This window comes from Lactococcus sp. LG1267 (genome assembly GCF_017309545.1).
Lineage (GTDB): Bacteria > Bacillota > Bacilli > Lactobacillales > Streptococcaceae > Lactococcus > Lactococcus petauri.
Genome location: NZ_CP071295.1, coordinates 1,441,786 through 1,499,456, shown reverse-complemented (window position 1 = coordinate 1,499,456; position 57,671 = coordinate 1,441,786). Strand labels below are relative to the sequence as shown.

Here is a 57,671-nt window from a genome sequence, read left to right as displayed (position 1 = left end):
AAAATCTGGATAATTCATAGCTTCTTTTTTAAATTTTTCTGTGAAGCCTAATGTATTTAATCTATAGTTTGTGTTCAAGTTTTGTTCCTCCAAAAAGTTTTAGTAACTTATTGGGAGACAACATGGTTCAGACGTGAGCAAGTGCCTCCCCATGTCTTACAATTTCCTTATTTACGTGCATAATTGCTCCTTACTTTTACTTCAAGTATAGCATATCTTAATATAAAAAAATACAGCCTTTAAAGCTGTATTTCTCTTTAGATAGTAACAGTTATTGAGGCTGCAATAATGATTAAGACCAGACCAATAATTGTTAGGAGCATTTCTTTTTTTGTTTTTCTTTGATTTAAGAACCAGATTCCTGTCAAAGTTGCTAAAACAACAGATGTTTGAGAAAGAATAAATCCAGTCGCCAAACCATTCATATCAGGTTGAGCAGAGATGAGATAAGTTAAGGCCGCAAATGCAAAGAAGAAACCGGAGATGATATGTTTGTATGATACACTTTCAAAGATTGCCATTTTTGACTTTTCTTTGAAAGAGATGACAATACTGTAAATAAGAGCAGTCAAGAGCATACCAATGGCTTGTGGGAGAAAGGCTTCTTGACCTGACAAGTTACTAGCTTGAGGTGCAGCAGAGTAGGCCCAATATCCAATCGCACCAAGCGCTAAGAAAATAACTACTTTTCTCAAAAGCCCCGTACTTGCAGGCGTTTTTTCTTCAGACCAAACAGTCAAGCTCGCACCAAAAATAATAAGTATAAGAGAGAAAGCTCCCAAAATTTTAGCACTAACACCAGGCCAGTTTCCCAAAGCAACAACACCCCAAAGTGATGCAGCTAAGAGTTGGAAAGCTGTCGTAATTGGCATTACTTTAGAAGAACCAATCAAACTAAAACAGTAAAAAGTTACGATTTGCCCTGCAGCCCAACCGATTCCAGATAAAATACCGAGAAATAAATCCATCCCTGAAGCTAAATGAATGCCTTGTGACATGGAAAAAACTAGGGCAAAAATTAGAGTACCTAAAGTTGAACCAAGGATTTGGTTGACGGGTTTCCCACCAATTTTTGAAACGATTGTTGGGTAAAGCCCCCAACCAAGAAGCGGGCCAAGGCCAATTAATAGTGCTGTTGTATTCATGTTTTTGTTTTTCTCCTATTTGTCTTTAAAATACGACATTGCTTTCTAGTAAGATGTTTGCGTAAGGTGTCATTTCTCCTGTACGGATAAAGGCATGACAGTTATTTAACTCTGCCTTCATATCGCTATGTGGAATAAATTCGACAGGTGTATTAGGTAAGCGATCAGTAATTTGAGTTAAAATTTTTGGGTTATTTTCTTTTATCTCTTCAGCAAGATAGATTTTTTGAACTTCAAGTTCTTCTAAAACGTTATTTAAGACGTCCATGAAGCTTGGAATACCATTATCTACAGCCAAGTCAATTTTTTCTGTTCCTCTTGGAACTGGCATCCCAGCATCACCAATGCTAAGCTTGTCAAAGTGACCCATTTGAGCAATGACACGTGAAATATCAGAATTTATAACTTTTGTTTTTTTCATTTGAAATACTCCTAATCCAGTTCATTTTTGTAAGGGATAGAGGGTTGTGCGCCGTATCTTTGTACAGTCAGTGATGAAGCTTTACTGCCATAAAGAATAGCATCCTCAATATTACTGAAATCAGCTTTTAAAACAGTGCTTAAAGCACCGATGAAAGTATCACCAGCAGCTGTTGTATCGACAGCCGCTACCTTGAAAGCAGGAATAATACCAGACTTGCCATCTTTGATATCATAATAAGCTCCCTTACTTCCTAAGGTGATAATCACTGCTTCAATACCAAGATTGTGGAAGTAATCAGCAGCAGCTTTTAGACTATGCTCATCTTCTACTTTTATTCCAGTTATGAGTTCAGCTTCAGTTTCATTGGGAATAATGATATCGGTTGTAGCTAAGAGCTCTTGTGGAATATCCGTTCTCGCAGGTGCTGGATTAAGAATAGTTCTAACATCATTTTCTTTAGCAAGCTTAAAGGCAGTAACTGTACTGTCAAGGGCACTTTCAAATTGGGCAATCAAAAAATCGCTGTTGGCAATAATATGCTTTGAGTTTTCAACGTGATCCGATGTAAATGCATTATTCGCCCCTGAGAAAATCATAATGCTGTTTTCACCAGAATCATCCACGGTAATAAAGGCTTGACCTGTAGATTGGCTTTCTAAGAGTTGGACAGCTGAAGTATCTATATCTTCATACTCTAAAAGCTCACGCATCATTTGTCCAGCACCGTCTTTACCAATGGCACCGATAAAGAAAGTATCAGCGCCAGAACGCTTTGCTGCTACCGCTTGGTTGGCACCTTTACCGCCACCGGCAGTAAAATGTTCTTTTGCATGTAAAGTCTCACCTGGTTTCGGCATATTGCTTACTCTCAAAGTTGTATCTAGGTTGATACTGCCAATAATTGTGATCTTATTCATTTTAGTTCTCCTTTATTTTTCTTGTACTGTCACGTTCAACATAAGAAACTTTAAGTTTAATCTGTTTTTGGTCAATTGGCTGATGGTTTGCCATTTTATAAATTAATTGGGCCGCTTCATGCCCCATTTCATAAGCGGGTTGATGAATTGTTGAAAGAGCGGGATAAACGTATTTGCTCATCAAAATATCATCATAACCAATCAGTTGGATATCTTCAGGAATACGTTTATTTATGCGATGAATCTCCTGCATATATGCAACCGCATGAACATCAGAAGGCAGAATAATCGTATCAAGAGTGTTTTGTTCTTTGAGAAGTTTTTCTGCTTCCGCTTGGATTTCCAAAAAATCATAGCTCATACTTTGAAAAACTTGATAGTCCACCGCTGCTTGATTTAAGTAGGTAATACTAGAACTAAAGCGTTCATTCGTATTATCCGTTGTCAATGGTCCTCGAACAACTGCAATCTGCTGTGCTCCTGCTTCTACTACAGCCTTGGCAGCCAGAAATCCGCCGTGGCTGTTGTCAGAGAAGACACCAAATTCACTTTTCTTACCTACACGATCCACAGTTACTGCAGGTAAATCAAACTCAGGAAATTCTTCCTTAAAGTCAACCGTTGTGATGACACCAGCAGCATTGCTTTGAACTAAAAACTGAAGATAGGACTTGATGATTTCACGATCTTCACTAACATTCCCTAAAATTAGTTGGTAGCCTTTTTCTCTAAGAAATTCTTCCACTCCTTTCGCCAACATTGGAAAGAAGGGATTAGAGATATCAGGCAATAAAAGACCGACCAAGTTACTTTTTTTACTTTTTAGAGACTGAGCCGAGATATTTGGTGAGTAATTCAAGTCTTGAATCGCATTTTTAATCTTTACCTCTGCTTCTGCGCTAACATATCCGTTATGTGTGATATATCTTGAAACTGTAGACACGGAAACGCCAGCTTTCGAGGCAACCTGTTTGATTGTAGCCAATAGACCTCCTTGTGACATAATGTGGAAACGTTCTCACATATTACTTAACTATTGTAATAGCTTGCTGTAAATATGTCAAGCATAAACTAAAAATTATTAGATTAATTAAAAAACGTAAAAAAAGAGCCTCAAACTTGGCTCTTTCTGCTTTTTAGTCATAAAGATAGAATAAATCACTAGCAATTGTGGGATAGGCCATGATCATATTTTGAAATTTGTCCAAATTAATAGCTTGATTAATACAGAAATTCAAGATATTTACAAGTTCTTCTGCCACTGTCGAGAGAAGTGTCGCTCCAAGAATTTCATTTTTATCATTTACAATAACATTAATTTTTGAAAGAGGATCAGCTATGCGTTTATAGGTATACCAATCCGTCATATCTATGTTTCGCTCATTTTCTTTATCAAGAATTTTGGTTTGACCAATTTGGGCGAGTTTGCTAGATCCAAAAATAACAGTAGGAATGGCCGGATATTTGATACCTTCAATTTCACCGTCCTGTGCAAAATAACGTGCAAGGTATCTGGCTTCAAAACCTGAAACAGGGGTTAGTTTGGGTTGTTTTTTATCTAAAGCATCTCCGATAGCATATATATTTGGATTATTAGTTTGTAAAAATTCATTAACTTCAATACCTTTAGCCGTTGTTTTTACACCGACAGCGTCGAGATTTAGGTCTTCAATATTTGGAATACGCCCGACTGCTGAGATAACACCATCAGCAGTGACTTTGCGATTGTCTTCACTAGTGATTTTGATTCCTGAGTCAGTTTGTTCAAGCCTTTCAGGCGAAAAATTATCAATAAAGGAAATGCCTTCGTTTTGTAATTGCTTAATATACGAGGCTGCAAATTCATCCGCGAAACCTCGAATTTTTAGTGCACCGTGTGTGAGAACAGAAACCTCAGCTCCCGCTGCATTAGCGATTTGCGCTAATTCAAGTGAGACATAACCCGAACCTAAGAAAACAAGACGTTTGGGAAGTTCCTCTAGCTCTAAGAAGTCATTGGAAGTCAGTAAAAACTCATTACCCGGAATATCCAAAACCCTTGGTCGTGCACCAGTTGCTAGGATATAGTTATCCGCAAAGTATGCCTTATCCCCGACATCTAGATGTCCATCGGTCTGAAAACTTGCCGAGCCATAAACAGTCTTAATGCCTGCGCTTTTCAATCCTTGTTCAGTGCTTGAAGGAATGGCATCACTGTATGCTCTTTTTCGAGCTAGCATTTCTTGCCAATCAATTCTAAGGTTACCGTGTAAACCAGCAGATACGAGATTTTCTGCTTTATACTTTGCTTCGACAAGTGCCATCATAATCTTTGTGGGATCACAACCATAGTTCGGGCACGTTCCGCCCCATTTATCCTTTTCCGCAATTAGGACAGATGCTCCCTGCTCTTTGAGTGCATAAGCTAGTGCATTCCCTCCAGGTCCTGCACCGATAATAATATAGTCATATTTTTCCATATCTGCTCCTCCAACTTTCTCTTAAATCCATCATAATAGGAAAAAAGCCAAAACGCGAATGTTTTGACTTGTTTTTCCTATTTTAAAACGTCTTGTAATTCTTCTTTGTGGGTTCTAAAATACTTTGCCGCATACGGGCAAGTCGCTTGAAGTTTGAGATTTTCTTTACGTGCTTTCTCAATCCCTGCTTTTAAAAGTAGTTGAGCAAGACCCTGGCCTCGATATTCAATAGCAACACCTGTATGAGTGATAACAATATTATTGCCCATTCTCATAAATGTCATCTCGCCGATGCGTTCATTATTGTCATTGTACAAGATAATGTTGTTGTCTTCTTCAACAGTTTTCATAGTCTTCCTCTTTTCTTCTTACTTGATAAATTTTAGTGCACCAGATGGACAACGATTGATAATCTCTTGATTATCAAATTTTTCTCCATTATCTGGGATAATCCATGGTCTGCGCCCCACTTCCCATACAGCTGCATTACCACGTACACATTCTCCTGCATGCTCACAAATTTGAGCATTATAATAGATATCCATTTCCTTACCACGATAACGTCGGTAACCTGCTTGATCCAAGTTTTCATCAGTTGTTGCTTGATTATTAATTTTTGAATTGTCCATTTTCCCCCCTTAATGTGATTAGAAGCCTCCCAAGTCTGTCGCCTTTCCTGCCTCAACTAAACCTTCTTCCTCCATATAAACAGCAAAAGGTTGTAATTTTTCAGCATGGAAACGTTCTTTGAAAGCATCAATAGTTTCTTGTGGATATTGTTTAGGATCAAGCTGCAGACGTTCCACTGGAATAGGACTTTCACCCGTAATTTTAGCATCAATAAGTACAGGTAAGCCTGATTCAACCAACTTCATTGCTTGGGCAAAAACATAGTCCAACTCTTCGACTTTGTTAACTGTAAAGCCATGAACGCCCATTGCCTCAGCAACTTTTGCAAAATCAATCCCAGTAAATTCCACCCCAAGATAACCTTTATTAGTCGTTTCTTGCTCATCTTTGATAAAACCAAACTGTTGATTAGAGAAAACGACATTAATAATTGGTAACTTTTCTTGAGCTTGAGTTGCTAAATCTTGCATAACCATTGAAAAAGCACCATCACCTGAAAGTGACCACACTTGACGATTAGGGAAATCTAACTTGGCCGCAATCGCACCGGGAAGCCCAACACCCATTGTCGCAAATAAACCAGAAGTGCGCCAAAGTTGACCTTTACCCATATGCAAATGACGAACAGATGTCATCGTAACATCTCCAACATCAGTGGAAAAAAGTGCATCCTTTTTCGCGACTTTATTAATAGCATGATAGACCTGATAAAGATTCAACGGATTTTCTTTATCTTCTTCAAGGGTCTGCGTATAATTTTTCCAGTTGGCGATATTTTTTACATTAGCACGCCACCAAGGTGTCTCTTCTTTTTCCTTCATTTGCTGAGAGAGGGCTTTCACAACTTTTTTAGCATCTGCTAAAATGCTGAGTTCTGTCCGTTGTCGTTTGCCTAGTTTTGCAGGATCGATATCTACTTGAATCACGTGTTTCACATGTTCAAACATATTCGTAACATCGATAAAAGGTTGGTTCGTGCCCAGCATTAAAACCGTATCTGCGTTTGCAATAGCATCATTAGCTGGTTTTCTTGAAACTCGAGTAGGCGATCCAAGAAAAGCCTCAAAGTCATCATCCATAATATCAATAGCCAGTGCGGAAACCATTACTGGGGCTTTAATTTTTCTTGAAAGCTCCATAAGTTCAGTCCCTGCGCCACGCATCCCGATACCAGAGAAAATGACAGTACGTTCAGCATTTTGTAAAATTTGCATCGCTTGCTCAATAGTCTTTTGCTTGGGTTCAGCAAGTTCCGGTTGGATATAAGCTTGACTTGCATCAAACCATGAATCTTTTTCAATTTCTTGCCAACCCAGATCAACAGGAAGTTGAACTACAGCCACACCTCTTTTGCTGTAGGCTTGACGAATCGCTTCGTCAATAATATGAGGAAGCGATTGTGCGGTCATGACCACACGATGGTAGACTGAAACATCAGCATAAATTGGATCTTCATTCATTTCTTGGAAAGTATCCATATTCATTCCAGTAGTGCCAAATTGACCAATAATTGCCAACAGAGGAACATGATCTTCTTTTGCATCATATAAACCGTTCATTAAGTGTGTTCCCCCAGGTCCTGCAGAACCGAAGGCTACACCGATATGTCCTGTAAATTTAGCGTGCATACTTGCAGCCATCGCACCCACTTCTTCATGACGGACCTGAACAAAATGAATACGCTCTTTTTCTTCTAAGAGGGCATCCATCAAAGAATTAATGGAGCCACCTGGCAGACCATAAATATCTTTTACTCCCCAATTTTCAAGAACTTTAACTGCTGCAACACCAGCTTTTATTGTTTCTACCATTACTATTTCCTCTCATTTCTAAAAACTTAAAATATGAGTGACCGAAAATTAGATGACGAATTGCTGCTCTCTAGCGAAAGCCTTTTCATTTCAATATATCTTAATTATACTACGAAATAGTCTGAAAAGGTAAAGATACCCGAAAAATAACTTTTTAAGAGAGGATTTTCGGTACACTTTTTGATTTAACTTACTCAAATTTAAAGTAAGTCGGTGTTTTTGATAGCTTCAATATCTTTAGCACCAGCTAACTGCATGGTAATCGATAATTCTTTATTAAGATGTTCAAACACTGATTTAACACCCTCTTTCCCGCCTAAGTTTAAGCCGTAAAGTACGGGACGACCAATAGCAACAAGGTCTGCACCACTAGCTAAAGCTTTGAAGACATGCTCCCCACGACGTACACCACTATCAAAAATAATTGGGACACGTTTATTGACCACTTGTGCAATTCTTGGAAGGACGGTAAAGGAAGCTGGTCCTCCATCAAGCTGGCGACCTCCGTGATTAGATACCCAAATACCATCAGCACCAGCTGCAATAGCCTCCATCGCATCAACTGGATCTTGAATACCTTTCACGATAACAGGAAGATTTGTCCAGTTTTTAATTTTTTGAATGTCAGAGAGAACGAGACCTTGTTTTGCTTCCGCATAAATTTCAAAAATACCTTTTCCTACGCCATCCGACTCAGAAAATGCTGCCAAATTTGGCATTGGAAGTGGAAATTGGAAATGATTAATCACATCTTCTTCGCGATATCCACCTAGTGTAGAGTCAGCAGTTAAGATAATCGCTTTAACTCCAGATTTTACAGCTTTTTCAAGCAAGAACTGATTAAATTGGTCATCTTTACTCATATAAAGTTGAAAAAATTGCGGTGCTCCATTAACTGCTGCTGCTGCATCTTCCACAGATGTTGAACCATAAGTTGAAATAGAGAAAAGTGATCCCATTTCTTCCATGGCTTTAGCTGTATCAACCTCTCCTTCCATATGAGCTAAACCTTGTGCAGCCACCGGAGCTTGTATAATCGGTGTTTTAAGATCAATTCCAAAAATGCTGGTTCTCAAGTCTGCAGAATCAATTCCCCGTAACACACGAGGAGAGATTGTTTTAGTATTAAAGGAAGCTGTGTTTTCTCGCATTGTCCACTCATCCTCTGCGCCACCACGAATATAACCAAAGGCACCTTTATTCCCTTGAGCTTCCATACGATCTTTTACACGTCTCTCAAGCGAAGCAATATTTACGATTTCTACTTTTTGTTCATCATTACTAGTAACATATGCCATGGTTATTTCCTCTTTCTTTTCTATTATTTTTTCAAGTTTGTACTTTAAGCTACTGCGCTCTTTGTTTCTTGTAATTCAATTTGACGATATTCTCTCGAAAAGAAACTGCGCAATTGATCTTCATTAAATCCAGCTTGGAGCTGTGGACCTTTCACTAAAAGTGGTCGGCGAAGAAGCTCCGGATGTTGTGAGATGAATTTTGTCCACTCTTTAACAGTCATATCTTCTACATTGACGTTTAAATTTTTAAATGCTTGTGAACGTGTTGAAATGAGATCTTCAGTGCCGTTTTCTGTTTTAGCTAACAATTCACCAATCTCCTCTTCTGTCAAAGGATCAGCAAATAAGTTATGCTCTGTGTATTCCAGATTGTGGTTTTCTAACCAAACTTTTGCTTTCCGACAGCTGGTACATGAGGGAGTGTAGTAAAATTTAATCATCTTGTCTTCTCCATTTTATTTCTATTGTAGGAAGTGAAACTCACTTGCTCGAATTGTTTACGTTTGTAAACACAACTATATAATAACTCCTTTTCCTCAAAATATCAATAATTAAGTAATAAATACAGGTTAAATTTTTGATAGTTAAATAACAAGAACATTTCAATTAGATTTCTTAGGCTTTCCTTTCATATTTACAGTTGCATTTTTTTATCATAGAAGTTATAATAGAAAAGTTATAACTTTCGTACAGATAACATAGATTTATGTTGATATTATACAGAGGCGAAATTATTATTTTAGGATAATAATTTCGCCTCTTTTTGTTTAAATTAGGAGGACATTTAACTGCATGAATAAAAACAAACAATTTCATCTCTTAGGTGCTGTCATTGCTACCGGGCTCTTGTCTTTTTCAGGTGTATTAATCGAAACAGCGATGAACGTGACCTTCCCTCAATTAATTACTGAGTTTGGGCTAAGTACTTCCAAGATACAGTGGGTGACCACTATTTACCTATTAGCAATTGCGATTATTATTCCTTTGTCTTCGTACTTTAATCAGCACTTCTCGTCTCGTAAGCTCTTTATATCTGGGAATCTTCTTTTCTTCCTTGGTGTCCTGATTAATTGCTTTTCACCTAACTTTACCCTCTTGCTGGCCGGACGCCTTTTACAAGGTGTTGGAACCGGTATTGCTTTGCCTTTAATGTTCCACCTTATCTTAACCAAGGCGCCGCTTGAAAAACGTGGTTTGATGATGGGATTAGGAACAGTGACAACATCAATTGCACCGGCCATTGGGCCAACTTATGGTGGTATCATCTCAAACGCATTGGATTGGCGCTATATTTACATCTTTTTACTTCCATTAATCGTTGTATCCCTAATTATTGGTCTTTCTTCACTTCCAGAAGAGAAAAAACAAACGACAAAAAAACTGGCACTTCGACCAGTTTTGGCACTTTCTGTCATGTTTTTCGTCTTCATTTCTGCCTTGAGCGCCGAGCAAATTCTGACCTTTGTAATTCTCTTTATTGTTGGTATTTTAAGTGCCCTACTCTTTGTTTATTATAATCGTAAAGAAACACTGATCGAATTAGCTATATTACGTCATCATAAATTTGTTGCACTTCTCTTTACGCTTCTGGTTTATCAAGGTCTTCTTTTAGGTCTATCCTTTATTTTACCTAACTTTATCCAAGTTTCTGCGGGATATAGCTCTGCTGTGGCTGGACTCTTTATGTTTCCAGGAGCTCTTGTCGGAGCAATCCTCGCTCCAATTTCTGGGAAAATCTTGGATCAGGTTGGTGCGAAGAAGCCAATCACCTTTGGTTTATTAACTGCAAGCTTTGGTATCATTTTACTTTTTGTTTTCCTACCAACGCAATCACTTATTTTATTATTGATTGCACATATCGTTATGATGCTTGGACTGGGTGTTTCCTACAGCAACTTAATGACCAGCAGTTTAAGCACACTTTCATCAGAAGAGCTCTCAGACGGAAATGCATTGGTTAATACATCACAACAATTTATCGGAGCCATTGCAACTGCTTTGGTAGCCAACATTCTCTCTGTCTTTCAACACGCTCAAGGATTTAAAGAAGGCACTCAATTTGGGACATCAGTCATTCTACTCATGTTCTTCGTATTAGTAATTCTGGGACTCTTTGCAAGTTATTCTGCATTGAAAAATAAGAAAAAATAAAAAAAGAGCATTCCTGTGCTCTTTTTTTATTTATGTAAAACAATCTAAAGACCATCTAACTCATTATTAAAACTTAAGCCCAGACACTTTTTAATTTCGGTTTACATATTTTTATTTATGTAAATAATTATTATACTGTAGCATCCGATAATTTAAAGGTGACTAAAGTTTCTGCAGGATAGGCTGCCAACTGACTGGCGAAGCTATCGTCATCATCTTTTTTGACTTTAGCTTTAAGATTGATGCTTACCTTATAGTGTTCTTCGGATAAGATATCATAAAGTGAGCGGAGATCTGAAATGTCTTGGCTACTTGCCTTAGGCAATACCGTATATTTTGCATATTCGGAATCAAACCATGAACTTTCTTTCTCAAAATCGACGGGCGAATTTTCATTAATCTGAAGTTTGACAGTGATGCTGTAATCATAGCCTTGTTGCTCAATCATTTTAGCAATTTTTACCATATCTTCATAAGTTCCTGAAGCTTTGAGTTTCAACGTTGCTTTGTAAGTTATACCAGCAAGTTCAAAACTCTCCGCAATTTTAAATGGATCTTGTTCACTACCTTCTTTGTCTACTTGTGGCGGGAAAAAGTTAACTGAAATAGAATAACCTTCAGTTAGAAGTTGCTCATACTGTTTAATGACTTCTTCTGCTTCCAAGTCATCCATGTATTCATTAAATGTACGTTCTGTTAATTTATTGCTCTCAAGAGCTTCTTCTTTAGGGTATATTATTTTTACTTGATAAGTCATAAATGTATTATATCAAAAAAAGAGAGAGACTTGTTAATCACTCTGAACTTTTCTGCTTTTAGCTTTTTAATCTTTTCGTGTCACTTTACCATGCCATGACAGCATTCCCCCGGTCACGTTTGTTACGTTGTAGTTCATTTTTGAAAGTATTTTAGAGGCTTTTTTCGATCTCATCCCTGATTGACAAATCACAAAATACTTTTTGCCGGGTACTAGTGATGCACCAGAAACTTGCCCTAAAGGGATGTTTATAGCTCCTCTAATATGCCCTTTTTTATATTCATAAGGTTCTCGTACATCAATAACTTCTTCTTTTGTCTGATTATTTCTCAGATGTGTAGCAAGCTCTGTTGTTGTTATACTTTTAATTTTAGTAAATAATCCAAACATCAGTTCTCCTTACTGGCCAAACAACCGTCCCAAGCATTTGTACCGCCCAAGACATTAATAGCGTCGATATTATTTGCAGCGAGCCATTGTGTCACCTGTGCTGAGCGAGCACCCGATTGACAGATAATATAGCTTCCAACATTAACTTCGGCAATACGGTTTTCGAACTCACTCATGGGGAGATTACGTGCTGTTGGTACATGTCCAGCTTCATATTCATAAGCTTCTCGCACATCAATAATATCAGCTTTGTCCTTCATTACTTCTATTAATTCTTGCATTGTAATTGTTCGCATTTACTATTTCCTTTATTTTGTTTATAACACCATTATATACCCTATAGGGTATATAATCAAATTTAATGCTTCTATTAAAAAAGACATAGTTTTCTATGTCTTTTATTTTATCTCTTATTTTGTTGAAAATTTACGGCTGCACCTATGAGATTGGCTGAATTACGATAGTGGCAAACCTTAATCTCAGGCAAAAAAGGCGGTATTTCTAAAGTCTTAATTATTTTGTTCAGCTGTTTATTAAGTTCTGGAACCAGCCACTCCGCTTGTGAAACTGCCCCACCTATGACAATGAGTTCAGGATCAAAAGCATACTGGAGATTATAAATACCTTTAGCAACATTAAATGTAAAGCGTTCCATCTCCTCTTGTGCAAGAATATCCTTTTCTTGCATAGCTCTCCTAAAGACTTCTTGACCTGTCACATTTGTATTACGCCGTTGATTGTAACGCTTTGCCATGTTTACTGCTGTTCCCAGTTCCGAAAAAGTATGTTTTTCATCCATCAACATAAAACCAAATTCACCACCAAAAAGATGTTTCCCGTGTTGAATTTTTCCATTGAGAACAACAGCTCCACCTACTCCTGTGCCAAGTACTAGAAAAAGTACATTTTTTAGATGCTTTGCTGCTCCAAAAGCAACTTCGGCAAGAGCAGCACAATTGGCATCATTTTCAATAGTCAAAGTTAAGCCTAACTTTTCTTCTAACGCGTGTTGGATATTAAAGCCGTGAATATAAGGCAATGCGCTGAATCCTTCAATATAGCCTGTTGATTGATTCACCGCTCCAGGAGAGCTCATCGCAACACCAGTAATATTTGTCCTCTCTTGTCTCATTTCACTCACAATATCCTTCAGACAGCTGTAATAATCTTCGAGATTATCGGGGGTTTGTTTCGACTTGACTTCTCCTAATTTCCCTTCAGAGAAAAGACTATATTTAATGTTGCTTCCACCAACATCAATTGTTATCAGTGCCATTATTTATCCTCTTTCAGTTTTTGTAACAGTGCTTCTTCAATGTCAACACTTGAGCTTTCTGAAACTTTACGATACCAATGTGCTGATTTTTTTAGTTTCTTGATTTGTCTGTGAATATCTAGAGAAATTAATCCATAGCGGTTTTTATAGGAATTACGCCAACTCCAGCAATCTATTGGTGTCCATGTATGATAACCTAAACAAGCTGAACCTTCGACCATTGCTTGGTGTAAATAGTAAAGATGTTCCGTCATAAATTGAATACGATAATCATCTTGGATAACACCACTTGTATCCTCAAAACGCGCTTCATTTTCAACACCCATTCCATTTTCGGAGATGAACCAAGGAATGTTATTATAGTACTTTTGTATCGTTTTTGCTATTTTATAAATCGTCTGTGGGTGAATCTCCCAGCCTCTGTCTGCATTCATACGCACGCCTCTTTTGTTAAAGGATGCATAATATTTTTCAGGTAACCAATCCTGAGCCAAACTGTCACTTGAAAACTCTGGCTCTTGGACTCGACTTGGGTGATAATAATTGACGCCTAAAAAATCCACGGTATTGTGCTTTATCACCTCAAGCTCTTCAGTAGTGCTTTCCCACAATACACCATCACGCTCTAAAATGTTAACGAGTTCTTGTGGGAAATGTCCTTTTACTGAAGCATCTAAAAACAGTTGGTTTTGCCATAAATCAGCAAAGTGAGCCGCTCTGAGGTTCTGTATTTCCTCGTCCTTAGCATAATTAGGCGTTAAGTTGAGAATGATCCCAATCTGAGCTTGGGCATTCTTATTAATTTTTCTAAATCTTTCAATCGCTAAACTGGAAGCTAACTGCAGATTATAGGCAACTTGAACTGCTTTTTTACCATCTTTAAGGTCGGGATAATGGAAACCTAAAAGATAGCCACATTCAACAACTACTATTGGCTCATTATGTGTAAACCACTCCGTTACTCGGTCGCCAAATAAGCGGAAACATTGCTCCGCAAACTGAGCAAAGAGTAGCGCCACTTTTTTATTTTCCCATCCGCCATATTTATGGAGAAGCTCTACAGGCAGATCAAAGTGATGTAAGTTCATCATGGGCCGAATTCCGGCAGATAAGAAAGTATCGATTACGCGGTTATAAAATGCCACTGCTTGAGGATTAGTCTTCCCAGTCTCAAAATCCTCAATAAGTCTGGACCACTGAATACTTGTTCTAATACTGTTGAGTCCAGCTTTCTGCATCAAACGGATATCTTCTTCGAAATCATTGTAAAAATTACTGGCAGTATCTGGACCAATTGAGCCCCAAAATCGTTCACTAAAATGATCAAAGTCATAATCAAAAACATTGTCGTGTTTTTTCTTGAAACGTCCTTCAGTTTGTGGACCACTTGTCGCTGCGCCCCACCAAAAGTCTTTTGGAAATTCTATTTTCATTGTTCTGCTCCTTCTACTTTCCTTCTTCTCAAATAGAAGGATTTATACTTTTTCAAAAATAGACCCTAGAAAAAGTAAAATTTCCTAGAATCTCATCTATTTTTTATTCAAAAACGGAAGTCTACTTCATGAGTTGTAATTCATACATTGGGTCATATTGAGGACTTACACCGTCATTGGCAAAGTTATCGCTTGATCCAAGCAAGACTTTATTAACTTCATAAATTGACCGAGCTTGATTAATTCTATTTAAAACGGTTTGATAATTCTCTGCTCCTTGTCCAACACGCTCCCAATGATGTAGTGCTGTATTTTTTGTCTCTTGGAGAGTAAAGCCTTTGGCCTGTAAAATGGCTGTTTTCGTCCAAAGGAAGTTAGAAGGCACAATATGATTTAGATCAAAATTGTTATATGTTCTTCCATCACGGTCTAAGGCATAAAGAAACATGCCATACAGTTTATTTTCTGCTGTATATTTTGCTACTTTGTAAATATTACTTTCTTCGTAAGGTTCTTTAGCATCGTACCATCTATTACGGTCTTGCTCTTCCGGAAAGGCTAAACCAGGCATAAATTGTTCTTTTGGAGTTACCCCGGTATAATCTTTTATTGCTCTGGCTGTGCGTGTGTCATCTGACCCATATTGTTGGTAACCAAGATATGTAAAACTGTCAGCAACGTCTTTCAAAGGATTGAGATTGGAGCCATTGGTATCATAAACAAATACAGTTCCGTTCTTTGCGAGAGGCCCAATATATTTTGATAATGCTCGAATAACACCATTTGACAGAGCAATATCTGTAGTACTTGGATACGTTTCCATGTCAATATCTAAGCCATCAAGTCCGTATTGGCGTACATGCTCGTCTAACAATTGATTCGCATAAGCATCAAATTCTTCTGGGGTTGGAAAGTTGCCTGCATATGGAATTTTTAAAAGCTCTGAATAATCTATTGCCTTAGTCAACTTTACACCTCGAGCATGTAAGTTGGGGACATAAGACTTTTTAAGCTTTTCAAAAAAGGGGGCAGCGGCATCTTCTTGACCTTGAGGGACATAGCTAAAAACATTGACAATATCAATTCCATAAGGAATATCATCCATGCTTAACCAATTTTCGTCTGTAAGGCTGGTATTGACACCTTTCATTTCCTTATCACGCCATGCACGGTAGTAGACCATAGTTTTCGCTTGCTGGCTGTCTTCTTGTGCCTGCGCAGAGATTGGACCAAAAATAAGCATACCAAGTCCAACTGTAAGCAAACCCAAAATATAGCGTTTCATTTTTTTCATCTTGCCTCCTCCTTAAGAAAACATTTTTAAAAATTTTATTTGTTTTGACTAAACTTTAAGTACCGAAAAACCAATTGACAATAGGTCATGTTTGACCAAGAGAACCATTCGCGAGTGTAATTATTTGGATTGTCCACATCAATCCCCTCATGGCACTGACCAGTTCCACCATCTGTAGCAACGATTGTCTCTATCTGTTTTTTCATTTTGTCTATATCGTTTGTTGTCAATCCTTCCATAGCTAAAGCTATTGGCCATACATAACGTGGCGGCGTATGTGGGCTACCGATGCCATGCAAATATTGTCCCACATAATAATAAGGATTTTCTTCACTTAAGCATTTTTCTCTCGTTTTTGTATAAAGCGGATCTTCTGTTTCACAATAGCCGAGGAAAGGCAAGGAAAGTAGACTTGGCACATTTGCATCATCCATAAAGAGTTGTTTACCTAAACCATCAACCTCATAGGCATAATAAGGATTTTTTTCAGACGAAACTAGACCATAAGTTTGAATTCCTTCTGTTATTTCTTCTTGCAGTTTCTTTATTTTTCTTTTTAATCTTGGAGAGTGATGCTCCGGAAGCAGCTCTAGAAGTTGACCCAAAACCACTAAGATAAAGCAATTCCCTGGAATAAAATAACCGTACTTACACGCATCATCACTCGGTCTAAAGGCGCTCCAGACCATACCTGTATAACCAATTGGTTCTCCACGTCCTTCATGAGATAGTGTATCGGATGGCGGGCAATTTGTTCTTTTAAAAATATAGTCTGAGCTTTCATGATGTTGCTCCGTAATAAAAGTGTCGAGAACAAGTTCAACTGTTGCCCAATAATCTTCCTTAAGGTGTTCGCTATAGCCTGTATGCTTGTAGAGTTGATAAGCCAGGAATAATGGTGCACACAAGGAGTCAATCTCAAATTTTCTTTCCCAGACTAAAGGCGATATTTGAACATTAGAGACATCTTGACTATAGTGATTGTCTGTTGGTTCTTTATTAAAAGCATTGGCATAAGGGTCATGATTAATATAGCGTAATTGTTGCCTCAACACACCGTGAACCAAAGATGTTATCTCCGGAATAGAATCCGCCATTTCCAAATATGGGAGTATTTGAAAGGTAGAATCTCTTAACCACATTGCCGGAATATCACCTGTGGCCACAAATATTTCCCCATTTTCACGTACTGAAACGGTGTTTGAAATAGTATCCACTATGGCATCTTGAAAAAGTGATGTAGCTCGGTCATCCCATAGACGAATTGTCTCTGCATGTTTTTGAATCTTGGAGATTAACTCTTCTTGTTTTATCAACTCCTTTGTCCTCCTACTATTTTTTGAAAAAGATACCATAAGTTCTAATTTCACCTGGTCTAAATTCTTCCATTATGAGCTCTTCGGCAGAATCTTCAAGATTGCCAATAATTTTACCTTCCAAGTTTAACAGCTTAATTGTTGCTGGATCTTGAAGTTTGATGATTCCCGGCATATCTTGGGCAGTATCACAGGGATTATAGAGCCGTAGTTGTATTCCTCTTTGATCGATACAAGTTTCCATGCTGCTGAAGGCTACTTCACTATTTGCTAAAGCTATTACCTGTTGCTCTTTTAATTCTAGCTTCTTCTTGTTTATAGGGAAATATTCTATTGGTGTGCTAAAACGATTGATTGTCTGTGTTTGGTAATATATATTTTCCTGTGTAGTGAGTAGGTATTGATTTTGGAGAGCTGCAGCATTAAAATCAGTGTCTATCACGATATTTCCTTCAAAGAAAACTTCCCCTAAAAGTTGGCTATCAGGTGTTTCAACCTCTCTGTTTTGCAAACCAGAAGCATCTCCTGGTCGTCTTTGTGTATCTGGTCTTCCTAGGTAACCCACGCCTCTAAATATGGTAATGGCAAGCTCTTGCTGCTCCTTATTAAGAACTTGGAAATCTTTTGTTCCTTTACTTAAGAAACTCCAACTTGTCTTCGTATCATGAAGATTGGCGAAGTGAATCATCGGACGCATGCTTGTGGGTTCTTCTTTATATCCTCTTGCTCGCCAATCTTGCAAGTGCTTTTCTTCAATCGGTCGATTGATAATACCAAAAGGTGTATCACTGGTCGAAAACTCAGACTGAACATCTGTTTTAAGTACTAGGCGTAAACGATGATCAAGCACTTGATTATTCACATTTAGTCTAAGCTGAATCCGATTATCCTGCTTATTAAGCTCTAAAGTTAATATATATGTGACCTGTCCATCAAGTTGTCGTTCTTTCCGTGATGCCAGGTTATAAGGAAGTTTCCATTCGCCTTCTACAATTATTCGGCTTAGTAATTTTCCTTGTTCCACATGAGAAGTTTGACTGTTATTAAAGTTCAGATTTAAGATCCAATCCGCAAAGGCTGGTGAATAATCGTAGGTATCTCCTTCATCTCCTCCATCTTCAAAAGATAGAAAATCTAAATATTTTTTACCATTCTTCTTAAGGCAAAGATTGAACTTTCCCTCAGTAAACTCAATCTGATAAAAATCATTTTCAATCCTTGTTGCCTTTAGCAGTGTTTGAGCCTTTTCTTCCTCGGCACTAACATGATAATGCACATAGCCCATGGCTGGTAAAGTGCATTCTACTGCTATTGTACTAACATAGTAAGATTCATCAAGCATTTCCTCAGGATTTCTGCGAAGCAGTGCTGCATTTTCCATTACTTGCTCAATAATCTCAAAAGCTACCTTCTCTCCCCTGTCGTCAGTGAGTGAAAAATGTTTATTTTGTGTAGAAAGTTTGACTTTCTTTATCACTTTAAGCTCAAAAGGAAGAGGATTCCACATGAAAAGACTGTCTTCTTGATTCCTATTTAGTGAAATACTTAATTTTCTGAGCAAGTAGTCCATACAAGACTGAGCTTCCTGTAGGCCATTTATCCCACGCATATAGATATCGCGGTTAGTTTTATCACTATTACAACCACCAGCACTGTCGTGTGCTTGACCGCGGCTTACTATCTTCCACAAGCTATCTATTAGACCTTGTTTAACAGGAATGCCATAACGTGCAGCTAAAACAGACATTGGTTCTAACTGATAAGTTAGGAGACGCTCAAGTTGATCATAGACTTGTTTTAAGTCATAACGTGATGAATAAATACCACGGTGAATTTTGGAATCTATTGGCTCAATAAACTCGCCCTTGATATCTAGAAATTCTTGGGCATCTTTTTCGAGTGCCTTGAAAAATTGCGGGTAGTTACTTTCAATAAACACTGTTGATTCTTCAATTTCTTGATTTGCCTTATCGATCCTTGTTTTTAAATTAAAATCAACTGCACGCTGATCCCCTCCCACCGGTAAAAGATGCGCGTTGCTATTTGTATGTGTTGATATTCTTTCAACCAGGTCTGAAAAATCATTCTTTTCTACTAAATCAACTCCCGCATAGTAACCATTTTTAATATTGGCTGTCAGTACTTTTGAACCATCATTACTTGACCAATAAAAGTAGCGCGTATTCGCTTCATTCGGCATTCCGCGCCAAAAAAGGGCATGTTGGATATCAAAGCCATGATAGATTTTCGGCATGTCTTGGCTTTGTCCGAAAGAATCTGGCAAGTAGCCAATTCTCATAGCGCTGCCTAGTTCTTCTGCTTCACGAATACCAATACGTAGATTTCTCACTATTGATTCCCCAGAAGTTGTCATTTCATCAATTTGTGTGAACCAAGGTCCGACGAAGAGTCTGCCCGCCTGGACAAATTTTTTCAGCTGTTTTTCTCTTTCAGGAAAGAGACTGAGATAATCTTCGACAATTGACATTTGACCATCTAAAGTATAAAAATCCAACTGATTACTTTCCAAAGCTTCTAAAACTTCATCCATGTGAAAAATAAATTGCACACGTGCTTCTTGTCTTGTAAAATACCATTCAAAATCCCAGTGAGTATGTGCAACAGTATATACTTTTTTCATGGGTACTTTCCTCTATTTCTTATTTAAATTCTATTCTGCACTGAGCATTGCTGCTTGTTCAGCACGTTCTTGTTTTTGGTTAAGAATTACAAACGGTGCATATAAAACAATGTCTAAGACAACCAAAACAAGGGTCAATATAACCGGACTAATATGGAAGGCTCCTAAAACCCAGGTACTGATAAAGATAGGTTCATTTCCTGAATTCAGGACGACCAGAGGAACAACCCAGCCAATAGATGTTACAATATAAGCGATAACAGCGTTAATCATTGGGACAAGCACCCAGGGGATAAACATTAACGGATTAAGAACGATAGGAAGGCCGAAGATAACCGGTTCATTTATCCCAAAACATCCAGGTATTAAAGCAAGTTTTGCCACTTCACGTTCTTTTTCGCCTTTCTTCGTAAAGATAAGCATCGCGATAATTAAACCAAAGGTCGCACCTGAACCACCAATCATGGCATATACGTTGGTCATTGTATTTGGCGCAATAGAAATGCCAGCAAAACTTTGTGTTTCAGCAAATTTTGCTACATTTTCTAAGAAAATAGGGAGCCAGAAAGCTGATACGACACCCCAAACGATATTGAAACCATGAAGGCCGAGGAACCATAAGATTTGTTGGAGTAGAATAACGATGAGAATGGCAGGTAATCCCGTACCTACTGTTAGCAAAGGCTTAATAAGTACTTCAGAAATCATTTGTAGTAATGACACATAACCCAATGATTGTAGGGCAATCCGAATTGCGCCAAAGATTAACAGTACACCACTAATCGGAATTAATGAGAAGAAAGAATCAAATACATTTTGTGGCACATTGCCGGGCATTTTGATTGTAAATTTACTTCGTGTAAATCGTGCAAATAAAGCCACGGCAATTAAACCAACGATGAGGGCTGTAAACATCCCTTCATAGCTGAAAAATGAGGTTGAAAAACCTTCAACAATATCCGCTTTCGGATCCAAATAATTAACGTTATTGGGTACCATCACGAAATATGCTGCAAAGGCTAGCAAAGTTGCAATGATTGGATTAAGTTGGCTGTTTTTTTCATTTCTTTTGAGCTCGAAAGCATAAGAATATGCTGAAGAAAAGACCACAATAAGCGCAACAATACCTAAGGTCGCATTTCCGATATAACCAAACAGATTACTGATATTCGTCAATAAAGCATTATGAATATCTTGGTTTTTAATAAGGGCATCAAGCTGCATTTTGATCAGATTAGAGAAGGAACCTACAACCGTGAACGGTATTGTCCTTACAAAGGCATTTTTAATGGCCTGTAAAATCGTATTCCGCTCCACCCAAGCAGATACTTTTAGTAATGGTTCTTGAAACTTCTGCACATCAATTTTCATAATACGCACTTCCTTTTTCTTTTTTTAGAAGCCACTTCCATCAAAAAGAAACCGCTTCCGTTTTTTATTATATACATTTTTTTAAAATTTGTAAAGATGAATATAAAATTAATGTAGACAAATCATAGAAAATGTTATATAATATATATACAAATCATAAAAAGCGAGGTATACAAATTGTACAAATACCGTGAAATTTACGCTGACATCAAACGAGACATCCTGACCAACCATTATCGAGCGGGAACGCTTCTCCCTACACAAGAATTCTTTGCTGAAAAGTATAATGTGTCACGTATTACTTTAAAAAAATCTCTCACTTTATTAGAAAACGAAGGCTTAATCTTTAGTAAACAAGGCTCCGGAACTTATATTCGTCCGAGAGTGGAAGAAACCACAGAGCTTCTACCTTTAGATTTACCAATTGGTGTAACTTATTCGCATCGTGATCAAGAGATTAAAAGTAAAATACTCTTTTTTGATGCGCGTTTACCTTCAACAGAAGAGCAAAAGCATCTTCTATTGAATAAAACAGATCCGGTTTACGAATTTAAACGTCTTCGTATTTTGAATGGCAAAGCTTATAGTTTTGAACATGTTGTCATGCCAAGTTATATCGCTCCCATCACCGAAGAAATCTTAGAAGGCTCTGTCTATGACTATCTGGGACAGGAAGCAAAACTACAGTTAGTAGATGCTAAACGTGTCATTTACGCCGATCAAGCCGATGAGGAAGTGAGCAAAAATTTGGAGATTGAACGTCATTCGCCCGTCCTCGTTATTGAGCAAACTGCTTACGACCAAAAAGGACATGCTTTTGAATTTTCTAAATCCTACTTTATCAGTAACCAAACCAAATTTGCACTTGATATTCATCTCAAAAAGAACTAAAGCGATTAAAAAGCCACAAATTTAAAAATGTTTGTGGCTTTTTAATCTTCATTTGTAAACAATGCCCTCATTAGGCCGCCCTTATATTATTGAAAAATAAATAAGGACGTGCTATAATGTTCTTGTTATAATATAAGGAGAAACTCAGGTGTTAAAACTAACAAAAAATGAGCAGGATTATCTTAAGGCTATTTATACCTTGGAACGTGCGGGAGATGATTCAGCTGTCAGTATACAACTTATTGCAAAAAAATTATCTGTTGCTGCGCCTAGTGCAACTGAAATGATTAAAAGATTAGCAAAAAAACAACTTGTAGACTATGCACCATATCGTGGTGTAAATTTATCAGAGCAAGGCAAGGTTCAGGCTCGCTTTATTATTAAAAGCCATCGTGTTTGGGAAAGTTTCTTAGTGGACAAACTTGGCTATTCTACAGAGGAAGTTCATGATGAAGCTGAAAATTTAGAACACGCCTCTTCGCCAAAGCTTGTGGAATACCTCTATGCTTTACTAGATTATCCTGCTGTTGATCCACATGGTTCAACCATTCCTTCAGAAGTGTTTTGGAAAAAAAATAAAGTAGAAATTCCGCTAAAGCAAGCTGAGGAAAACAAAAGTTACTATATCACGACTTTAAACGAGGAAGCACAAGCCTTCTTTGAAAAGTTAAACATTAACATCCCGCACTTTATTCAGATTATTGAGCGGCTTCAGGATGGATCAATTATTCTAAAAGAGGACAATGGCCAAGTTTCGGTTATTCCTCAATTTTTACAAGAAAAAATCTTACTAATGCAAAGAACTGGAACCGTTGCTTCTGCTTTAGAAAACGAAAACACCTAGACATTTTCTCTTATATTAACAGTAATATTAAAAAACAATGTTGAATATAGTTCAACTTAGAGAAGGTAAAAATGAATGATTTTAAAAATCAACCACATAAGTTGATTTATCATACAAACGGAAAGTCTCTCCAAGAGATTAACGGCACAGTAAAAGTTCCAAAAGATGGTAAGTTTTTTAGGACACTTCTTGCATATTCAGGACCTGGAGCTTTAGTGGCTGTGGGTTACATGGATCCGGGAAACTGGTCAACCTCAATCACAGGTGGACAAAATTTTCAATATTTATTGATCTCTGTCATTTTGATGTCAAGCCTAATTGCTATGCTCCTTCAGTACATGTCAGCAAAACTTGGGATTGTTAGCCAGATGGACCTCGCCCAAGCTATCCGTGCACGTACCAGCAAAACTTTAGGAATCATCCTATGGATACTTACAGAGCTTGCGATTATGGCAACAGACATTGCAGAAGTTATTGGTGCAGCAATCGCACTGTATTTACTTTTCGATATTCCGCTTATTCTAGCGGTCTTCATTACGGTTTTTGATGTCTTTTTACTCTTGCTCCTCACAAAAGTAGGTTTTAGAAAGATTGAAGCTCTTGTTGTGTGTCTAATATTAGTGATTTTATTTATTTTCACCTATCAAGTTGCTTTGTCTAATCCCGATTGGAAAGGAATTGTTGAAGGTTTTATTCCAAATACACGGACCTTTGCTACTTCCCCTTCTATTGCAGGAATGACACCTTTAACAGGAGCTCTTGGTATCATTGGGGCAACTGTAATGCCACATAATCTCTATCTCCATTCTTCAATTTCACAAAGTCGTAAAATTGACCATGATGACGATAAAGATATCGCTCGAGCTGTTCGTTTTTCAACTTGGGATTCTAATATCCAATTGAGTTTAGCTTTTGTTGTTAATTCGCTATTGCTCATTATGGGTGTTGCTGTATTTAAGACAGGTGTCATTGACGACCCTTCATTTTTTGGCCTTTACGATGCCCTTTCGACACCAGATTTATTAAGTAATGGTGTACTTGCGGATGTTGCTAAGACAGGTGCTTTATCTACCTTATTTGCCGTAGCTTTACTGGCTTCTGGGCAAAATTCGACAATCACGGGGACTTTAACAGGACAAATCATAATGGAAGGATTTATCCATATGCGGATGCCAATGTGGGCGCGTCGTCTAATCACGCGCTTACTATCTGTCGTTCCTGTCTTGATTTGTGTTACGATGACACGTGGCTACAGTCTAAAAGCACAGCATGAAGCCATTAACAATCTCATGAATAATTCGCAAGTCTTTCTTGCATTTGCACTGCCCTTCTCCATTATTCCTCTTCTAATGCTTACAAATAGTAAAAATGAAATGGGTAAATTTAAAAACAATTGGATTGTTCAACTCTTTGGTTGGTTCTCTGTCATTGCGTTGACTTACCTTAATCTTATTGGTCTACCAGACCAAATTGAAAGTCTATTTCCTAAGAATCTTGCCTATCTTGCAGATGGAACCGCAATTCTACTTATTGTTTTAGTAATTGCTTTACTCATTTGGACTATATTTGAACTTTACCGAGGCAATAGAAAACTCTCACTGCTTAATCAAAAACTATCAGATTCATAAATAAAAAAAAGCTATCACCGATAGCTTTTTTTTATTTAACCATTACTTGGTAAGAAAGGGATGATTGACTCAGCAAAAGCCTCCATATTACGGCTTTGAATCATGATTTTACCACGACCTTTAAATTTGTTGACAAGCCCTTCACCAGTTTTAAAACCAAAAGTTCCAGAAGCGACTTCGATTGAATAATCAAGCGTTTTGCTCCATGCAAGGACGTGATGATTGTCCACGATATATTCTTCTGTACCATCTAATTCAATTTCGACAATATCACCATAGCCATTAACTAACATACGGCCATTTCCTTGTGTTTCCATAACATACAGACCACCAGTTCCACCAAGAAGAGCTCCACTTAGTTTTTGTCGTTCCATCGTATAGTGAACATCCCCATCACTTGCAAGGAAGGCCCCTGTATTCAAACGCCATTGTTCTTGACCAATATTAAGTTCTTTCACAGCACCCGGAGTAGCTGGCGCCAAAGTGATTTGACCATTAGCACTGCTTGATTTGACTTTAGTGATAAAGAAACTTTCACCACTTGTTATTGAGCGCCCAAGAGCTTTCAAGGCGCCACCAATACCACCTCTCCCATTGCTATTCATCTTACCTTCAAGCGTAACTGAAGGGTTGTGGTAAACCATTGCTCCTGACTCAATCTGAATTTCTTCCTTATCTTGCAGGGTAACATGTACAAGTGGAAAAGCTGATGTTGAGCTCAATTGATATTCCATAAATTTGGGCCTACTTTCTCATTTTTTCTAATTATAACATAAAATTAAAGAGAGTAAAAAGCCTCTTGCTCAGGTCAAGAAACTTTTTACTCTCTTTATCTATAATCAATAGTTTGAATTGTTTTGCCTTGATCATCGGTAAGATTCACAACAAGTTGAGGATGATTTACCCCAGAAGCTTTCATTGATTCTAAAACTTTATCGGCAACTTTTTCTATCTGATCACCATTTGTTGCTAAGATGCTGTGAGATAGGAAGCCGTTCATTTTAGAGGAACTTACTGTATATTTTACTGTCTGTCCATCTGTTGTGGCTTGGGCTGAATCAATAAAACCTTGCGAACGACTCACAATATTGCTGGCATTTTGATTCAGTGTTGAGACAATCGCTTCTGGACTGGCTGGAGCAATATTTCCTGAAGCATCAGTCAAACTTTCTGAATAGGGAATAACTTTCGACAGAAGATTATCCGTATTATTGGCAATTGCATAACGCCCAAGCAAAACAAGACCTCCCACAAAAAGCGCAAGCACGATAATAAGCCCAACAAGAAAACCAATTAATCTTCTCAAAATTCCTTTTTTATTTCTTTTTGATCTTCTTGAAACCATAATCTCCCCTTATCTGTGAGCAACTTATAAACGGCCGTCTGTCACAAAGACATTTTAAATTTAATTATTATTTTTATTTTACAGTACTTTTCTTAAGCGAAAGTTATTATAAAAAAGCCTTAAGGCTTTTTATTGATTTTGTAGTTGTAAAACTTGCGCGTTATTGATTTCTTTAAAGAGTTTGTTGCTTGTTTCTTTTGAGATAGTTTCCGATTTCACCTGATCCAGTACATACTGATATTCAAGTTGGAAAGCTTCAATAAGTAGTTCGTTAGGCACGATTGTTTCTTCTTGAATTTCATTTCGCATACGGTAATGTCTATTTTCGAAGACTCGCTTCACTTCTTCAATGTCGCTGAAATCAGTAACCTTCTTCTCAAATCGTTCTCTTTCAAGACGATTTAATTTTTCCATTGTGGCCTCATAAAGAACATCCTCTAAATGCCCAAGTTCATTTCTTACGGCTATGAATTCTTGCATCTCACTTTGATCAGCTCCACGTAATCGACTTCTTCTCGAAAACATTCTTCTAATTTTTTTACTCATGGCGCGCTTGCTGCTATTCTCCAAGTAAATTCTGAAGTAGTCAATAGCTTTCGCTGAAAAATTTTCTTGAATATCTGAACTATCCAAAAATGCTTCTTGCCAGGTCACAATGTTTTCTAAGAGTCGACTACTCTTATTATGATCAGGAATTTGCAAACCTTTTTGTGATTGCAATTGCTTTGTTAAGCTACTGCGCACCTTACTGTCCTCTATCACTTGCATCATATGTAAAATAGCATAGTCAACCATATCATTTCGAACACTATCAATGTCGTCTGAACTTGCAGCTTTCATTGGTGACAAGAGTTTAGGCAAGATAAATGTAGGCACGATAAGGCTGAGCAAAATGACAATCGTTGCCATACTAATAATAATCTCTCTATTCTCAGTGCTCAAGATAGCAGTATTCAGAGGTAAAGAGAAGGCCATTGCCAATGTCATTGTTCCGTGTGCTCCTGATAGAGCAAAAATAGTGGAGTCTTTACCGCGCTCTTTCTTATCGTTTGAGAAGAAATGTTCGATAGAACGATTACCTCTTTGATTAGTCCAGAATTTTCGTATAAATAACATCAGCACGTAAACCAAAGCACTGATAAAGAAGAGTATAACAGCTTCTTCTAAGCCTAAGGATTTAAAGATATCCCAAATACCAAAGAGACTTACTCCTAATAAAATAAAGACAAAATTGTTGAGAATCCCACTCAGTATTTCCCAGATGGTATTATTGGTGAGTTGAACATTGGTCGACGTAAGTTTAAGCATATCGCCTTCAAAATTATGAATTAATCCTGCAGCAACAACTGCAAGTACTCCAGAGGTGCCAAAATGCTCAGCAAGCAAATAAAGAGCAAAAGGCGTTAAAATAGAAATCGGAATAATCGTCGCTTCTGGATTTGTTGCCCGAAGATTAATCGCAATGCGAATACGAACTAAGAAAGTCCCGACAATTAATCCAATAAGTATTCCCCCAATGGAAACAAAAGCAAACTGGCCAAGTCCTCTCCAAATACTAAAATGACCACTTTCCAGCACCGAAAGCCCCAAACTTAAGAGGACCAAACCTGATGCATCATTGAAAAGAGATTCAAACTCGACAGCTTCATTTACGCCTTGTGGCATTTTTTTATCCGCAATAATAGATTTAACAGCAACAGAGTCTGTTGGCGTAACAATTGCAGCAAAACAAATTGCCAAGGGGAAAATCCAGCTGCCCATAATATTTGTGGTCAATGCTGCAACAAAGAGTACAGTTACAACAGCTAAAGTAATGGAGAGAAAGAATATTCCTCTGAAATTTTTTCTAACTTCTTTCAAAGATGTTTTACTGCCTTCATTAAACATTAAAGGTGCAATAATTAACATCATGAAAAACTCTGGCTCCAACTCAAAATGCCTAAACTCTGGTAAGAAACTCAGAAGAATTCCTACTCCGATCAAAATAAAGGTTTCAGATATTTTTGGGAAAAATTCTTTGATTACATTTGCCGCAATGACCCCAATCAACATTACAGCTATGAAACTAACGGCTGACATAAAACACCTTTTCTAATTTTTTCTATTTTTTTAGTATATCACATACTCCGTCATACAAACAATCCTCCTGTGTGAAAATTAAAAGCTAGGAATAATTATTCCTAGCTTTTCTTTATTTTTTCCTTGCAGAAACAATCAACATCATCGGGCGTCTCAGCTCATCATGCATTTCTTCAAATACAAGCATTTGTTCAGGTGGCTGAGGTTCAATCACATGTTGAAGTTCAAAGCCAAGTTGTAGCAATGTGTTGAGATATGTGGTTAAAGTTCGATGATATTTAGTTACTTCTTCTCCTAAGAAGGACACCTTACGTTTTCCCTCGTAGAAATAATTGTCTACAGGAAAGTACTCTTTTTTTCCTTTTGCATCATAAATCCAATCTTGCAGGCCAGATGCAGTAAAAAGAGGATGTTCTACCGAAAACACAAACTGACCGCCCGTAGTTAAGCACATGTATATGTTGGAAAAAAGCATGGGCAAATCTTCAATGTAATGTAAGGCTAATGAGCTCAGAACCACATCAAAAGAATCCAGTTCAAGACATAAGTCCTCCATAGCGATACATTGATAAGTTATTTTCTCATCTGAGTTTTTACTTGTCGCTCTTTCCAGCATTTTACTCGAAATATCTGTGCCTAAGACATAAGATGCTCCATTTTCAACAGCATATTTGCAGTGCCAACCATATCCACAGCCAAGGTCCAAAACTTTTTTGTTGTGAAAATCAGGTAAAATATTTCGTAGCTCTGACCATTCTCCGGCAGCTTCTAACCCTGATTTTGAACGCTCCATTTGAGCATATTTTGAAAAAAATTCTTGATTATTATATTTGTTTTCTTTCATTTGTTATTCTCCCATGTAAATTTTATTTATACGTTTACATGGGTAGAAACAATTTTTTGAGCAATAATTCCTTCTGACATTATTTTTACTCCTTTGTTTTTTATTATATCATGGACCTTTTTAAAATTCTATGAGGCTTCATGCATTCGAATAGCCCGCAGTGAGGGAAGGATACTTAAAAGGATAATTATTCCCATAAATATAGCCATGCCAATATTCCCATAGAGTGCTGACAGCGAAACCAAAACACCTGAGAGTACGGAAGCGACTGGCTGAGTCACTGAAAAGGCGCCCGTATAAGTCCCAACATGATCACCTTCCATCAGGTCGGCTCTCAAAGCTTGAGAGAAAGGTACAAGAATCATTTCGCCCAAAGTAGCAACTACTGCTGCTGTAACTTCCCAGCTTAAATTATGACCTAAAAAGGCAATAATAAAACCTAAACCTTGGAGAAAAATTCCTAATGTAATCCCTGTGCTCCGCGACCAATTTTTAGTAAGTTGATTCATTTTACTCATAAAGAGTACGATAATCAAGGTATTGATCAATAGGAAAAGTGTCAACATCCGTTGACCATAAAGTTCCAACCCTAAAATTCGTGTTGTTGAGAAACTGTCACTTAGATGTACTGGCAAATAGTAATCAATTTGATTAAAAATCATCGCAATAAAAACCGAAGCAAATAAATAAGACATAAAGATGCTGTCTTTAGCCACAAAGAAATAAGCTTTTATAATATTTGGTGCTTTCTTTTGATGTTCTTGATGCGGGTCAAAAGACTCATCAATCCAAAACAAGACAACGACAAAACTCAAAATTTCTTCAATAGTGATCACCAGCAAAAGCCAGACCAAATAATCACGGAAAAACCAACCAGAAAGTCCCGAACCAATCATAATAGCAAAATTGATAATCCAGTATTGAATACTGTAGACTGTTCTCCGGTTTTCACTTGTTGTTAAATCAACAATCATCGCTTGGCTGGCTGTATTAAAAAACCCAAAACCAAAATTCACGATTAAAAATCCGAAAAAAGTTGTCCAAGGGTTGAAGTAAAATCCCGAGTTAGAAAAAGTTGCCAGTGCTGCTCCAACTGCAGTTACTGCAGTTGAAAAAAGCATGACAGGCCGACGACCTTTTAAATCTGTCAAATGTCCCGCATAAAGGCCAACCAAAAAAACCATAATAGAGCTCACAATAAGCAAGAGTCCTGTGATACCAGCACCCATATATTTATTATAGTAAATTGTCATGGAGCCACCAACTGTACTAAAGCATAGTGCTCCTAAAAAATTCATCACTAACCTAATTTTAATGGTCGGATGAAGTCCCCAAAATTCTTTCATATTCTTCTCCTTGAATAAAATAGCAAACAAAAAAAGACTTTCCTTTAATGTTTGGAGCTTTGTCGCTCAAACTTCCATGGAAAGCCTTTATCCTTGACTTTATTTCTGTTTATGAAAACCAGAGTGCTATTTCTCGCTCTGCAGATTCCGGTGAGTCTGATCCATGGACAATATTTTTAATGGCTTTACCTTTTTCAGGTGATTGAGCAAAATCTCCACGAATAGTCCCTGGTTGAGCTTGACTAGGATTAGTTGTCCCCATCATTGTGCGCCAGCAAGAAATAGCTTCTACACCAGATATCACACCAACAACTACTGGTCCAGAAGTCATATAACTACGAATATTTGGATAAAAATCTTTATCAACTAATGCTTCGTAATGCTTGTCAATCAAGTCTCCATTTGGAGCAGAACGTCGCTCTAGTTTTTCTAGCTGAAAACCACGCTGCTCGATTCGTTTCAATATTTCACCTACAAGACCACGTTGAACGCCGTCAGGTTTAATAATAAAGAAAGTTTTTTCCATGATTGACTCCTCCTATATATCGTGTTTATATTTTACATCTAAAAGCTATAAGTTGTCAAGAATTATCTGTAAATTTCGACAAAACACTATTTTTATATACAAAAAGCCCGAGATAACCCGGGCTTTTCTCTTTTTCTTCAATTATTCTTCGATGGGTAAGATATCAAAGTCAATTTTATTGTCGACAAGTTTAACAAGAACTTTAGTTTTTGGTGGAATTTTACCTGCAATAATTAATTTAGCAAGTGGATTTTCAATAACTTTTGTCAAGTAACGTTTTAATGGACGTGCACCATAAGCTGGTTCATAAGCATTTTCTGCAATCCATGCTTTGACTTCTTCACTAAGTTCTAGTTCAACAGACATTTCTTCAAGACGTTGTGTCAATTGACCGGTCATCTTCACAATAATATTTTTAATATTATTCAATGACAATGGTTTGAAGAGAATAGTATCATCAATACGGTTAAGGAATTCTGGTTTGAAGTGCATCCGCAATTGTTTCATCACTTCTTCAGTTGTTTCTTCAGATATTTCACCTTGATCATCAACATTGTCTAGCAAATATTGTGATCCGACATTTGATGTCATAATCAAAACAGTATTCTTGAAGTCGACCAAAACGCCTTTTGAATCCGTCAAACGACCATCATCCAAGACTTGCAACAAGATATTGAAGACATCTGGATGTGCTTTTTCAATTTCGTCCAACAAAATAATTGTATATGGGTTACGGCGCACAGCTTCAGTCAGTTGACCACCTTCATCATAACCAACATATCCTGGAGGAGCTCCGACAAGACGGGATACACTGTGTTTTTCCATATATTCACTCATGTCAATACGAACCATGTGTTCTTCGGAGTCAAATAAATTTTCGGCCAAGGCTTTAGCTAACTCTGTCTTACCAACACCTGTAGGTCCTAAGAAAAGGAAGGAACCTAAAGGACGATTAGGGTCTTGAATTCCTGCTCGAGCACGAATAATAGCATCAGACACAGCTTCAACTGCCTCATCTTGCCCTACTACACGTTGATGAAGAGTTTCTGGTAAATGAAGGAGTTTTTCACGTTCACCTTCCACCAGTTTTGTCACAGGAATACCTGTCATACGGCCTACAACTTCCGCAATTTGTTCTTCAGTGACAGATTCTTGAACAAGACTGAGATCATCTGATTTTGCTTTGCTTTCAAGCTCTTTCAGTGATTGTTCAATTTCTGGAATTTTACCGTAACGTAAGGCCGCTGCTTTTTCAAAGTCACCTTCATTTTGTGCTTCTTCTAATTCATGGCGTGCACGTTCCAGTTCATTCCGTTTATCAGAAATATTGCCCACTTCTTTCTTTTCAGCTTCCCATTGGGCTTTAAGTTGATTGTTTTCTTCACGAAGTTCTGCAATTTCTTCACGAATGATATTTAAACGTTTCTTCGAAGCATCATCACGTTCTTTTTTGAGCGCTGCTTCTTCAATTTCCAACTGCATCAAGCGGCGGTTTGCTTGGTCGAGTTCTGTTGGCAGAGAATTCATTTCAACACGAATTGTTGCGCTGGCTTCATCGACTAAGTCAATCGCTTTATCTGGCAAGAAACGGTCTGTAATATAACGATCAGAAAGTGTTGCTGCTGCAACCAATGCGTTATCGTGGATTGTTACACCGTGGTGAATTTCAAAACGTTCTTTCAAACCACGCAGAATGGAAATAGTATCTTCAACTGTTGGTTCAGTAACTAGAACTTTTTGGAAACGACGTTCCAAAGCTTTGTCTGTTTCCATATATTTACGGTACTCGTCCAAAGTTGTTGCACCAATTAAATGCAATTCACCACGTGCAAGCATCGGTTTCAAAAGATTACCAGCATCCATTGAACCTTCAGTCTTACCAGCACCGACGATCGTGTGTAACTCATCAATAAAGAGAATAATTTGTCCGTCAGACTTTTTAACTTCATTCAGTACTGCTTTCAGACGTTCTTCAAACTCACCACGATATTTAGCACCTGCAATAAGTGCCCCCATATCCAAAGAGAATACTGTTTTATCTTTTAGATTTTCAGGTACATCTTTACGGACAATACGTTGCGCAAGTCCTTCAACAATGGCTGTTTTACCTACACCAGGTTCACCAATTAGAACCGGGTTATTTTTTGTTTTACGTGATAAGACACGAATAATATCACGAATTTCTTCATCACGTCCGATTACAGGATCTTGTTTTCCTGATTTCACTTGAGCAACAAGGTCGACGCCGTATTTTTCAAGTGCTTTATATGTATCTTCAGCATTTTGGTTTGTCACTTTATCACCTCCTCGTAGGTTTTCAATTGCTAATTTCGTTTTTTCTTTATTCATTCCATGGCTAACCAGATATTCTGTTAAAGGATTTTTCTTTAACTCAAAAAGGGCCAAGAGTACAATTTCAGTTGAGAGATATTCATCACCCATATCTTTGGCAATCTTATCTGCTGCATTGAACAGATTAAAGAGATCTGCGCTAATATTTTGACCATAGGTAATATTGCTACCTTCAACAGAAGAAATCTTGTCTATTTCTTTTTCAATAATTCTTGTAAATTCTTCAATGTTAATTTCTGAATCTTTGTAAAAATTAAAGGCAAAACTGTTCGGTTGCACAAATATTCGCCATAAATGTGGAATTTCAATCGCTTGATGATGGCGAGTCTGCGCAATTTGTTGCGCTTCATAAAGCGATTTTTGCATACTTGTTGTCATTTTTTCGATGTCCATAATGCACCTCGATTCATTTCATAGTAATGTAGTATTTTTCTCATTTTTCTTACTACCTCTTAATTATACTCTTTTAGTCAGTAAAGGTCAAACTATTTGCTCATAAATTTACATATAAAAATAAGAGAGATTTTCTCAAGAAAATCCCTCTTATTTTTACTATTTTTGAAAAACGCTGATACGTTGTCCGACATAATTTCCTTCCAGTGCAATATTAATCATCGCTTTCGCATAGTCTGCATAACTAATCACACTTTCGCCTTTGTCATTAACCGTAAACTCTTCTCCCGCAACAACATAATCTCCAGTTTTTTCACCATCTGCTTGGAAATCTGCAGCAGGGCTTACATAAGTCCATTTCACATCCTGACGTTTTCTCAACGCAGTTAATGAATCAGACATAGCTGTTGCCAAAGGTTTGAAAGCGTCTGGGAAACCTTCTGATTGATAAAGTGCTAAATCATGTTCTGGATTAAGGTAAAGACTTCCGGCACCACCAACAATCAACAAGCGCTTGTCCGTACCTTCAACAAGATCAGCAAGATGTTGGATTGAAGTAGTATGTTGCTCCAAGCTATCTTCTGCCCATGTTCCAAAAGCATCAATAATAACATCAAAATCCTTGATGTCTTCTTTAGTTAAATCAAACAAATCTTTCTCGATAGAAGACGGAGCTACTGTTTTGTTTTCGCCCCGAACAATTGCTGTTACATCCAAGCCTCTGTCTACCGCTTCTTGTACAATAAGACGACCGGCTTTGCCATTTGCTGCTACTACTGCTAATTTCATATTAGACCTCCATGTCTTTTTTGTTGTAATATTTTTTGTTACAACTAATTCTACATAAGCTTTTATTAAATGTCAACGATTTGGTTTCTTAAGGATTTATCGCCACATAATGATCAATATCAGTAATTACTTCTTGTAAACTCATCGCCTTCATTTGGTCTTCCATCGCTTTTTGAATTAAATCAAGTTTATCATCCAGTACTTGATGGATATTTTTCCCGACAGAACAGTCAGGGCTGGGATGTTCGTGAAAATGGAATAAGCCATTTTTATTAATGACTTCAACCGCACTATAAATATCGAATAAACTAATGTCTTCAATTGGTTTAGCGATTGCAGCTCCACCGCTCCCGCGCACAACATGCACTAATTCGTTAGCTTTCAGTTGCTGTAATACTCTTCGAATAATCACGGGATTTACATTAATACTTGTAGCTAAAAAATCACTAGTAATCTTATGTTCTCCCTCAAAGGTATGGATACAGGCAAAAATATGAAGTGCAATCGTAAAGCGACTTGATATTTGCATTTTTTTCTCCTTCGACTCTCATTTTACCTTAAGTATAAATGTCCTTTTTCAGAATGTCAATTATAATAACTAGGCAAATATATTATGGGCACTTCTCTCCAAAATAAGTTATAATTAAATTATCAGAAAAGAAAGGGGTATAAATATGTTTTCTGAAAACTTTTCGAAAAAATTACGTAACAACGTCGGAATTAATGGTCTTATTTCCACACTTATTGGATTACTCATTTTATTTTGGCCAGGACGTACAGCACAAGTTGGAACTGTTTTGATTGGGATTTCCTTCATTTTAATTGGAGTTTCTTATCTTGTTTCTATCTTTGCCTTGATGAATGAAAATCCGTGGTCACGCTTTGGACATCTTCTTTTAGGTACGGTTTACTTGGTTGCGGGGATTTTCTCTTTAATTAACTTGGCAGCTGCAACAGCTACCTTGTTTATCATCATTGGTATTTTAGTTGGTTTCACATGGATTACTGAAGGCTTTGTTTCCTTTGGGTTTGTTCCATATTCTCCATCTAAACCTTGGACAATTCTTTCAGGACTTCTCAGTGTCGTTGCGGGCTTCATGCTCTTGCTCACACCTTTATGGGGTGCAATGGCACTTTGGACACTTCTTGGTGTTGTTGTTCTTATCTTAGGTATTTTCAAATTGATTCGCTACTTTACTTGGTAATCTTTGCGAATGCCAAATAAAAAAGGGTTCTTCTTAAAGAACTCTTTTTTAATTTTTCATTTTTTCGATTTACGGTTCATAAGCATTGACAATACACCGGTACCAAACAAGATAATCGCCGAGATATAGTAAGGGAAGAAATGATTGATATCAAACATTACTCCTGCAGCCAATGGACCTAAAATATTGCCAAAACTTGTAAAGGTTGAATTCAATCCATTGATTGCTCCTTGTTGGTCTCCTGCGTGTTTTGACAAGTAAGTTGTTACTGCCGGTCTAAATAAATCAAAGGCGAGGAAGACAACAAATGTAGAAATAGCAACAGTGATGCGATTACCTGTGAAAGCAATAATAGCAATAAAGAGCGCACTTGCAAAGAAGGTCAAATGAATCAAATGCATTTCACCAATCTTTCCAACAATCCAGTCGAACAGGAAGAGTTGGAAGAAAAGGGCGATAATACCACTTACTGTAATTACTAAAGCAATTTCACTTGTAGTAAAGCCAAAATTGATTGTCGCCATGATGCTATAAATTGATTCGAAGGCTTGCAGACCAAACGAAGAAATTAAAATAACGACAAAAAGCGATGTGAACATTGGATTTTTGAGGATATCCAAGAAAGATGCTTTTGGTGTGTCAGGATTAATATCCATTGTTTTTTCTGGCTCTTTTAACACAGTCATACTCAAAATAAATCCGATAAAGGCTAATAGTGCAGCCACAAAAAAAGGAACCCTTATACCAAAAGTCGCTAAAAATCCTCCGACACCAGGACCAATGATAAAACCTCCACTGATTGCTGCTGAAACTTTACCCATGGCTTTGGCACGTTCGCCTAATGTTGTCAAATCTGCTACATATGCTGTAACAGAAGGCATCAATAAAGCTGCTGCAATGCCTCCCAAAGCGCGAGACACGTAAAAAAGAGCTTTAACTTGTGCTAAACCAAATAAAAGTTCAGAAAAGGCGAAAATAATCATACCCAAAGCAATGAGCTTTTTTCGTCCAACCTTATCCGATAAATGCCCAGCGATCGGAGAAGCAATCAATTGGGCAATAGCAAAAATCGAAATCATCATTCCCATTGTTGTTCCTGAAAAATGCATTTGCTCTTTCAGTTGTGGCAAAACAGGAATAACGAGACCTACACCTAAGAACACAAGCAATAAGTTTGAAATTGCTAGGTTAATCATCCATTGTTTGTTTTTCATAACTATACCCCAATACCCGATAAAAAGACAGATTCAAAAATTTGAAACCGCCTTTTTATCCTATTCTATTTGTTAAGTCTATTCTATCATATTCTGCACAAAAATAAAAAAGTATAAATTTATTATCAATTTTTTCATATCAAATGTTCATAAATACCGTACAATAAATAAAATCCCTCATAGGTAGAGGAATTTTATTTATTAGGCAAAAATTTCCGGAAAGAGGAATTGCAAAACATCCATAGTTACCCGACGACCTTTCCCTTTCAACGGATAGAGATGGAAAAGCATAGCAGGATTAAAGTTAGCTTCAATAATGCTGTACTTTTCACCCAAGCTATCATTGAGATTTTCAATCAATATATCCACTCCAGTAATCTTGACTTGCAAAGCTTCAGCAGCTTTTTCAGCAATGTTCTTATAGATTTCAGGCATCTCATCCGTGACATCGATAGAGTCTCCACCTGTCGATACATTAGAATTTTCTCGGAGGTTTACCTTTACGTCTTTTTCAGGGATACTCTGTTCCGTATAATCTTGGACGTCCAGCATAAGTTTTTCGGTGGCAGTAATCTGGATTTTTTCCAAGGGAAAACGATGATCGTGGCCACGTAGAGGATTCTCATTTTTCTGTGCGACCAGTTGGCTGATCGTGGATACTCCATCACCAATAACATGTGCGGCATCCCGGCGAAGGACTGCCCTTGTCTTGCCATCCAGCACAAAGAAACGGTATTCGGTACCAGAAACAAATCGTTCAACAAGAACTTCTTTATCTTCTCGGAACGCAATTTCTAGAGCTTTATAAAACTGTTCTTGTGTCGCTGGTTTTTTAAAGATAGAAATTCCTATGCCATAATTCGTTGATTTAGGCTTGACAACAATTGCGGCCGATTCGAAAAGTGGAAAGGCAGCCTGTGCAGTTGCTAAATTGCTAAATTCTTGCCCTTGCGGAGTTTTTAAATGTGCCCGACCGAGCAGCTTTTTCGTGACCACTTTATTTTCCATAATGGCATAAGCGACCATGGAATCTTTCGAAGTCATATTCCCTTTTTCGATAATTTCTGTATGAGATTTATAACTTAAAGCAATCATCTGGTCTTGTGCATCTAAAATTTCAACTTTTAAGCCTTTTTGAATAGCATCAAAAAGCAAATTTTGCGTCGAAAGTTCGAGATGAGTAAAGCCTGCCAATTGAAAAGGACGTTTATAGGATTGCTGATGGTATTTGCGAGACAAGTCCAAAGCAAAAGCTTTGTCTTGACGATAAGCCAGCTCCATCTGTCCAGCAATTGTGGTTTCAGGTTTTTCCAGCATTTGAGCAAACTTATCAATCAGCGCCAAATCTTCTTGGGCAAAGTCTAAGTTCTGGGCAAACCTGCGCATCTGATCGAAAAAGAGCTTGCCTTCATTATAATAAGCTGTTTTTTCTAAAGGATTTTCTAAAGCTACAACATCATTTATTGTATAACCTAATCTTTGAGCAGCATCTGGCGTCTCTTCTTCCTCTTTATATATCAGATAAAGGCTAAAAAGGTGGATAAATCGAGCAGTATCTTCATCCAACCCGACTCGCACAAAAGGATTCAAGTCAAAATTGCGAAACTCGACATACTGAACGCCCACGTCCAGCAACTCTTCCGCCCGCTTTCCACCACGTAAACGAACAGCAGAATAAAACTCCTTCATCTCAGAGAGTGCACCCTTTTTGACGTAAGTTTGCAAGTCATCATAATACTGTTCAAGACTCTGATAGCTTACGAAAATATCAGGCGTGTTCCGATAGCCAAATTTAGAATTTCTAATAGAACGTACAGGTTCCTGTATTTTTTCATTTCTATCAGTAAAAAATCCAGCATTGGCACGTGGCGAAGCTCCTAAACAATATGTAATAATCCACATATAGCGCAAATATTGTCGGGAGAGCTTCATATAAATTTCAGATTTGAAGGCTTTAAAATCTGTCGCTCGTTGTTGCTTCCACATGGCTTCTAGCAAATCCTCACCGAACTCAAAGTTGTAGTGAATACCAGAAACCATTTGCTTTCTTTTGCCATATTTTTCTGCTAATCCTTCACGGTAAAGGACATCTTCTTTTTTTTCTAGATTGGCAAGACGGATATTTGATTCATTTTCCGGCAAAGCGGGTGGCATGGATTGGGCCCAGAGGAGCTCATCTTGTTCAAGAGAGCGAATCATCACGTCATGAAGAGCCTCCATAAATTGTAGAGCTTGCTTTGGCTCTTCAAAAACTGGAGTAATGGCTTCCATTTGTGTTTCTGAAAAGTCAGTTTGAAGATAAGGATGAAAGCTCCGCGAACCAAGTGCTACCGGATGGTTTAAGTCGCTTATGTTTCCTGATGAATCCACACGGTGACCTTCTCTTTCTAAGCCAAACCGCGCTTGAAAAAGATAAGGTTTTACTTGTGAGCTTGAGAGTATTTTAGGATAAGCAATCGTCATTTTTATTTCCAGATTTCTATTTTTTCTCGAATTGAATTTTTTGAAACTTTTACTGCTATTATATCATGTTAGTACTTACCCTCCACCAAAATAAAAATGGAATATCTGCTTAACTTGCTTTTTCCTTTTCTAGATGGATGTTAGCTTCGATTGCAACATTACCTTGCACGGCTCTCGAAATCATGCAAGAAGTTTCGGCATATTGAGCAAGGCGATAAGTCTTGTCGTAATCTGCTTTTTCATCAATTTTCAAATAAAGGTCATGGACAATTTTTTCATAAGCAAAAACTCCTTTTTCAACACTAACTGTTGCTTCAGATTCAACCTTAAAATCAAGTACTGCAATCTCATTGCGTTCAAGTAAAGCTGCTAGTGTAATCGTATAGCAAGTACTTGCAGCGCCCAAGAGCATTTCATCTGGATTCGTCCCCACACCTGGACCATCCATCACAGATGGAATCGAAATTTTCTCTTGCAAAGCGCCTGTTTCTAGCTTTCCAACAGCATTACGTCCGCCGGGCCAATTAATTTGCGATGTAAAGATATGTTTTGCCATTTTTATCTCCTCTATCCTATTCTTTTGTTCTTTTTGATCATACCAAAAATTTCCAAACATAAAAAGCTTCTGAATTTTTAAAATTTGCTAAAATAAAAATATACAGAAAGGAAGGGTTTGCAAAAACCCATTATATATAAATGAATAAAAAATTAGTTTTAGGTCTAGCCTTATTTTCTCTCACTTCTTTTGGGGTTTTGACCGCTTGCAGCAAAAAAGAAAGCGTTAAGCCTGAGCCAAAGGAAATTATCGTGGCCACAAATGCCAACTCAAAACCTAATACTTATATGGAAGACAATAAGTTAACAGGTTATGATGTGGAACTTGCACGCGCTGTTTTCAAAGAACTTCCTGAATACAAATTAAAATTCCAAGTGATTGATTTTAATTCCGTGCTTTCTGGAATTGATAATGGACGTTTTCAAATGGCTGCAAATGCTCTTTCTTGGACACCTGAACGTGCAGAAAAATACAATTACTCACTACCTCTATCTAAGTCAGCAACATCGGTAGCAGTTAAACCTGATTTACAAGTCAAATCTTTGAATGACTTAGCCGGTAAAACCACCGAAGTCTTATCTGGTGTTCAAGTCGCAACAATGCTGGAAAACTGGAACAAGGAAAATCCTGACAAAGCAATGAATTTAAAATATATGGACGCCAGCTATCCATTAGCTTCTTATGTTGCTGATGTTGACTCAGGAAAAAGTGACTTTGTGATTTACGATCAAATTTCCCTCACACAAATCATCCAGCAACATGCTTATAATTTAAAAGTCGAACCAATTGATTTAGGCGAGACAGATAAACATACAGGATTTAGCTATTTCATTTTTGGTAAGGAAAAAGAAGACAAAGACCTACAACAGAAAGTCGATAAAGCCTTGGTAAAACTTCAAGAAAATGGAACGATGAAAAAACTTTCTGAAAAATACCTCGGTGGCGATTTTACTCCTAGAGAGGAAGATATGAAAGATGAGAAAGATTAAAGACGCTACATATTGGGCAGAAAAAATCAGTGCTGGTCAAATCAGTGCTACTGAATTACTCCAAAACACTCAAAAAAAACTGGAAAAAATCAATCCGCAATACAATGCCGTCGTTGCCTATGACTTGCATCAGGCTCAAGCTGATTTATCAAAAACAGAAAACGGTTATTTCGCAGGTCTTCCCTTTCCACTAAAGATGCTGGGGCAAGATCATGCAGGACTTCCGTCAACTTCGAGTTCAAAACTTTTTGAAGACAATATGGCCCATTCAGACGATAACTTTGTCAAAGCTGCTCTTAAAGCTGGCTTAACGCCTTTCGGACAAACAAACTCTCCTGAATTTGGTTTTAAAAATATTACAGACTCAGCTCTTTATGGTGACACACGTAATGTTTGGAATACAGCTTATTACTCTGGTGGCTCTTCAGGTGGAGCTGCTTCCGCTGTAGCTTCTGGGATTTTCCCCATGGCTGGCGCATCTGATGGTGGTGGCTCCATACGTATTCCTGCTTCTTTTTCAGGTCTTATTGGTTTGAAAATGACACGAGGTCTTATGCCACAGGGCCCAGGAAACTACCGAGATTGGCAAGGTGCAGCAACTACTGGAGCTTTAACTATTTCTGTACGTGATACAGCAAGTTTTGTGGCCGAAATGCAACTTAAACAAGAAGCTGATCCTTATCAAACAGAGTTATTAGATAAGAAGGCACTGCATCATCTCACAGAACCAAACAAAGCTTTAAACATTGCTTATTCCTTTGAATCACCGGTATCGGGAATAATGCTTTCGGAGACCTCTAAGGCCGCCCTTCATAAAGCCGTAGACTTTCTAAAAGCTCAAGGTCATCAACTAACTGAGGTTTCTTTTCCTTTCGATGCTCGCCCTTTGATTCAAACATATTATCAAATGAATGCTGCTGAAACATATGCTATGCTTAACCCTTGGGAAATTGCTAATGACCGCAAGATAATTAACAGTGATGTAGAGCCACTAACTTATGCCTTGTTAGAAGCTGGTCGTAATGCGGATGCTGCTTCTTATGTTCAAGCTTTAAATAAGTGGGATAGCGCATGTGCCACATTGGATGAAGAAATTTTTAAAAATTTTGACCTCTTCTTAACGCCGACAACAGCCAAAACAGCCCCCAAAGTGGACGAAGAACTCATCCATCCTAACATTACGGAAAAAATGAAACACATGGAGTTATACGACTTTTCTGAACAAATCTCAACCATAGAACAAGCGTTCGAAAACTCCTTGGCTTTCACGCCTTACAACTTTATCAGTAATCTCACAGGACAACCTGCCTTGTCACTTCCAATTTACTTGGAGGAAGAAACACATTTACCACAAGGTGTTCAACTTTGGGGCCAGAAAAACTCGGAAGTATTGATGCTAAGTCTCGCTTTACAATTTGAAAATAATGACCAGTTCATCTTACCTGAGTTTTATAACAATTGAGTAAAAATCAAAAAAAGAACCAAAATATGGTTCTTTTTAGTTCCAAGTCATCAAAAACTCTTTTTCATTATTATCTTCATCTAAGCCTTCAGCCACTATTTTAAAGCCTTCCCTTTGGTAGAAACGAAGAGCACCTTCATTTTTCTGGTAAACTTTTAAAGAGAGCGTTTGACTTGAAGCTTTAACATGCTGTAAAAGTGATTTGCCAATACCTTTAGACTGCTTGCTATTACTCACAAAAATGCCTGCAATATATTGGTCAATCAAACCGACAAAAGCAATGATTTTTTGGTTTTCTTCGTAAACATATATGTCAGCATCTTTCATAGCTTCTTCAACAGCTGCAGCTTGTTTCAACCAGTACTCACGCTTGATGAACCGATGATTAGCAATATTAACTCTCAGCCAAAGCTCTACAACTTTTTGCAGGTCTTCAGCCTTCATTTTTCTGATCATGCTTCTTCTCCTCTCACTTCATCTTAACACAATTTATGTTTCTTACAACAAAATAAAAGTGACCAAACACTGTGTTGAGCCACTTTTTTACAATAGATTGTTTAATTTTTATTGACATAATTTTCAATCTGCTTATCTGGAATTACCCACGGAATCATACTCAAGATTGTTGCCACTAATGAAATCTGAGCTACAGGCAGTAAAACGGTCAGTAAAATTCCGACCATTAAAATGAGGATAGAGAAACCGCCTTTCCAAACCCAATGCATGTCCTTTAGTTTATAATTTCTCGATTTAAAAATTTCGTAGCTTAAGATATTAAAAATAATATCAATAAATAAGTTATTTACATCATAAACAATCTCAGGCGTTTTTGAACCTGAAAATTCAGACAGCCAGTTTGTGGTAAAGGGAATGAAACTCATAAAAAATAAGAGCACGACATTCCACCACAGAATTCTTCCTGAAACACGTTCAGCCAGATGGAAAAGGTGATGATGGTTATTCCAATAGATGGCCAACAAGTAAAAACTTGCAAGATAGGTTAAGAAAATAAATCCCATATCAAATAAGTCTGTCCAATTTGGACCTTTAGGAATGCGCAGGTTTAAAACCATAACAGTAATTAAGATGGCGACAATTCCATCTGTAAATGCAGATAAACGTCCACTTGTCATTTTGTTTCTCCATGTATTATTATCGCCAAGCAGGCGGGAATTTAATATTTGCTCAATTCAAAATAAAGCGCAGCAATATTTCCTTCAAATTCGCGGTTTTGACCATCAATTTCGAGTTCTAATACTTTCGCTGAATCTTCTAAAGCAGGAATTTCACGATTTTGGAGGAGAACAAATTCTTCTACGTTAGCGAATTCTTTACTTTCTTGACGGCCGTTAAGATGTTGTACTTTAATTTTCATGATTTTCTTCTTTCTTTTTTTTAAAATGAACACCTTGCTTTTGATAATAGCGCAAGAGTTCTTGACGTTTTGCTTCATAACGTGGCGGTAAAGCTAAATCGCTTCCCAAATCTTGAATTGATTCATCCAGAGTAAAGCCTGGAGTTAGGGTCGCAAACTCAATCCTTACACCGCCTGGCTCTTTAAGATATACCGATCGAAAATAACCACGATCCGCATATAATTCTCTCTCATAACCTAAGCTTAGCGCTTTTTCCCATATATTATCGAGCGCTTTACTGTTAGGAACTGCAAAAGCGATATGGTCAATAGACCCTCTCCCCCAGACTCGTTTGCCTTCTTTAGATGTTGCGGGAAGAAGCGTAATACCTCCCTCACTCCCAAGTATCTCTTGGAAAAAGATCCTTGTCTGCTCAAGATTTGAGCTGTAAAGACGACTGCCCCAGAGTCCTGTGATTTGGAAAGCTGCAGGTACATCTGACAGCACATTGATGTGGGCATCTTGATTTTGCTCTTCTACTTCGATAAACTCAAGTAAAATCTTGTCAAAATCAAGAACCTGTAAAGTATTGTCTGTGTGTTGATATTCTAAGCCGAACTTCTTAAAACGTTTCGCCCAGTATTCAGTAGAATCCTTAGGAATTTTGAATTGGATACCGGACAAATAGTCACTCCCATCTTGCCGTTCTACATCAAAGCGTTGATCCGGAAAAAAAGTCACTACAGTTCCAGGAGTCCCCATAAAATCACCGTAATACACATGTCGCATATAGATATTACCTTGATTAATAGAGTTTTTCACCAAACGCAAGCCTAAAATATTAACATAAAAATCAAAATTCTGCTCAAAGTCAGCTGTAAGTAGAGATATATGATGTAGTTCCATATGCCCGCCTCCTATGTTTACAATTGTAAACCCATCTTTTTGATATGTCAAGAATAAATGTTGAGAAGAACGTATAATAAAAACACTTGAGAATATTGCTCAAGTGTTTTTTTAAATCACAAAGAATATTGCGAAATATTCTTTTATAATTCAGCCAAAGCCAAGGAAAAGGCACCTTTGGTTGAGGATACTTCTTCTGTTATGATAGAGGCTGTTGGCACAAATTTCTTTACTTCTTGTATAAATGTTGTCTGCACTTGAGGTATTTTCAAAAGGACAGAACCCTTTAAGGCAATGCCTATGTCTTGGGGCCGATCTAATTTGTTATAGTTATCAATTGTTATCTGTGCCAAAAACTGTCCTGCTTCTCTCAGAATATTTTGAGCTGTAAAGCTGTCCTTATTTGCTTCGGCAACAATAATAGGTGTCAGTGCTGCAAGTTCTTTCTTAGGTGCGCCGTAGACAAATCGTTTTATTGCGAATGAATCAGGAAGGTTAAGATAATGGAGAATCGCATTTGAAAGTTGGGATAAAGGTTTCCCTTGGTCTTCGTCGTTTGCCATCTTTTCAATAGCCTGAAGAGCAATCCAATATCCAGAGCCACGATCGGCTCCGATCAGATGCCCCCAACCACCAGTCATTACTTGCTTTTCTCCTCTGTGACCAAAACTGACAGCACCTGTCCCTGCGATTGTCAAAATACCATCACCCTTAGGGAAATAGGCCGCATGTGCGATACGTGCATCAGTCTCTATCCGGATAGGAACTCCAAAGGATGATAAAGCTTGCTGAAGCTCTGCGTTATATTTTCTTGAACCAACTCCAGCCACACCTAAAGAAAGGGCAACTAACTCCGCATCAGGTAATACATTCAAGCACCTTTTGATGGCTTGCTGAATATGCTGACAAGCTGCTGTGAAATCAATCAATACATTTCCATAGGAAGAATATGCCTGTGCTAAAGAATTTCCATCTCTATCGTAAGCTACAGCTTCTGTTTTTGTTCCACCAGCATCCACGCCAATAATAATCTTCATATCTTTCAATTATCCTTTAACTTGAAATTGAAAGTTTTCCCAAGCTTGCAAATAATCCAAAAGAAAGATTTCTTCTTCCCGGATTCGGGCAACTACATTTGTTTTACCTGAATTTTTCATGTCCTTAAGTGCTATGTTCAGCTCTCCTTTATATTGACCATATGTTTCGTTCTCAATGATAATGTCACCCCGTCTAATGTCACGTGTATTTCCTTTAGGGAAGGCTTCAGACTTATATTTTACCCGTGATTGCGTGGAGCGAATCATATATTCAGAAATATCACCACGGTAAAAATGCGGCTCTTCTTCTACAATCATACGCTCTAACTCTGTAATTGCTTCATCAAGCTCAATACCAAAAGTCATCATCTGACGGTTGAGAGCAGCAAGCTTTTTTATCTCCGCTTCTGAAGCATAAGCATTGCCAATAATAATATCGTCAACCAACCCTGTAGCTGATAAATGCTGTGCTTGAACTTCGATGGGCAAATCACGGTGCATCTCCAGAGTTGCTAAACCTTCCATAACGGGCCAAGGACCATAAGTTGCATCGTGAGAATTAACAAAAGCTGCCGTCTGAATGTAGTTTTCCTTATACATTTTTGAGCATTTGACAAAGAAATCATAAGAAAGCCCTGAGAAACGCTTGGGATAAAAATTATGACAGCCGACTAAAAGGTCGCGATTGGGTACATGACTTAAAATATTTTCCATATACTTTGTCGCATTGGACATATTGATCTCGATTTTGAGCCCATAGGGATTGTAAGTCATCAAGGCTTCTTCTTTACCTGTAAAACCTACATCTAGACGTATCCCATGCGCACCCATCTCCGCAAAAAATGATAAATCTTCATATGAGATTCCCAACTCATCAAAAATACGTGGTGCAATATCAACTGTCACTTCAAAATTTTTGCTTCTGGCATAGCTTATCGTTTCCTTGAAATTCTGTAAAATTTCTTCCTTTTCGCCATTGACGGACAATAAACAGGTAAAGATACGGCTAAAGCCATATTTATGGGCAAGGTCAATATAAGCCTTATCTTGTTCAAGTGTACTATGTTCTGGATAGATCGAGATTCCTAATCGTTTCATATGTTCTTCCTTTTAAAATTAATTCAAACTGTTCACTTCGTGAATATCTTTGCTGTCATATTTATTTATATTTTTCTTATTATAGATGGTCATAGCGCGTTCAATCGCATGTCGTGTCATTTCAAAGAAAACCATTGCTGCGAATACTGCAAAAATGATAAGAGGGATTTTCAGTAGCACAAGGAAACTTGGGAGCAGTAAAATACCAATTGCCAGAGCAAGCATGCTCATAATTCCCCAAAACCAACGGCTTCGCAAATATTTATTTTTAAAGTTTTCTGCTTTGATAGAGAAATGGCGCGCGCGAAGGATAACAATTACTGTAGCGATAAAAAAGAGAATCGAATATAACATAAGTCTATACACTTTCTATATGTGAACTTTTATTTAAATAAGCACTTAAATCTAAGCTCCTTCAGTTTCAGCAGCTGCTTTCTTTTCTTCTTCAAGCATTTGCTTGTCATACATTTTTACAAATGGATAATAAATTAAGCCAGCAATAAAGAGGTTGACTAAAACAAGAATAATTGCACGCCAGTCATTCCCCGTTGCCATATAAGCACCGATTGGAGCAGGTAAGGTCCATGGCACATTGGCCACAAAACCATTTACCAATCCTAATCTGACAGCACTGTAAGAAACAATCGTTAAGATTATAGGATTCAAAACAAAAGGAATCGTAAAGACCGGATTCATCATCAAAGGCATACCGAAGATTAAAGGTTCGTTGATATTAAATAGCCCTGGTACAAAGGTCAGTTTTGCCATATCTCTCAGATATTTGGCACGACAAGTAAAGAGCAGGAAAACAAGAACCAATGTTACACCCGCACCGCCCATTGTGACAAACCATTGATAAAATTGCTCTGGTGCGACATAAGGAAGTTGTGTCAACGGAGTTCCATCTGCCATAGCAGCCATATTTGCATCGAGCATCATGAGCCACATCGGACGAACAATGGAGCCGATAATGTTCATTCCATGAACACCAGCCGCCCAAAGCAAATGGATAAAAATCATAGGTAATAAAGCACCAAACATATTATTGCCCATCAGATCAGCAATTGGATTGAAAATGCTCATGATAAAGTCATTAATATCAAAATTGAGCATTACACGTACTATCCAGAGAAAGATAATAATAAATCCTCCTGGTAATAATGCTCCGAATGAACGACCAACTGCTGGTGGTACTCCATCAGGCATTTTAATCGTGATATCCCGTTTAATGAAGAAACGATAAATTTCCACGGCGAAAATCATTGTTAGAATCGCAGAGAACATTCCTGCACCACCTAAGTATTGCATAGGCAGGACCCAACCAATCGCCGCTTCGCCTGCTTCAGTCAGTACAGTATCGACATTTAAAGGGATTGTTAAAGTCAAAAAAGCTGCTAATGAGAGAACGCCTCCTGTGACACCATCTAAATCATAAGACTTAGCCAAAGAATCCCCCATGGCAAAAGAGGCATAGATTGCCATTAAACCCATTGTAATTCGAAAAGGAATTGTTAAGTTGGCTGTATGTGGTGCTAACCATTCCGCCACAGCCGGAATCGGAAAATTGGCGAAAACCATTATGAAAGAGCCTATCAGGATAAGGGAGAGTGTAGAGATAACCCCGTTACGTATAGCAACCATATGGCGTTGCATCCCAATTTTGGTCATAGGTGGCATCAATCTTGTTTCAATCCACTTGAGAAATTTTTGCATGTTTACTCCTTTAAGTAAATTTTATTTCATATCAACTGTAAATCCAGCTAATAATGATCACTTGTTTAAATAAAATATGCGCACGTTCATCGGCTCAGCCACTAGCGATTGACTCCTTCTTTTAGGAAATCAGCAAAACGTACATGTCTATTCAACAGAACAATATTTCTTTGAATACCCTTTCATTATATATTAATTGAAATTATATTTCAATTAATAACCAAGATTGCACTTTTTTATCTCTGGATGACATTTTTAATAAAAAAGCTTTAACCCTCTTGTTAAAACTTTCTCTTCTATAGAAATTACCTTCATCCAAAAAAAAATAACTCACCGCCACAGATAAAGCAATCAGGATAATATCATGAACAAATAATCCAATAGTCATCTTTTTATGTTTGCTCTCCAACTTTTCAACTCTGTCTTTTAATTTTTCTGTTTCCATCGCTTCTGTTTATTTCTTTAGACTACATCGGCATAACTTATAGTAATATTCTTTAATTCTACTGTCTAAATAGATAGAATTAAAGTGTTGGCCCATCCCTGAGACATCCACATTTGAGCACAATTAAATTTTTGATGTTATCTCTTCTTCTAAGGTTTATTTTTTAGGATGAAAAACAATTAAACACACAGAAACCCTAAGCAATCTATTGCAGATAGATGTCATAAATTAAGATATACAATGCAGTAATTGTCATTCGTATCTCACAATTTGTATGGAAAAGATGCACTTTTTAATTTTGTGAATAAACCGGCAAATTCTTGCTTTTTATTTTTTTTTAAGTTAGAATTAAAGTGTCGAGGTTTGCGAGCGATTTCATAACCACTCTCAAATTCAATTCAAATTTATTATTTAGGAGAATCTAAATGAAAACCACTAAATTGGCTTCAATCGTAACTTTGTCAGCAGCTTCAATCTTCTTGCTTGCAGCATGTGGCAACAACAATGACTCAGCAAACGGCAACAACGATGCGAAAACTGAACAATCTGACAGCAGCAAATCAGCTGATGCCTTCACAGGAGCAACTGCTGGAGCAAACAGTTTCGAAGATTTACAAAAAGGATTGTCTAAAAACGGTTCATGGTTGGCAGCAATCACAAAAGACATGGATGCTTCAGGTAAAACTTTGACTGTTGAGGGTGTTTATGCTAGCAAAAACCAAATCGCACGTAAATTTGCAGCTTACGCACAAGATGCTGATCACGTTGTGACTGACCGTTACACTTTGACTGTTGATAAAGTTGAAGTAAAATCACCTGGTTTCAAGCTTTCTAATGGTACAATTAAAGGTGATGTAGCTGTCTTCGCACCTGGATTCGGTGCACAAAGCGGTAAAGGTGTTGAAGGTAAAGCAACTATCGACGGTAACTTGACTTTTGCAAGTCAAGACCTCATGGATGCTTATAATAAACTTCCTGAAGAGCAAAAACCAAAAGTAACAGGTGAAACTAAAGTTGTCGAAGGTGAAGTTCTTGAATTCCCTATGGGTGCAATCACTATTGGTGAACACGGTGAAGTAACTCACGAATTTGAAGGTAACGGACCTGATACTCAAACTGGTGCAACAACTGGTACAGATGCAGCTGATGTCTTAGCTTCAGGCTTGAGCGCTAAAGGTGCTTGGTTAGTATCTGGTAACTCAGATATCGATGCGGCTGATAAAGACATCACTGTTGATGGTATCTTCATGAACGAGAGTGGCCAAATTCAACGTACATTGGCATTAATCGCCCAAAACGACAAACACCAAGTCACAGATTCATTTACTTTGACTACAAAACGTTTGATCATTAAATCACCTGGCTTTGACCTCGAAGGTGGTAACATTAAAGGTGATGTTTACGTTGCAGAAAATGCATCAATCAAAGCTCGTGATATGAAAGGTACAGATGGCAAAACAATCCCATCTGAAATCAATGGTAACCTTTACTTCGCAACTCAAGAACAATTGGACGCATACAAAGAATTGGATGCCGCTAACCAATTTAAAGTTTCTGGCGAAGTTGCTGTAAAAACTGCTGAATAATTAAAAATAAAAGATCTCATAGGAGGTCTTTTTTATTTCAAATATACTATATAGCTAAAAAAGTAAAATCATCCCGATAGTCTGGGATGATTTTATGCTCTATATTGAAAGTAAAGTATCTCATGGTTTAACATATGCAAAGCCTGAGTTCTGTTTTTGGACGAGTTCCACAATACCAGCGGGCACAACTGTACAACCTTCTTGTAGCCTTTCTACTTTGTATCCTCTCATGTTTAAAGAATTTTGGCAAACGGCAACTTTGACGTCTCTTTTGAAGACTTCCACAAGATCCACTGGTGAGGACTTCAGTACCATTTCTACTGCTTCTCCATTTACTAAAATCTCAATCTTGCCTGGTTCTTTATTCTGAGTGAGCCATTCTTTGAGATTCTTTACGTTAGAGAGGAGTGTGTTCCATTTGTTGTTTTCATCAATATGCAGAATAACTTGTAACATCTTTATGTCTCCTATTAGATATATTGGGCAGTAAGTGAAGCTGAGCAATTTCGTAACCCAGCTGGCGGTCCTGCGTAAATCACTTGGCCACCAGCTGAGCCACCTTCTGGACCTATATCAATAATCCAGTCCGCCTGGCGAATGATATCTAACTGATGTTCAATCACGACCAAGGTATTGCCTTGGTCAACAAAATGTTTCATAATCTTCATCAGACGGCTAATATCAGACAGATGCAGACCTGTTGATGGTTCATCCAGAATAAAAAGATTTCCTTTTTGATAAAACTCATTAGCCAACTTCAAGCGCTGACGTTCACCACCAGATAAAGTACTCGTTGGCTGTCCCAATGTCAGATAACCAAGTCCTACTTCGTTCATAGCTTTTATTTTTTTCTTAATCGCTGGAGCAGACTTAAAAAAATCCAATGCTTCTTCAATCGTTAAGTCTAGGACTTCCGTAATATCTTTTCCTTGATATTTAAAGGCTAGAGCTTCCATCTTGTAACGTTTCCCCTGACAAACTTCACAGGTTTGTTTCACTGTTTCCATAAATGCCAAGTTAGATTCGATATAACCTCTACCTTCACAAGCGGGGCACGCGCCTTCGGAGTTGTAGCTGAATAGACTAGGCTTAACTTCATTCACTTTTGCAAAGGCTTTTCTAATGTTATCCATAATGCCTATAAAAGTCGCTGGATTCGAACGACTGTTGGCAGCTAGACTTGCTTGTGTCACCATAATAGCTTCTGGATAAGTTGATCGTAAAGAATGCTCTACAAGTGTTGATTTTCCTGAACCAGCTACACCGGTCAAAACGGTGAGAAGCCCTTGAGGAATATCAAGATGTTCATTTTTAAGGTTGTTAGCGTTTGAAATTTCTCCTTGATAAAAGTGAACTGGATGTCTTGGTTTTTTGTTAATGGTTGTCATCTTAGAAAGATATTTCCCCGTTAAACAATCAGACTGAAGAAGCTGCTCATAGCTTCCTTCAAACATGATCTCACCACCATGTACACCAGCACCAGGTCCAACTTCTATCACCCAATCAGCAATTTTGATGACATCCGGATCATGCTCAATAATAAGCACAGTATTTCCTTTATCTCGCAGCTTTGTAAAGATGCTATTAATACGAGCCACATCCCTCGGATGCAGACCAACAGAGGGTTCATCAAAAATATAGAGCATATCCGATAGCGCGTTATTTAAATGCTTTACTAATTTTACACGCTGAGATTCTCCACCAGATAAAGTCGTCGTTTCTCGATCAAGACTGAGATAACCTAACCCAAGGTCGATCAGATGATCAATTTGTTGTTTAAGGTGTTCTGTTCCCTCGTGTGATGTCAAAACATCACTTAAATCTGTCAGTTCCATACTCATCAAATCCGCAAAGGTATGTCCGAACCAACGTACCGCTAGTGTTTCTTGGTTTAAGCGTTTCCCTTGGCAAACTGGGCAAAGTGCTTCATGCGTATAAGTTGCAAGTGTCTTTTGGGCACCTGCAGACAAGTCACCTTCTTTCTGCAAGAAACCACGATTAAACTTGTCAACTATTCCCTCGTAGGTAAGATTGTATTCGCCCATTTTGATTTTGCCGACTTCTTTGCCGTGATAAAGGCGATCCAGCTCCTCTTCTGTATAATCTTTCAATAATTTTTCACCATCAAAAAGACCATTCTCTACATACATTTTGGTGATTTTTTGGTAAGGCTTAAAAAGAACTGCACCATTATTAAGTGAGCGTTCTTTATCAATAAAAAGCTCCATTTTCAACTCTAGTTTTTTACCAATACCTTGACATTCTGGACACATGCCCGCTGGAAGATTAAACGAAAAATGGTCTGCTCCAAGCTGGGGGCTTCCTCCACCTGAAAAAAGTTGACGAATAACAGGTGCAATATCAGTGATTGTCGCAAGAGTCGAGCGGGCATTTCCCCCTAAAGTTTTTTGGTCAATGACGATGGAGGCCGGAAGATTTTCAATCCGCTCCACATCAGGACGTTCATATTTGGGTAGAAACTGTCGAACAAATGCAGGCAAGGTTTCATTTAAGAGGCGTTGTGACTCATCGGCAAGAGTATCAAAAACATGGCTTGATTTCCCAGAGCCTGAAACACCAGTAAAGACTGTTATTTTCTTCTTGGGGATTTCAAGCGACACATTCTTTAAATTATTGACCTTATCTGCAATGACACGAATCGTATCAGGCATCGTTTTCTCCTTTTTCAAGTCCGCAGACAAGATCCTGCAAACTATAAAATTCAATTTTTTGGGTGTTGCTTAAGTCCTATTCTATCATTTTTTTAGTTTTTTTTATCTGATTTCAAAGCTTTTTATTTTTAATGATAATATTGATGATTTCTCGTATAAATGAATTACAAATCATTAGTAAACTACACGCACATTGTGTACAATAAAGAATAGAAAGTGAGTGCTATCATGAAAATTTCAATTAATCTTTTTGTGCAAGATATCAAACAATCGCTAAAATTTTATCAAAATGTTTTCGGAGCAAGCATTCAGGATGAACACCACTTTAAAATAGAAAATTATCCCTTTGCTTTAGCTGAAGTAAAAGAAAACACCCCGAAATCTCGAGGCGGTGTTGGTCTTTGTCTGCAAATCTATTTGAAGGATATTGACAATATTTTAGCGCTGGCATTTGATAATGGCGGACAAGTGGTCGCTCCCGGTACGCCTGAAAATCCTTCTTTCATTGCTCATGGCCAGCGTGTCATTAATATCGAAGATCCCTCAGGTCATATCTGGTCTGTGACAGAAATATGAAAGTAAACTCTCACAGCACTCAAGCAAGAAGCTCCAAACAGTTATTCAAGTCCTACTTTATAGCGATAATCATAGTCTGTGGCACCACGGTTATAGGGCGCTGAGACGAGCACGGCTTTTGTGCGTACTTTATGATTTTTAATGGCTGCAATGGTTTCCGGTTTGTCATCATAAAACCAATCAATATCCAATCCAATAATTAACGGCAGTTTCTCCTCAGTAAAATAAATTTTATCATAATAAATACCGAAACGATTAAGCGATTCTATCGTTTCTTTAGCATAAGAAACATGACGTGCTGTAATCAGTACTATTTCTGCTCCGTTCAAATGTTCTTCTGCCAAATCTTCGACCATCTTGCGATTTGGTGTACTTTCTCTGATAATTTTTCGCTGAATGTCTTCTTCCATTGTTGCATAATAAATCAAGTCATAGTCAATAGCCTCCATCGTTTCAATATTTAAGTTAGTGCCCAATTTTTGATTGGTATATTCAATGGCTTTCTTCATAGAAAAAATTACACCATCAAGATCATAGCCCATCACTTTACGGCGCGGGAGATAACGCACTTGACCAGTTTCATCACGTAAAAACTGCATGGTAACATTCACCCCCTCAATCTCTTCACCTGGCAGCTGATGCTGTGGTGCTAACTTGGACTCTTCCATTAGTAAAGAAAGTAATTCTTCCTTAGGCAAGTTGTATTTATCAATCATATGCACTCCTCTTTGTATTCGAATCAGTTTCTATTATAAATCTAGTATAACAAAAATATAATTTCTCACGTAAAAATACAAGGGAATACTTGTGCCAACTCACTACATAACGATATAAAAAAACAGCCAATAATGGCTGTTTTTTTATTGCAATCTTATCCAAAATATTGGATGCTTGCATCTAAATTGAACTTAAATGATTATTTAAGTGTGATTGAAGCACCAGCTTCTTCCAATTTAGCTTTGATTTCTTCAGCTTCTGCAGTTGCAACGCCTTCTTTGATCATTGTTGGTGCGCCATCAACGAGTTCTTTAGCTTCTTTCAAGCCAAGACCAGTGATTTCACGAACAGCTTTGATTGTAGCAACTTTTTTGTCGCCTGCTGCTGTCAATTCAACGTCAAATGAATCTTTTTCTGCTGCAGCTTCGCCACCAGCAGCTGCTACTGCTACAGGAGCAGCTGCAGTTACGTCAAATTTTTCTTCGATTGCTTTAACGAGCTCAGAGAGTTCGAGGATTGTTGCTGTTTCAAGTTCAGCAACGATGTTTTCAATGTTCAATGCCATTTTGATTCTCCTAGTAAATTTTAGTTTGTTGCGTAAATCCGCCGATATAAAATTTGCTTACTGTCATTCCATATGGAATTAAGCAGCTGATTCTTCTTTTTCTGCAACAGCTTTGACTGCGAGAGCCACGTTGCGGACAGGTGCTTGAAGCACTGAAAGAAGCATAGAAAGAAGACCGTCGCGGCTTGGAAGAGATGCAATAGCTGCAACTTCTTCTTTGCTTGTAACTTTTCCTTCGATAACACCAGCTTTGATTTCAAGTTTGTCTGCTGTTTTAGCAAACTCGCTCAAAATTTTAGCAGGGGCAATAGCATCTTCGTTTGAGATAGCTACTACTGATGGGCCTACGAAGCTGTCGTTCAAACCTTCGAGTCCAGCTTTTTCAGCTGCACGACGCAAGATTGAGTTTTTAACAACTTTGAATTCCACACCGGCTTCACGCAACTCTTTACGAAGTTGAGTGTCTTGTTCTACAGTTAAACCACGTGAGCTCGCAACAACGATAGATGTCGCAGCTTCGAATTTTTCTGCAAATACGTCAACCAACTCAGCTTTCTTAGCAATAGTTGCTTCGTTTACTTTGTAATCGCTCATTTGTTTACCTCCATTTTATTTTGTTCGTAGGAATTTTCACAAATAAAAATCCCCACGACCAAAAGACATAGAGAGTTCAATCATTGTTTAAAATGTTTGTCCTCGGTTGGATGCTTATGACTTATGTCCCCAACTGTCTTCGGTCAGTCCTTTTCAGAACTTCTATTAGTATATCAGATGTTTTTAAAAAATGCAAGGGAAAAATTAATAAAAAATCAAAAAAATGACCATTAACGAAGTCATGATCATTTTCTCTTTCAGTTTGCCCTGAGTTATAGGCTCTATTTTTCTGTTTAAGCATTAATAAATTTGATGGCTTTTGATCCACGGAGGGCCCAATACAGTAAAGCAAAGCTTCCTGCAAAAATGAGACCTTGTAGAATATTAAAGACAACAACAGCACCAATATAAGCTGAAATACCACCAGGAAACATTGTTGCGATATCAAAATTAGCAAACATTGCGTAAAGTGGTATAGCGTATACATAGTTAAGTACTACCTGTAATACAGTTAAAGCCAATGTCCCCAAAATGGCTGCCATAATATAGTTACGCAAGCTAAATCTGTGACGGAGAAAGAACCAAAGTACCAGCACAAAGACAGTAACTGTCAAAATATTCATTGGTAAACCAATATAGGTATTCACTCCGTCACTATTTAAAAGTAACCACAAAAGCGAACGAATGATAAGAATAGCAAAAGCACTGCTTAAGCCAAGCATAAATAGTCCAATCAAAATGGGCAAGATTGTGAAGTCAATCTTTAAAAAGCTTGCACTTGGCACCAAAGGAAATTGGAACATTGGGTAGGACAGTACAAAAGAAATTGCACTGAGCATTGCGATAAGTGTGAGTCGACGTGTTTTTGAATTTGACACGAAAAAACCTCCAAAATAGAAAATAATATTTCTTCATTTTGAAGGGAGTTTTTGAATATTGACGAAAACGGACTCAACCCAAAAAGAGCTAGTCTTATTTCCTATTCTTCTCCCATCCAGACTTTACTGTCGGTTGTGGAATTACACCACATCAAGCTTTTCAGCTTCGCGGACTTTAACCGCCGGTCCCGAATTTCACGGTGCCCTGAAGATACGTTTATTATATCACAAAAAATTATTTTTGGTCAAAAAAAAGAGCGCTCACACGCTTTTTTTATTTTCCTTTTCTTCTTTTGCGAAACTCAAATAAATCGTAAAGGAAGGAACGGTGATCGCTTGCTAAGGCATATTCTTCCAAAAGATTAACGGTTTGGCGTAATTTTTTAGCTTCATTAAGCGCAATTCGTCCTGTATGCTCATATTCGAAAATCACCTTACGCTCTAAATAATAGGCTTCCATCAATTCTTCTATATTCGTCAATTCTGTAGCTACACGAAATCCATTAACATAGTTCCAGTTACCTTGAGCAATATGCTCTGCTTGACGGAAGCGTTCTGCTTGGAGAAAGTCAACAAGTTGTGCATTATAGATTGTCCCTAAATTTTCCAAAAGTTCAAGAACAAGTTCTGTATTATCTAAATAAAGATTGCTAATCTCTTGGCGCGTTTCTTCCATATCTTCAACTTTTGGACGGGAAAGTTGGAAGTCAAAACGAGAAATACGTGTTTTTAAAACTTTCAAAGCACGCAAAGTAACCACTTGGGCAAACTGGATACTTGAAACCAAGTCATGTGCCAAATCTTGCTCCAGAGTATGGATGTAGCGGTGGTAGGTACGATAAGTACGCATCGAGATTTTCTCTTTTTCCAGCGCATCTTCAAGCCCTTCAATTTCTACACGGATAATTAATAATTGCAAGGTGTTAAAATTTTCTGTAATTCCAGCACTTTCTTGCTCTACAATGAGCTTCTGAATCCGGTTTTGATAATCGGCAATCACAAGGTGATAGCCATTTTGCGCTTTCTCAGTAATTCTTTCCCGTAATTCTTGCACAACGTCACCTAAAATTGCGATAACTGCCAAATTATTGACCGTGCGTTTTTTCTCAACTGCAAAGTAAGGCAAAGTCAGCAAACTCACAAGAAAGCTTAAGCCAGTAACAGAGGCGCAAAAAAAGATTAATAGATTGTTGGTATTATCAGCAAGCCGAGGTAAAAGGAGTATGGTCGCAATGGAAACCGTCCCTTTTGTACCAGAAAAAGTCAACAATAACAATTCGCTCCAATAAG

At 37.7% G+C, this 57,671-nt stretch carries 57 protein-coding genes, 1 riboswitch and 1 other annotated feature (2 of these 59 only partly in view); of the genes, 9 read left to right on the top strand and 48 right to left on the bottom strand.

Annotated elements, in window-relative coordinates; translation table 11 throughout:
* The 11 genes from rsgA to spx all read right to left on the bottom strand — a co-directional run.
* On the bottom strand, positions 1–78 hold the 5' end (the start) of the coding sequence (gene rsgA, locus J0J33_RS07350) for a ribosome small subunit-dependent GTPase A (RefSeq protein ID WP_206921648.1). 1,008 nt of this gene lie to the left of the window's left edge; 78 of the gene's 1,086 nt are visible here — the first part of the coding sequence; the start codon lies at positions 76–78; its stop codon lies off the left edge, out of view.
* A 179-nt stretch (positions 79–257) separates the two neighbouring features.
* On the bottom strand, positions 258–1,145 hold the full coding sequence (rbsU, locus tag J0J33_RS07345; protein WP_019292290.1) for a ribose/proton symporter RbsU: 888 nt from the start codon (positions 1,143–1,145) through the stop codon (positions 258–260).
* A 25-nt stretch (positions 1,146–1,170) separates the two neighbouring features.
* Positions 1,171–1,566 (bottom strand): D-ribose pyranase, encoded by a 396-nt coding sequence (gene rbsD / locus J0J33_RS07340; RefSeq protein ID WP_019292291.1) that lies wholly within the window; start codon positions 1,564–1,566, stop codon positions 1,171–1,173.
* Positions 1,567–1,577: 11 nt separating this feature from the next.
* Complete coding sequence (gene rbsK, locus J0J33_RS07335) at positions 1,578–2,486, bottom strand: ribokinase (RefSeq protein ID WP_019293914.1); 909 nt, start codon at positions 2,484–2,486, stop codon at positions 1,578–1,580.
* A 1-nt stretch (position 2,487) separates the two neighbouring features.
* A complete protein-coding gene (locus J0J33_RS07330) occupies positions 2,488–3,471 on the bottom strand; it encodes a LacI family DNA-binding transcriptional regulator (RefSeq protein WP_019293913.1) in 984 nt (327 codons plus the stop codon).
* A 151-nt stretch (positions 3,472–3,622) separates the two neighbouring features.
* Positions 3,623–4,945 carry an NAD(P)/FAD-dependent oxidoreductase gene (locus tag J0J33_RS07325; RefSeq protein ID WP_206889093.1) on the bottom strand — a complete coding sequence of 441 codons (1,323 nt, stop codon included), beginning with the start codon at positions 4,943–4,945 and terminating at the stop codon, positions 3,623–3,625.
* Between the two features lie 77 nt (positions 4,946–5,022).
* A complete protein-coding gene (locus J0J33_RS07320) occupies positions 5,023–5,295 on the bottom strand; it encodes a GNAT family N-acetyltransferase (RefSeq protein WP_019292295.1) in 273 nt (90 codons plus the stop codon).
* 18 nt (positions 5,296–5,313) lie between these two features.
* Positions 5,314–5,574: a (4Fe-4S)-binding protein gene (locus J0J33_RS07315; RefSeq protein WP_019293910.1), complete on the bottom strand. Its 261-nt coding sequence runs from the start codon at positions 5,572–5,574 to the stop codon at positions 5,314–5,316.
* Positions 5,575–5,592: 18 nt separating this feature from the next.
* Positions 5,593–7,386 (bottom strand): pyruvate oxidase, encoded by a 1,794-nt coding sequence (gene spxB / locus J0J33_RS07310; RefSeq protein WP_206921647.1) that lies wholly within the window; start codon positions 7,384–7,386, stop codon positions 5,593–5,595.
* A 200-nt stretch (positions 7,387–7,586) separates the two neighbouring features.
* Positions 7,587–8,684 carry a lactate oxidase gene (locus J0J33_RS07305; protein WP_019292297.1) on the bottom strand — a complete coding sequence of 366 codons (1,098 nt, stop codon included), beginning with the start codon at positions 8,682–8,684 and terminating at the stop codon, positions 7,587–7,589.
* Between the two features lie 44 nt (positions 8,685–8,728).
* On the bottom strand, positions 8,729–9,124 hold the full coding sequence (gene spx, locus J0J33_RS07300) for a transcriptional regulator Spx (protein ID WP_019292298.1): 396 nt from the start codon (positions 9,122–9,124) through the stop codon (positions 8,729–8,731).
* A 352-nt stretch (positions 9,125–9,476) separates the two neighbouring features.
* Between spx and J0J33_RS07295 the strand changes: the two genes are divergently transcribed.
* On the top strand, positions 9,477–10,835 hold the full coding sequence (locus tag J0J33_RS07295) for an MFS transporter (protein ID WP_206889087.1): 1,359 nt from the start codon (positions 9,477–9,479) through the stop codon (positions 10,833–10,835).
* Positions 10,836–10,965: 130 nt separating this feature from the next.
* Here the strand turns inward: J0J33_RS07295 and J0J33_RS07290 are convergent, their stop codons facing one another.
* From J0J33_RS07290 to J0J33_RS07250, 9 genes are all read right to left on the bottom strand, one after another.
* The gene (locus J0J33_RS07290) at positions 10,966–11,592 is read right to left on the bottom strand and encodes a hypothetical protein (RefSeq protein WP_019292300.1); all 627 of its coding nucleotides are present in this window, start codon (positions 11,590–11,592) and stop codon (positions 10,966–10,968) included.
* 66 nt (positions 11,593–11,658) lie between these two features.
* Complete coding sequence (locus J0J33_RS07285; protein ID WP_019293906.1) at positions 11,659–11,982, bottom strand: rhodanese-like domain-containing protein; 324 nt, start codon at positions 11,980–11,982, stop codon at positions 11,659–11,661.
* Positions 11,982–12,278, bottom strand: coding sequence for a rhodanese-like domain-containing protein (locus J0J33_RS07280; RefSeq protein ID WP_019293905.1), 297 nt, complete (start codon positions 12,276–12,278; stop codon positions 11,982–11,984). Before J0J33_RS07280 ends, J0J33_RS07285 begins: the two co-directional genes overlap by 1 nt.
* Positions 12,279–12,385: 107 nt before the next feature.
* Complete coding sequence (locus J0J33_RS07275; RefSeq protein WP_165719613.1) at positions 12,386–13,258, bottom strand: ROK family protein; 873 nt, start codon at positions 13,256–13,258, stop codon at positions 12,386–12,388.
* Entirely contained in the window at positions 13,258–14,691 is a 1,434-nt protein-coding gene (locus J0J33_RS07270) for a glycoside hydrolase family 1 protein (RefSeq protein ID WP_206921646.1), read from the bottom strand. The genes J0J33_RS07275 and J0J33_RS07270 overlap by 1 nt, the downstream gene beginning before the upstream one ends.
* Before the next feature lie 121 nt (positions 14,692–14,812).
* Positions 14,813–15,985 (bottom strand): endoglycosidase, encoded by a 1,173-nt coding sequence (locus J0J33_RS07265; RefSeq protein ID WP_019293902.1) that lies wholly within the window; start codon positions 15,983–15,985, stop codon positions 14,813–14,815.
* Between the two features lie 35 nt (positions 15,986–16,020).
* The gene (locus J0J33_RS07260) at positions 16,021–17,340 is read right to left on the bottom strand and encodes a glycoside hydrolase family 125 protein (RefSeq protein ID WP_029343505.1); all 1,320 of its coding nucleotides are present in this window, start codon (positions 17,338–17,340) and stop codon (positions 16,021–16,023) included.
* Positions 17,318–19,942: a glycoside hydrolase family 38 C-terminal domain-containing protein gene (locus tag J0J33_RS07255; protein WP_206889086.1), complete on the bottom strand. Its 2,625-nt coding sequence runs from the start codon at positions 19,940–19,942 to the stop codon at positions 17,318–17,320. The genes J0J33_RS07260 and J0J33_RS07255 overlap by 23 nt, the downstream gene beginning before the upstream one ends.
* Before the next feature lie 30 nt (positions 19,943–19,972).
* Positions 19,973–21,313, bottom strand: coding sequence for a PTS sugar transporter subunit IIC (locus J0J33_RS07250; RefSeq protein ID WP_019293899.1), 1,341 nt, complete (start codon positions 21,311–21,313; stop codon positions 19,973–19,975).
* A gap of 177 nt (positions 21,314–21,490) precedes the next feature.
* Here J0J33_RS07250 and J0J33_RS07245 point away from each other — a divergent pair, with 177 nt between their 5' ends.
* The 3 genes from J0J33_RS07245 to J0J33_RS07235 all read left to right on the top strand — a co-directional run bounded on the left by J0J33_RS07245 (position 21,491) and on the right by J0J33_RS07235 (position 24,676).
* Positions 21,491–22,204 carry a GntR family transcriptional regulator gene (locus J0J33_RS07245; RefSeq protein WP_061413122.1) on the top strand — a complete coding sequence of 238 codons (714 nt, stop codon included), beginning with the start codon at positions 21,491–21,493 and terminating at the stop codon, positions 22,202–22,204.
* 148 nt (positions 22,205–22,352) lie between these two features.
* On the top strand, positions 22,353–23,048 hold the full coding sequence (locus tag J0J33_RS07240) for a metal-dependent transcriptional regulator (RefSeq protein WP_019293897.1): 696 nt from the start codon (positions 22,353–22,355) through the stop codon (positions 23,046–23,048).
* 71 nt (positions 23,049–23,119) lie between these two features.
* The gene (locus J0J33_RS07235) at positions 23,120–24,676 is read left to right on the top strand and encodes an Nramp family divalent metal transporter (RefSeq protein ID WP_019293896.1); all 1,557 of its coding nucleotides are present in this window, start codon (positions 23,120–23,122) and stop codon (positions 24,674–24,676) included.
* 35 nt (positions 24,677–24,711) lie between these two features.
* Here J0J33_RS07235 and J0J33_RS07230 read toward each other — a convergent pair whose 3' ends face one another.
* The 9 genes from J0J33_RS07230 to J0J33_RS07190 form a co-directional block, all read right to left on the bottom strand.
* Positions 24,712–25,410, bottom strand: a complete 699-nt coding sequence (locus J0J33_RS07230) for a TIGR00266 family protein (RefSeq protein WP_206889083.1) — start codon at positions 25,408–25,410, stop codon at positions 24,712–24,714.
* 95 nt (positions 25,411–25,505) lie between these two features.
* Complete coding sequence (locus J0J33_RS07225; protein ID WP_019293345.1) at positions 25,506–26,021, bottom strand: hypothetical protein; 516 nt, start codon at positions 26,019–26,021, stop codon at positions 25,506–25,508.
* Positions 26,022–26,150: 129 nt separating this feature from the next.
* On the bottom strand, positions 26,151–28,100 hold the full coding sequence (locus tag J0J33_RS07220; protein ID WP_117517616.1) for a sodium:proton antiporter: 1,950 nt from the start codon (positions 28,098–28,100) through the stop codon (positions 26,151–26,153).
* Between the two features lie 112 nt (positions 28,101–28,212).
* Positions 28,213–28,944, bottom strand: a complete 732-nt coding sequence (locus J0J33_RS07215) for a bifunctional 2-polyprenyl-6-hydroxyphenol methylase/3-demethylubiquinol 3-O-methyltransferase UbiG (RefSeq protein ID WP_206889080.1) — start codon at positions 28,942–28,944, stop codon at positions 28,213–28,215.
* A 128-nt stretch (positions 28,945–29,072) separates the two neighbouring features.
* Positions 29,073–30,290 carry an MFS transporter gene (locus J0J33_RS07210; RefSeq protein WP_019293348.1) on the bottom strand — a complete coding sequence of 406 codons (1,218 nt, stop codon included), beginning with the start codon at positions 30,288–30,290 and terminating at the stop codon, positions 29,073–29,075.
* Positions 30,291–30,399: 109 nt separating this feature from the next.
* Positions 30,400–30,816 (bottom strand): nucleoside-diphosphate kinase, encoded by a 417-nt coding sequence (ndk, locus tag J0J33_RS07205; RefSeq protein WP_019293349.1) that lies wholly within the window; start codon positions 30,814–30,816, stop codon positions 30,400–30,402.
* 141 nt (positions 30,817–30,957) lie between these two features.
* On the bottom strand, positions 30,958–33,561 hold the full coding sequence (gene clpB, locus J0J33_RS07200) for an ATP-dependent chaperone ClpB (protein WP_206889075.1): 2,604 nt from the start codon (positions 33,559–33,561) through the stop codon (positions 30,958–30,960).
* A 159-nt stretch (positions 33,562–33,720) separates the two neighbouring features.
* Positions 33,721–34,350 (bottom strand): SDR family oxidoreductase, encoded by a 630-nt coding sequence (locus J0J33_RS07195; protein WP_019292318.1) that lies wholly within the window; start codon positions 34,348–34,350, stop codon positions 33,721–33,723.
* An 88-nt stretch (positions 34,351–34,438) separates the two neighbouring features.
* A complete protein-coding gene (locus J0J33_RS07190; RefSeq protein ID WP_019335830.1) occupies positions 34,439–34,879 on the bottom strand; it encodes an Rrf2 family transcriptional regulator in 441 nt (146 codons plus the stop codon).
* Between the two features lie 145 nt (positions 34,880–35,024).
* On the opposite strand from J0J33_RS07190, the gene J0J33_RS07185 reads away from it, so the two are divergent.
* Positions 35,025–35,555: an HdeD family acid-resistance protein gene (locus J0J33_RS07185; protein ID WP_014024733.1), complete on the top strand. Its 531-nt coding sequence runs from the start codon at positions 35,025–35,027 to the stop codon at positions 35,553–35,555.
* 56 nt (positions 35,556–35,611) lie between these two features.
* Here the strand turns inward: J0J33_RS07185 and J0J33_RS07180 are convergent, their stop codons facing one another.
* The 3 genes from J0J33_RS07180 to J0J33_RS07170 all read right to left on the bottom strand — a co-directional run bounded on the left by J0J33_RS07180 (position 35,612) and on the right by J0J33_RS07170 (position 39,788).
* Positions 35,612–36,769 carry an MFS transporter gene (locus tag J0J33_RS07180; RefSeq protein ID WP_206889072.1) on the bottom strand — a complete coding sequence of 386 codons (1,158 nt, stop codon included), beginning with the start codon at positions 36,767–36,769 and terminating at the stop codon, positions 35,612–35,614.
* 201 nt (positions 36,770–36,970) lie between these two features.
* A complete protein-coding gene (gene gshAB, locus J0J33_RS07175; protein WP_206889069.1) occupies positions 36,971–39,232 on the bottom strand; it encodes a bifunctional glutamate--cysteine ligase GshA/glutathione synthetase GshB in 2,262 nt (753 codons plus the stop codon).
* Positions 39,233–39,341: 109 nt separating this feature from the next.
* On the bottom strand, positions 39,342–39,788 hold the full coding sequence (locus J0J33_RS07170) for an SACOL1771 family peroxiredoxin (RefSeq protein ID WP_019293476.1): 447 nt from the start codon (positions 39,786–39,788) through the stop codon (positions 39,342–39,344).
* Between the two features lie 140 nt (positions 39,789–39,928).
* Here J0J33_RS07170 and J0J33_RS07165 point away from each other — a divergent pair, with 140 nt between their 5' ends.
* Complete coding sequence (locus tag J0J33_RS07165; protein WP_019292322.1) at positions 39,929–40,777, top strand: transporter substrate-binding domain-containing protein; 849 nt, start codon at positions 39,929–39,931, stop codon at positions 40,775–40,777.
* Positions 40,764–42,239, top strand: coding sequence for an amidase family protein (locus tag J0J33_RS07160; RefSeq protein WP_206921645.1), 1,476 nt, complete (start codon positions 40,764–40,766; stop codon positions 42,237–42,239). The genes J0J33_RS07165 and J0J33_RS07160 overlap by 14 nt, the downstream gene beginning before the upstream one ends.
* Positions 42,240–42,275: 36 nt before the next feature.
* On the opposite strand, the gene J0J33_RS07155 is transcribed toward J0J33_RS07160, so the two are convergent.
* From J0J33_RS07155 to J0J33_RS07115, 9 genes are all read right to left on the bottom strand, one after another.
* The gene (locus tag J0J33_RS07155) at positions 42,276–42,695 is read right to left on the bottom strand and encodes an N-acetyltransferase (RefSeq protein ID WP_206921644.1); all 420 of its coding nucleotides are present in this window, start codon (positions 42,693–42,695) and stop codon (positions 42,276–42,278) included.
* A 101-nt stretch (positions 42,696–42,796) separates the two neighbouring features.
* On the bottom strand, positions 42,797–43,372 hold the full coding sequence (locus J0J33_RS07150; RefSeq protein ID WP_206921643.1) for a TMEM175 family protein: 576 nt from the start codon (positions 43,370–43,372) through the stop codon (positions 42,797–42,799).
* Between the two features lie 41 nt (positions 43,373–43,413).
* Positions 43,414–43,614, bottom strand: coding sequence for a hypothetical protein (locus J0J33_RS07145; RefSeq protein ID WP_019293473.1), 201 nt, complete (start codon positions 43,612–43,614; stop codon positions 43,414–43,416).
* Positions 43,604–44,500 (bottom strand): VOC family protein, encoded by an 897-nt coding sequence (locus J0J33_RS07140; protein ID WP_117517633.1) that lies wholly within the window; start codon positions 44,498–44,500, stop codon positions 43,604–43,606. Before J0J33_RS07140 ends, J0J33_RS07145 begins: the two co-directional genes overlap by 11 nt.
* A 143-nt stretch (positions 44,501–44,643) precedes the next feature.
* Positions 44,644–45,537, bottom strand: coding sequence for a BadF/BadG/BcrA/BcrD ATPase family protein (locus J0J33_RS07135; RefSeq protein WP_240265517.1), 894 nt, complete (start codon positions 45,535–45,537; stop codon positions 44,644–44,646).
* Positions 45,538–45,546: 9 nt separating this feature from the next.
* Complete coding sequence (locus tag J0J33_RS07130) at positions 45,547–46,635, bottom strand: DUF871 domain-containing protein (protein WP_206889060.1); 1,089 nt, start codon at positions 46,633–46,635, stop codon at positions 45,547–45,549.
* A gap of 18 nt (positions 46,636–46,653) precedes the next feature.
* Positions 46,654–46,989, bottom strand: coding sequence for a hypothetical protein (locus J0J33_RS07125; RefSeq protein WP_019293469.1), 336 nt, complete (start codon positions 46,987–46,989; stop codon positions 46,654–46,656).
* 51 nt (positions 46,990–47,040) lie between these two features.
* On the bottom strand, positions 47,041–48,348 hold the full coding sequence (locus J0J33_RS07120) for a PTS sugar transporter subunit IIC (RefSeq protein ID WP_206889059.1): 1,308 nt from the start codon (positions 48,346–48,348) through the stop codon (positions 47,041–47,043).
* Positions 48,349–48,550: 202 nt separating this feature from the next.
* Positions 48,551–48,793, bottom strand: coding sequence for a hypothetical protein (locus J0J33_RS07115; RefSeq protein WP_040087420.1), 243 nt, complete (start codon positions 48,791–48,793; stop codon positions 48,551–48,553).
* Between the two features lie 425 nt (positions 48,794–49,218).
* Between J0J33_RS07115 and J0J33_RS07110 the strand changes: the two genes are divergently transcribed.
* Complete coding sequence (locus J0J33_RS07110) at positions 49,219–50,379, top strand: hypothetical protein (protein WP_019293462.1); 1,161 nt, start codon at positions 49,219–49,221, stop codon at positions 50,377–50,379.
* Positions 50,380–50,499: 120 nt separating this feature from the next.
* Here the strand turns inward: J0J33_RS07110 and J0J33_RS07105 are convergent, their stop codons facing one another.
* Together J0J33_RS07105 and J0J33_RS07100 are read right to left on the bottom strand one after the other, a co-directional pair.
* The gene (locus J0J33_RS07105; protein WP_165719598.1) at positions 50,500–50,835 is read right to left on the bottom strand and encodes a DsrE family protein; all 336 of its coding nucleotides are present in this window, start codon (positions 50,833–50,835) and stop codon (positions 50,500–50,502) included.
* A gap of 14 nt (positions 50,836–50,849) precedes the next feature.
* Complete coding sequence (locus tag J0J33_RS07100) at positions 50,850–53,051, bottom strand: excinuclease ABC subunit UvrA (protein ID WP_206889057.1); 2,202 nt, start codon at positions 53,049–53,051, stop codon at positions 50,850–50,852.
* A 228-nt stretch (positions 53,052–53,279) separates the two neighbouring features.
* On the opposite strand from J0J33_RS07100, the gene J0J33_RS07095 reads away from it, so the two are divergent.
* Positions 53,280–53,627 (top strand): VOC family protein, encoded by a 348-nt coding sequence (locus J0J33_RS07095; protein ID WP_198494649.1) that lies wholly within the window; start codon positions 53,280–53,282, stop codon positions 53,625–53,627.
* Between the two features lie 41 nt (positions 53,628–53,668).
* Here J0J33_RS07095 and J0J33_RS07090 read toward each other — a convergent pair whose 3' ends face one another.
* The 5 genes from J0J33_RS07090 to J0J33_RS07070 form a co-directional block, all read right to left on the bottom strand.
* Positions 53,669–54,343, bottom strand: a complete 675-nt coding sequence (locus J0J33_RS07090; RefSeq protein ID WP_206921642.1) for a hypothetical protein — start codon at positions 54,341–54,343, stop codon at positions 53,669–53,671.
* A gap of 200 nt (positions 54,344–54,543) precedes the next feature.
* Positions 54,544–54,909 carry a 50S ribosomal protein L7/L12 gene (rplL, locus tag J0J33_RS07085; protein WP_004257497.1) on the bottom strand — a complete coding sequence of 122 codons (366 nt, stop codon included), beginning with the start codon at positions 54,907–54,909 and terminating at the stop codon, positions 54,544–54,546.
* Between the two features lie 78 nt (positions 54,910–54,987).
* A complete protein-coding gene (rplJ, locus tag J0J33_RS07080; protein WP_004257506.1) occupies positions 54,988–55,503 on the bottom strand; it encodes a 50S ribosomal protein L10 in 516 nt (171 codons plus the stop codon).
* A gap of 34 nt (positions 55,504–55,537) precedes the next feature.
* Positions 55,538–55,664 (bottom strand) — a sequence feature (ribosomal protein L10 leader region).
* 132 nt (positions 55,665–55,796) lie between these two features.
* The gene (locus J0J33_RS07075; RefSeq protein ID WP_019293456.1) at positions 55,797–56,381 is read right to left on the bottom strand and encodes an ECF transporter S component; all 585 of its coding nucleotides are present in this window, start codon (positions 56,379–56,381) and stop codon (positions 55,797–55,799) included.
* A 100-nt stretch (positions 56,382–56,481) separates the two neighbouring features.
* Positions 56,482–56,598, bottom strand: a riboswitch (FMN riboswitch).
* 57 nt (positions 56,599–56,655) lie between these two features.
* A protein-coding gene (locus J0J33_RS07070) for a sodium:proton antiporter (protein ID WP_206921641.1) crosses the window boundary here: on the bottom strand, positions 56,656–57,671 show its end. The gene runs 1,042 nt beyond the window's last position; only the last 1,016 of its 2,058 coding nucleotides appear in the window; its start codon lies beyond the right edge, outside the window; the stop codon is at positions 56,656–56,658.

Bases quoted from the DNA above. Each gene is read 5' to 3' on its own strand.
- rbsU (WP_019292290.1), bottom strand. From the start codon at position 1,145: ATGAATACAACAGCACTATTAATTGGCCTTGGCCCGCTTCTTGGTTGG.
- rbsD (WP_019292291.1), bottom strand. From the start codon at position 1,566: ATGAAAAAAACAAAAGTTATAAATTCTGATATTTCACGTGTCATTGCT.
- rbsK (WP_019293914.1), bottom strand. From the start codon at position 2,486: ATGAATAAGATCACAATTATTGGCAGTATCAACCTAGATACAACTTTG.
- J0J33_RS07325 (WP_206889093.1), bottom strand. From the start codon at position 4,945: ATGGAAAAATATGACTATATTATTATCGGTGCAGGACCTGGAGGGAAT.
- J0J33_RS07320 (WP_019292295.1), bottom strand. From the start codon at position 5,295: ATGAAAACTGTTGAAGAAGACAACAACATTATCTTGTACAATGACAAT.
- J0J33_RS07315 (WP_019293910.1), bottom strand. From the start codon at position 5,574: ATGGACAATTCAAAAATTAATAATCAAGCAACAACTGATGAAAACTTG.
- spxB (WP_206921647.1), bottom strand. From the start codon at position 7,386: ATGGTAGAAACAATAAAAGCTGGTGTTGCAGCAGTTAAAGTTCTTGAA.
- J0J33_RS07305 (WP_019292297.1), bottom strand. From the start codon at position 8,684: ATGGCATATGTTACTAGTAATGATGAACAAAAAGTAGAAATCGTAAAT.
- spx (WP_019292298.1), bottom strand. From the start codon at position 9,124: ATGATTAAATTTTACTACACTCCCTCATGTACCAGCTGTCGGAAAGCA.
- J0J33_RS07295 (WP_206889087.1), top strand. From the start codon at position 9,477: ATGAATAAAAACAAACAATTTCATCTCTTAGGTGCTGTCATTGCTACC.
- J0J33_RS07290 (WP_019292300.1), bottom strand. From the start codon at position 11,592: ATGACTTATCAAGTAAAAATAATATACCCTAAAGAAGAAGCTCTTGAG.
- J0J33_RS07285 (WP_019293906.1), bottom strand. From the start codon at position 11,982: ATGTTTGGATTATTTACTAAAATTAAAAGTATAACAACAACAGAGCTT.
- J0J33_RS07280 (WP_019293905.1), bottom strand. From the start codon at position 12,278: ATGCGAACAATTACAATGCAAGAATTAATAGAAGTAATGAAGGACAAA.
- J0J33_RS07275 (WP_165719613.1), bottom strand. From the start codon at position 13,258: ATGGCACTGATAACAATTGATGTTGGTGGAAGCAACATTAAATATAGT.
- J0J33_RS07270 (WP_206921646.1), bottom strand. From the start codon at position 14,691: ATGAAAATAGAATTTCCAAAAGACTTTTGGTGGGGCGCAGCGACAAGT.
- J0J33_RS07265 (WP_019293902.1), bottom strand. From the start codon at position 15,985: ATGAAAAAAATGAAACGCTATATTTTGGGTTTGCTTACAGTTGGACTT.
- J0J33_RS07260 (WP_029343505.1), bottom strand. From the start codon at position 17,340: ATGGTATCTTTTTCAAAAAATAGTAGGAGGACAAAGGAGTTGATAAAA.
- J0J33_RS07255 (WP_206889086.1), bottom strand. From the start codon at position 19,942: ATGAAAAAAGTATATACTGTTGCACATACTCACTGGGATTTTGAATGG.
- J0J33_RS07250 (WP_019293899.1), bottom strand. From the start codon at position 21,313: ATGAAAATTGATGTGCAGAAGTTTCAAGAACCATTACTAAAAGTATCT.
- J0J33_RS07235 (WP_019293896.1), top strand. From the start codon at position 23,120: ATGAATGATTTTAAAAATCAACCACATAAGTTGATTTATCATACAAAC.
- J0J33_RS07230 (WP_206889083.1), bottom strand. From the start codon at position 25,410: ATGGAATATCAATTGAGCTCAACATCAGCTTTTCCACTTGTACATGTT.
- J0J33_RS07225 (WP_019293345.1), bottom strand. From the start codon at position 26,021: ATGGTTTCAAGAAGATCAAAAAGAAATAAAAAAGGAATTTTGAGAAGA.
- J0J33_RS07220 (WP_117517616.1), bottom strand. From the start codon at position 28,100: ATGTCAGCCGTTAGTTTCATAGCTGTAATGTTGATTGGGGTCATTGCG.
- J0J33_RS07215 (WP_206889080.1), bottom strand. From the start codon at position 28,944: ATGAAAGAAAACAAATATAATAATCAAGAATTTTTTTCAAAATATGCT.
- J0J33_RS07210 (WP_019293348.1), bottom strand. From the start codon at position 30,290: ATGAAAGAATTTTGGGGACTTCATCCGACCATTAAAATTAGGTTAGTG.
- ndk (WP_019293349.1), bottom strand. From the start codon at position 30,816: ATGGAAAAAACTTTCTTTATTATTAAACCTGACGGCGTTCAACGTGGT.
- clpB (WP_206889075.1), bottom strand. From the start codon at position 33,561: ATGGACATCGAAAAAATGACAACAAGTATGCAAAAATCGCTTTATGAA.
- J0J33_RS07195 (WP_019292318.1), bottom strand. From the start codon at position 34,350: ATGAAATTAGCAGTAGTAGCAGCAAATGGCAAAGCCGGTCGTCTTATT.
- J0J33_RS07190 (WP_019335830.1), bottom strand. From the start codon at position 34,879: ATGCAAATATCAAGTCGCTTTACGATTGCACTTCATATTTTTGCCTGT.
- J0J33_RS07185 (WP_014024733.1), top strand. From the start codon at position 35,025: ATGTTTTCTGAAAACTTTTCGAAAAAATTACGTAACAACGTCGGAATT.
- J0J33_RS07180 (WP_206889072.1), bottom strand. From the start codon at position 36,769: ATGAAAAACAAACAATGGATGATTAACCTAGCAATTTCAAACTTATTG.
- gshAB (WP_206889069.1), bottom strand. From the start codon at position 39,232: ATGACGATTGCTTATCCTAAAATACTCTCAAGCTCACAAGTAAAACCT.
- J0J33_RS07170 (WP_019293476.1), bottom strand. From the start codon at position 39,788: ATGGCAAAACATATCTTTACATCGCAAATTAATTGGCCCGGCGGACGT.
- J0J33_RS07165 (WP_019292322.1), top strand. From the start codon at position 39,929: ATGAATAAAAAATTAGTTTTAGGTCTAGCCTTATTTTCTCTCACTTCT.
- J0J33_RS07160 (WP_206921645.1), top strand. From the start codon at position 40,764: ATGAGAAAGATTAAAGACGCTACATATTGGGCAGAAAAAATCAGTGCT.
- J0J33_RS07155 (WP_206921644.1), bottom strand. From the start codon at position 42,695: ATGATCAGAAAAATGAAGGCTGAAGACCTGCAAAAAGTTGTAGAGCTT.
- J0J33_RS07150 (WP_206921643.1), bottom strand. From the start codon at position 43,372: ATGACAAGTGGACGTTTATCTGCATTTACAGATGGAATTGTCGCCATC.
- J0J33_RS07145 (WP_019293473.1), bottom strand. From the start codon at position 43,614: ATGAAAATTAAAGTACAACATCTTAACGGCCGTCAAGAAAGTAAAGAA.
- J0J33_RS07140 (WP_117517633.1), bottom strand. From the start codon at position 44,500: ATGGAACTACATCATATATCTCTACTTACAGCTGACTTTGAGCAGAAT.
- J0J33_RS07135 (WP_240265517.1), bottom strand. From the start codon at position 45,537: ATGAAGATTATTATTGGCGTGGATGCTGGTGGAACAAAAACAGAAGCT.
- J0J33_RS07130 (WP_206889060.1), bottom strand. From the start codon at position 46,635: ATGAAACGATTAGGAATCTCGATCTATCCAGAACATAGTACACTTGAA.
- J0J33_RS07125 (WP_019293469.1), bottom strand. From the start codon at position 46,989: ATGTTATATTCGATTCTCTTTTTTATCGCTACAGTAATTGTTATCCTT.
- J0J33_RS07120 (WP_206889059.1), bottom strand. From the start codon at position 48,348: ATGCAAAAATTTCTCAAGTGGATTGAAACAAGATTGATGCCACCTATG.
- J0J33_RS07115 (WP_040087420.1), bottom strand. From the start codon at position 48,793: ATGGAAACAGAAAAATTAAAAGACAGAGTTGAAAAGTTGGAGAGCAAA.
- J0J33_RS07110 (WP_019293462.1), top strand. From the start codon at position 49,219: ATGAAAACCACTAAATTGGCTTCAATCGTAACTTTGTCAGCAGCTTCA.
- J0J33_RS07105 (WP_165719598.1), bottom strand. From the start codon at position 50,835: ATGTTACAAGTTATTCTGCATATTGATGAAAACAACAAATGGAACACA.
- J0J33_RS07100 (WP_206889057.1), bottom strand. From the start codon at position 53,051: ATGCCTGATACGATTCGTGTCATTGCAGATAAGGTCAATAATTTAAAG.
- J0J33_RS07095 (WP_198494649.1), top strand. From the start codon at position 53,280: ATGAAAATTTCAATTAATCTTTTTGTGCAAGATATCAAACAATCGCTA.
- J0J33_RS07090 (WP_206921642.1), bottom strand. From the start codon at position 54,343: ATGATTGATAAATACAACTTGCCTAAGGAAGAATTACTTTCTTTACTA.
- rplL (WP_004257497.1), bottom strand. From the start codon at position 54,909: ATGGCATTGAACATTGAAAACATCGTTGCTGAACTTGAAACAGCAACA.
- rplJ (WP_004257506.1), bottom strand. From the start codon at position 55,503: ATGAGCGATTACAAAGTAAACGAAGCAACTATTGCTAAGAAAGCTGAG.